The organism is Dongia deserti (assembly GCF_003574735.1).
GTDB classification, from domain to species: Bacteria; Pseudomonadota; Alphaproteobacteria; order Dongiales; family Dongiaceae; genus Dongia_A; species Dongia_A deserti.
This window is the reverse complement of record NZ_QORW01000028.1, coordinates 1-57382: the sequence shown is the minus strand read 5'-3', so window position 1 is coordinate 57382 and position 57382 is coordinate 1. Positions and strand designations below refer to the sequence as shown.

At 63.6% G+C, this 57382-nt stretch carries 54 protein-coding genes (1 of these 54 cut by a window edge); 32 read left to right on the top strand and 22 right to left on the bottom strand.

Features of this window, described 5'->3' with window-relative positions; all coding sequences use genetic code 11:
- Positions 1-242: the 3' portion of a CBS domain-containing protein gene (locus tag DTX69_RS27955; protein ID WP_119304881.1), read on the top strand. 199 nt of this gene lie to the left of the window's left edge; only the last 242 of its 441 coding nucleotides appear in the window; its start codon lies beyond the left edge, outside the window; it ends in the stop codon at positions 240-242.
- 6 nt (positions 243-248) lie between these two features.
- Here DTX69_RS27955 and DTX69_RS27950 read toward each other — a convergent pair whose 3' ends face one another.
- Positions 249-1136 (bottom strand): DUF72 domain-containing protein, encoded by an 888-nt coding sequence (locus DTX69_RS27950; RefSeq protein WP_119304880.1) that lies wholly within the window; start codon positions 1134-1136, stop codon positions 249-251.
- Between the two features lie 89 nt (positions 1137-1225).
- Positions 1226-2338 carry an ABC transporter substrate-binding protein gene (locus DTX69_RS27945; RefSeq protein ID WP_119304879.1) on the bottom strand — a complete coding sequence of 371 codons (1113 nt, stop codon included), beginning with the start codon at positions 2336-2338 and terminating at the stop codon, positions 1226-1228.
- Positions 2339-2633: 295 nt separating this feature from the next.
- Here DTX69_RS27945 and DTX69_RS27940 point away from each other — a divergent pair, with 295 nt between their 5' ends.
- The 5 genes from DTX69_RS27940 (at position 2634) to DTX69_RS27920 (ending at position 9810) form a co-directional block, all read left to right on the top strand.
- On the top strand, positions 2634-3407 hold the full coding sequence (locus tag DTX69_RS27940; protein ID WP_162917636.1) for a DeoR/GlpR family DNA-binding transcription regulator: 774 nt from the start codon (positions 2634-2636) through the stop codon (positions 3405-3407).
- Between the two features lie 126 nt (positions 3408-3533).
- Complete coding sequence (locus DTX69_RS27935; RefSeq protein WP_119304877.1) at positions 3534-3854, top strand: hypothetical protein; 321 nt, start codon at positions 3534-3536, stop codon at positions 3852-3854.
- A gap of 96 nt (positions 3855-3950) precedes the next feature.
- Positions 3951-5216 (top strand): TolC family protein, encoded by a 1266-nt coding sequence (locus DTX69_RS27930; protein ID WP_119304876.1) that lies wholly within the window; start codon positions 3951-3953, stop codon positions 5214-5216.
- Positions 5213-6673 (top strand): efflux RND transporter periplasmic adaptor subunit, encoded by a 1461-nt coding sequence (locus DTX69_RS27925; protein ID WP_119304875.1) that lies wholly within the window; start codon positions 5213-5215, stop codon positions 6671-6673. The genes DTX69_RS27930 and DTX69_RS27925 overlap by 4 nt, the downstream gene beginning before the upstream one ends.
- Positions 6670-9810: an efflux RND transporter permease subunit gene (locus DTX69_RS27920; protein ID WP_119304874.1), complete on the top strand. Its 3141-nt coding sequence runs from the start codon at positions 6670-6672 to the stop codon at positions 9808-9810. Before DTX69_RS27925 ends, DTX69_RS27920 begins: the two co-directional genes overlap by 4 nt.
- Here the strand turns inward: DTX69_RS27920 and DTX69_RS27915 are convergent.
- The gene (locus tag DTX69_RS27915) at positions 9807-11039 is read right to left on the bottom strand and encodes a glycosyltransferase (RefSeq protein ID WP_119304873.1); all 1233 of its coding nucleotides are present in this window, start codon (positions 11037-11039) and stop codon (positions 9807-9809) included. The genes DTX69_RS27920 and DTX69_RS27915 overlap by 4 nt on opposite strands.
- Before the next feature lie 191 nt (positions 11040-11230).
- Here DTX69_RS27915 and DTX69_RS27910 point away from each other — a divergent pair, with 191 nt between their 5' ends.
- From DTX69_RS27910 to DTX69_RS27850, 13 genes are all read left to right on the top strand, one after another.
- Positions 11231-12214, top strand: coding sequence for a sugar-binding transcriptional regulator (locus DTX69_RS27910; protein WP_119304872.1), 984 nt, complete (start codon positions 11231-11233; stop codon positions 12212-12214).
- A gap of 26 nt (positions 12215-12240) precedes the next feature.
- Entirely contained in the window at positions 12241-13683 is a 1443-nt protein-coding gene (locus DTX69_RS27905) for an extracellular solute-binding protein (protein ID WP_119304871.1), read from the top strand.
- A 115-nt stretch (positions 13684-13798) separates the two neighbouring features.
- The gene (locus tag DTX69_RS27900; protein ID WP_119304870.1) at positions 13799-14734 is read left to right on the top strand and encodes a carbohydrate ABC transporter permease; all 936 of its coding nucleotides are present in this window, start codon (positions 13799-13801) and stop codon (positions 14732-14734) included.
- Between the two features lie 10 nt (positions 14735-14744).
- Positions 14745-15602, top strand: a complete 858-nt coding sequence (locus DTX69_RS27895) for a carbohydrate ABC transporter permease (RefSeq protein WP_119304869.1) — start codon at positions 14745-14747, stop codon at positions 15600-15602.
- Positions 15603-15606: 4 nt separating this feature from the next.
- Entirely contained in the window at positions 15607-16707 is a 1101-nt protein-coding gene (locus DTX69_RS27890) for an ABC transporter ATP-binding protein (protein WP_119304868.1), read from the top strand.
- A 10-nt stretch (positions 16708-16717) separates the two neighbouring features.
- Positions 16718-17836, top strand: coding sequence for an ABC transporter ATP-binding protein (locus DTX69_RS27885; RefSeq protein ID WP_119304867.1), 1119 nt, complete (start codon positions 16718-16720; stop codon positions 17834-17836).
- A gap of 5 nt (positions 17837-17841) precedes the next feature.
- Positions 17842-19404: an FGGY-family carbohydrate kinase gene (locus DTX69_RS27880; protein ID WP_284736120.1), complete on the top strand. Its 1563-nt coding sequence runs from the start codon at positions 17842-17844 to the stop codon at positions 19402-19404.
- Complete coding sequence (locus DTX69_RS27875; protein ID WP_119304865.1) at positions 19404-20447, top strand: 2-hydroxyacid dehydrogenase; 1044 nt, start codon at positions 19404-19406, stop codon at positions 20445-20447. The genes DTX69_RS27880 and DTX69_RS27875 overlap by 1 nt, the downstream gene beginning before the upstream one ends.
- A gap of 8 nt (positions 20448-20455) precedes the next feature.
- Positions 20456-21169: a class II aldolase/adducin family protein gene (locus DTX69_RS27870; protein WP_119304864.1), complete on the top strand. Its 714-nt coding sequence runs from the start codon at positions 20456-20458 to the stop codon at positions 21167-21169.
- A 153-nt stretch (positions 21170-21322) separates the two neighbouring features.
- Complete coding sequence (locus DTX69_RS27865; RefSeq protein WP_119304863.1) at positions 21323-22864, top strand: glycerol-3-phosphate dehydrogenase; 1542 nt, start codon at positions 21323-21325, stop codon at positions 22862-22864.
- Positions 22861-24141, top strand: a complete 1281-nt coding sequence (locus DTX69_RS27860; protein ID WP_119304862.1) for an FGGY-family carbohydrate kinase — start codon at positions 22861-22863, stop codon at positions 24139-24141. Before DTX69_RS27865 ends, DTX69_RS27860 begins: the two co-directional genes overlap by 4 nt.
- Positions 24138-25010, top strand: coding sequence for a TIGR01459 family HAD-type hydrolase (locus DTX69_RS27855; protein ID WP_284736119.1), 873 nt, complete (start codon positions 24138-24140; stop codon positions 25008-25010). The genes DTX69_RS27860 and DTX69_RS27855 overlap by 4 nt, the downstream gene beginning before the upstream one ends.
- Positions 25011-25018: 8 nt before the next feature.
- Positions 25019-26044: a class II aldolase/adducin family protein gene (locus DTX69_RS27850; protein ID WP_119304861.1), complete on the top strand. Its 1026-nt coding sequence runs from the start codon at positions 25019-25021 to the stop codon at positions 26042-26044.
- Here DTX69_RS27850 and DTX69_RS27845 read toward each other — a convergent pair.
- Positions 26041-26718 carry an HAD family hydrolase gene (locus tag DTX69_RS27845; RefSeq protein ID WP_119304860.1) on the bottom strand — a complete coding sequence of 226 codons (678 nt, stop codon included), beginning with the start codon at positions 26716-26718 and terminating at the stop codon, positions 26041-26043. The two genes, DTX69_RS27850 and DTX69_RS27845, sit on opposite strands and share 4 nt — an antisense overlap.
- Before the next feature lie 219 nt (positions 26719-26937).
- Between DTX69_RS27845 and DTX69_RS27840 the strand changes: the two genes are divergently transcribed.
- Positions 26938-27501: a TetR/AcrR family transcriptional regulator gene (locus DTX69_RS27840; RefSeq protein ID WP_119304893.1), complete on the top strand. Its 564-nt coding sequence runs from the start codon at positions 26938-26940 to the stop codon at positions 27499-27501.
- 58 nt (positions 27502-27559) lie between these two features.
- On the opposite strand, the gene DTX69_RS27835 is transcribed toward DTX69_RS27840, so the two are convergent.
- Positions 27560-28609: a methyltransferase domain-containing protein gene (locus DTX69_RS27835; protein ID WP_119304859.1), complete on the bottom strand. Its 1050-nt coding sequence runs from the start codon at positions 28607-28609 to the stop codon at positions 27560-27562.
- 116 nt (positions 28610-28725) lie between these two features.
- On the opposite strand from DTX69_RS27835, the gene DTX69_RS27830 reads away from it, so the two are divergent.
- Positions 28726-29880, top strand: coding sequence for a GlxA family transcriptional regulator (locus DTX69_RS27830; protein ID WP_284736118.1), 1155 nt, complete (start codon positions 28726-28728; stop codon positions 29878-29880).
- Here DTX69_RS27830 and DTX69_RS27825 read toward each other — a convergent pair.
- Positions 29789-30817 (bottom strand): aldose epimerase family protein, encoded by a 1029-nt coding sequence (locus DTX69_RS27825; RefSeq protein ID WP_119304857.1) that lies wholly within the window; start codon positions 30815-30817, stop codon positions 29789-29791. The two genes, DTX69_RS27830 and DTX69_RS27825, sit on opposite strands and share 92 nt — an antisense overlap.
- Before the next feature lie 135 nt (positions 30818-30952).
- Between DTX69_RS27825 and DTX69_RS27815 the strand changes: the two genes are divergently transcribed.
- From DTX69_RS27815 to DTX69_RS27765, 11 genes are read left to right on the top strand one after another with little or no spacing between them, the layout of a single operon-like run.
- Positions 30953-31738: a FadR/GntR family transcriptional regulator gene (locus DTX69_RS27815; protein WP_162917635.1), complete on the top strand. Its 786-nt coding sequence runs from the start codon at positions 30953-30955 to the stop codon at positions 31736-31738.
- A gap of 10 nt (positions 31739-31748) precedes the next feature.
- Complete coding sequence (locus DTX69_RS27810) at positions 31749-33488, top strand: IlvD/Edd family dehydratase (RefSeq protein WP_119304856.1); 1740 nt, start codon at positions 31749-31751, stop codon at positions 33486-33488.
- A gap of 37 nt (positions 33489-33525) precedes the next feature.
- On the top strand, positions 33526-34566 hold the full coding sequence (locus tag DTX69_RS27805) for an ABC transporter substrate-binding protein (protein WP_119304855.1): 1041 nt from the start codon (positions 33526-33528) through the stop codon (positions 34564-34566).
- Between the two features lie 27 nt (positions 34567-34593).
- Positions 34594-36075 (top strand): sugar ABC transporter ATP-binding protein, encoded by a 1482-nt coding sequence (locus DTX69_RS27800; RefSeq protein WP_119304854.1) that lies wholly within the window; start codon positions 34594-34596, stop codon positions 36073-36075.
- On the top strand, positions 36072-37046 hold the full coding sequence (locus DTX69_RS27795; RefSeq protein ID WP_284736117.1) for an ABC transporter permease: 975 nt from the start codon (positions 36072-36074) through the stop codon (positions 37044-37046). Before DTX69_RS27800 ends, DTX69_RS27795 begins: the two co-directional genes overlap by 4 nt.
- Positions 37043-37993 carry an ABC transporter permease gene (locus DTX69_RS27790; RefSeq protein WP_119304852.1) on the top strand — a complete coding sequence of 317 codons (951 nt, stop codon included), beginning with the start codon at positions 37043-37045 and terminating at the stop codon, positions 37991-37993. The genes DTX69_RS27795 and DTX69_RS27790 overlap by 4 nt, the downstream gene beginning before the upstream one ends.
- Before the next feature lie 14 nt (positions 37994-38007).
- Entirely contained in the window at positions 38008-38925 is a 918-nt protein-coding gene (locus DTX69_RS27785) for an SMP-30/gluconolactonase/LRE family protein (protein ID WP_119304851.1), read from the top strand.
- A gap of 23 nt (positions 38926-38948) precedes the next feature.
- Positions 38949-40481, top strand: coding sequence for a UxaA family hydrolase (locus tag DTX69_RS27780; RefSeq protein WP_119304850.1), 1533 nt, complete (start codon positions 38949-38951; stop codon positions 40479-40481).
- Between the two features lie 2 nt (positions 40482-40483).
- The gene (locus DTX69_RS27775; RefSeq protein ID WP_119304849.1) at positions 40484-41680 is read left to right on the top strand and encodes a fumarylacetoacetate hydrolase family protein; all 1197 of its coding nucleotides are present in this window, start codon (positions 40484-40486) and stop codon (positions 41678-41680) included.
- A 13-nt stretch (positions 41681-41693) separates the two neighbouring features.
- Positions 41694-42434, top strand: coding sequence for an SDR family oxidoreductase (locus DTX69_RS27770; protein ID WP_119304848.1), 741 nt, complete (start codon positions 41694-41696; stop codon positions 42432-42434).
- A gap of 23 nt (positions 42435-42457) precedes the next feature.
- Positions 42458-43354: an NAD(P)-dependent oxidoreductase gene (locus tag DTX69_RS27765; RefSeq protein ID WP_119304847.1), complete on the top strand. Its 897-nt coding sequence runs from the start codon at positions 42458-42460 to the stop codon at positions 43352-43354.
- A 408-nt stretch (positions 43355-43762) separates the two neighbouring features.
- On the opposite strand, the gene DTX69_RS27760 is transcribed toward DTX69_RS27765, so the two are convergent.
- The 16 genes from DTX69_RS27760 to DTX69_RS27695 all read right to left on the bottom strand — a co-directional run.
- Positions 43763-44722, bottom strand: coding sequence for a sulfotransferase (locus DTX69_RS27760; protein ID WP_162917634.1), 960 nt, complete (start codon positions 44720-44722; stop codon positions 43763-43765).
- Between the two features lie 97 nt (positions 44723-44819).
- Positions 44820-45203: a hypothetical protein gene (locus DTX69_RS27755; RefSeq protein WP_119304845.1), complete on the bottom strand. Its 384-nt coding sequence runs from the start codon at positions 45201-45203 to the stop codon at positions 44820-44822.
- Positions 45200-45430 (bottom strand): hypothetical protein, encoded by a 231-nt coding sequence (locus tag DTX69_RS27750; RefSeq protein ID WP_119304844.1) that lies wholly within the window; start codon positions 45428-45430, stop codon positions 45200-45202. Before DTX69_RS27750 ends, DTX69_RS27755 begins: the two co-directional genes overlap by 4 nt.
- Positions 45409-46839 (bottom strand): arylsulfotransferase family protein, encoded by a 1431-nt coding sequence (locus tag DTX69_RS27745; RefSeq protein WP_119304843.1) that lies wholly within the window; start codon positions 46837-46839, stop codon positions 45409-45411. The genes DTX69_RS27750 and DTX69_RS27745 overlap by 22 nt, the downstream gene beginning before the upstream one ends.
- A gap of 187 nt (positions 46840-47026) precedes the next feature.
- Positions 47027-48463: an arylsulfotransferase family protein gene (locus DTX69_RS27740; RefSeq protein ID WP_119304842.1), complete on the bottom strand. Its 1437-nt coding sequence runs from the start codon at positions 48461-48463 to the stop codon at positions 47027-47029.
- A gap of 182 nt (positions 48464-48645) precedes the next feature.
- Positions 48646-50049, bottom strand: a complete 1404-nt coding sequence (locus tag DTX69_RS27735) for an arylsulfotransferase family protein (protein ID WP_162917632.1) — start codon at positions 50047-50049, stop codon at positions 48646-48648.
- Positions 50050-50336: 287 nt separating this feature from the next.
- Positions 50337-51152, bottom strand: coding sequence for a 5-deoxy-glucuronate isomerase (gene iolB, locus DTX69_RS27730; protein WP_119304840.1), 816 nt, complete (start codon positions 51150-51152; stop codon positions 50337-50339).
- 14 nt (positions 51153-51166) lie between these two features.
- Positions 51167-52051 carry a myo-inosose-2 dehydratase gene (gene iolE, locus DTX69_RS27725; protein WP_119304839.1) on the bottom strand — a complete coding sequence of 295 codons (885 nt, stop codon included), beginning with the start codon at positions 52049-52051 and terminating at the stop codon, positions 51167-51169.
- 7 nt (positions 52052-52058) lie between these two features.
- Entirely contained in the window at positions 52059-53906 is a 1848-nt protein-coding gene (gene iolD, locus DTX69_RS27720; RefSeq protein ID WP_119304838.1) for a 3D-(3,5/4)-trihydroxycyclohexane-1,2-dione acylhydrolase (decyclizing), read from the bottom strand.
- A 283-nt stretch (positions 53907-54189) separates the two neighbouring features.
- A complete protein-coding gene (locus tag DTX69_RS27715) occupies positions 54190-54600 on the bottom strand; it encodes a response regulator (protein WP_119304837.1) in 411 nt (136 codons plus the stop codon).
- A 32-nt stretch (positions 54601-54632) separates the two neighbouring features.
- Positions 54633-55433 (bottom strand): DNA adenine methylase, encoded by an 801-nt coding sequence (locus tag DTX69_RS27710; RefSeq protein WP_119304836.1) that lies wholly within the window; start codon positions 55431-55433, stop codon positions 54633-54635.
- A gap of 146 nt (positions 55434-55579) precedes the next feature.
- On the bottom strand, positions 55580-55702 hold the full coding sequence (locus tag DTX69_RS30865) for a hypothetical protein (RefSeq protein WP_284736116.1): 123 nt from the start codon (positions 55700-55702) through the stop codon (positions 55580-55582).
- Between the two features lie 2 nt (positions 55703-55704).
- Positions 55705-56220, bottom strand: coding sequence for a DUF1353 domain-containing protein (locus DTX69_RS27705; protein ID WP_162917630.1), 516 nt, complete (start codon positions 56218-56220; stop codon positions 55705-55707).
- Complete coding sequence (locus tag DTX69_RS30450) at positions 56217-56591, bottom strand: hypothetical protein (RefSeq protein ID WP_162917629.1); 375 nt, start codon at positions 56589-56591, stop codon at positions 56217-56219. The genes DTX69_RS27705 and DTX69_RS30450 overlap by 4 nt, the downstream gene beginning before the upstream one ends.
- Positions 56591-57151 carry a hypothetical protein gene (locus DTX69_RS27700; protein ID WP_119304834.1) on the bottom strand — a complete coding sequence of 187 codons (561 nt, stop codon included), beginning with the start codon at positions 57149-57151 and terminating at the stop codon, positions 56591-56593. Before DTX69_RS27700 ends, DTX69_RS30450 begins: the two co-directional genes overlap by 1 nt.
- Positions 57148-57382 (bottom strand): hypothetical protein (locus tag DTX69_RS27695; RefSeq protein ID WP_284736115.1); only part of this gene is annotated, 235 nt, incomplete at its 5' end. The genes DTX69_RS27695 and DTX69_RS27700, both read right to left, overlap by 4 nt.

Here is a 57382-nt window from a genome sequence, read left to right as displayed (position 1 = left end):
TCGGCGAGGTCATGACCGAGGACGTAAAATATTGCTTCGAGGACGAGGATGTCGACCATGTCGTCGAGAACATGGGCGACAACCAGGTCCGCCGCCTCCCGGTGATGGACCGCAGCAAGCGGCTGGTGGGAATTGTCACTCTGGCCGACGCCGCGCTGGAGCACGATCCGGTGGTAGTGGGAGAAGCATTCCTGCGCGTTGTCGAGCCGGGCGGCGAGCACTGCCAGTCGGCGGCGGCCTAAGGACCTTCATTTCCCCAAACGCCGATCGACCTTTTTGATCAGAGAGTGCGCGTCGAACGGGGCGCGCACTTTCTTGTCGTTGTCGAAGTAGACGTAGACGTCGCGCGTCACGCGCGCCGGCGCCGGCTTGTCGATCACGCGCGTTCCGTCTTTGTGCTCGCTTCCTTTTGCCCAAGCCGCCAGGCGATCGGCCCAGCGCTCCAGCGCCGCATCGTCATAGCCGCTGGCGTAGAGTTCCTCCGAGCCGTGCAGCCGGCAATAAACGAAGTCGCTGGTCAGGTCCATCAGCAGCGGCCATTCGACCGTGTCGGCGGCAACCAAGCCGATGCGATACTTACGCAGGAGCTTGATGAACTCCGGGGCGATGAAGCTGTCGTGCCGGATTTCCATCGCGTGGCGCAGCTTGCGTTTCGGCCCGGGTTTCAGAAAGGCCCGGCCCGTGACTCGCGCATCGTGCCGGCGGGCGAGACGCGCCGCCTGTTCGGTATCGCGCGGCAGCAGGTGGTAGAAGGCCTCCAGTTTCTCTGCATTAAAGCGGAAGTTGGGCGGAAACTGCCACAGGATCGGGCCGAGCTTCGGGCCGAGCGCCAGCACGCCGCTGGCAAAGAAATTGGCTAGTGGCTGCTCGAACTTCACCAAACGCAGCATATGCGTGATGTAGCGTGATCCTTTGACGGCAAAGACGAAGTCCGCTGGCGTCTCGCTGCTCCAGGCCTCAAAGGATTCCGGCCGCTGTAGCGAGTAGAATGTGCCGTTGATCTCGACCGTCGCAAACTGCCGTGCGAGATAGGAGAGTTCATCCTTCTGGCGCAGACCGTCGGGATAGAACACGCCCCGCCAGCCCTCGTACCGCCAGCCTGAAACGCCGATCCGTACCTGTCCTGCCTTTGCCATGCGGAAACAACACGAGAACACACGCTGTGATCCGCACAAAAAAAGGGCCGCGCCCGGTTGCCGGGGCGCGGCGCAGAAGGGAGGCGGCGTCACTGAATGTTGGCGCCGACCACCACGTCCCACTGTTTGGTGATGGTTTCCTTGGCCTTGGCCTGCTGCTCGATGGTGGGGAAGAGAGCCGCTTCGTAGTGTTCCGCTGGCGGCAGCTTGTCGAGTAGCTCCTGCGGGACCTTTCCTCTCTTCACCAGGTCGAGGAACCGGATCGGATGGCAATAGCCCCTCAGCCAGGCGATCTGGCTTTCGTCGGAATAGAGATGTTCCATCCACAGCTTCGCCGCGTTGGGATGCGGCGCATACGCGCTGATCGCCTGCACATAGACGCCCGCGATCACACCGGTCTTCGGCACGATGGTCTTGACCTCCGGATTGCCTTTCAGCGTGTCGTTGTCGGCGAGTGACAGATAGTCCCAGCGAATGATGATCGGCGTCGTACCTTGAGCGAGCGGCGCTGCCTGGCCGCCGATCGGCACGAAGTTGCCGGCCTTGCTGAGCTCGGCAAAGAACTTCAGCCCTTCGGCGGGCGCCTTGTCCGCATCTCCGCCTGCCATGGCCAGGCCGGCTGCGAATACGCTGAGGATGGACTCGTTGGAGACGCGCGGATCCCCGCTCAACGCCACCATGTTGGCGTATTCAGGCTTCTTCAGATCGGCCCAGTCGGCCGGCGGATTCGGCACCAGATCGGCGTTCACCTCAAAGGCCAGCACGCCGTAATAGTCGCCGTACCAATATCCATCGGGATCCTTCTGATGCTCCGGGATGCTGTCCCAGGTCGAGACCTTGTACGGCTGCAGCAGACCTTCCGCCTTCGAGGAGGGCCCGAAGGACAGGCCCACGTCGATCACATCCGGGGCCTGCGGTCCCTTGTTCCCCTTGTTGGCCTTGATCGCTTCGATCTCGTCGCCCGAGCCGGCATCAGGATCAAGCTCATTGAGCTTCAGGAACGGATACTTGCTCTTGAAGTTGGCGACGACCTCCGCGTAATTGCACCAATCATGCGGCACGGCGATGATGGTGAGCTCACCCTCTTTCTTTGCCGCCTCGACCAGCTCGCTCATCGCGTCCGCCACGGCCGGGTTGTTGGCGGTGAGAAGAGCCGCGACAGAAAGCGAACCGATCGCGGCCCGCAGCAAGCACGGTTTCATGCTGTCCCTCCTTCCGAAAGCCCGTTGGTGCCGTTGGCCCGGGTTGTGCAATGTTGTGAAAATGGTCCCGTCCGACCTGCTGAGGCAGCCATCGCAGCCGAACGCGTTGTGGTTACTTCGCTGGAAATCGCTGCCGGACCCCATCTGGACGCTAGCAGGCGGCCTGTTGACCTTCAAGAGCATAAATTGCGATGTTGCACATGTGATCCGTCATAAATGCGTAACTCACCACATGCCGACTCCGGTAATTTTCGGGTATAGAGGACGGCAGGTTCAGATCAGAGGCGGGGCCATCATGAGTGGAACGCAAAGGCTATCCAAACGGGACCGGCAGCAACGGATCCTGGCGGAGCTTCGGGTTTCGGCGACCTTGCGCATTTCAGAGCTGGCGAACGAGCTCGGCGTGTCGTACGAGACCATCCGCCGCGACCTGGAGGAGATGGGGGAAAGCGGCCTCATCAACCGCACTTACGGCGGCGCCGTCGCGCGGCCGTTCGGCTTCGAGCCGGCCTGGAGCGAGCGCGCCAACGCCATGATGGCTGAGCGCGAGCAGATTGCGTCGCTCGCCATCAAGTTCGTGCAGCCGGGCGAGGTGCTGATGATCGATGCCGGCTCCACCACGCTGCATTTCGCACGACGCTTGGCGGCGGAGCTCAAGGACCTCACTGTCATCACCAACAGCTTTGCGGTTGCTCAGGCGGTGGCCACCAATCCCTCGATGACCGTCATCGCTTGCCCTGGTCGCTACGAAGTGCAGGAGGGTGGTGTCGCCGGGCCGGATTGCATCGCGTTTCTCTCCCGCTTCAATGCCAATCGCGCCGTCATCGGCGCGAGCGGTCTCACCATGGAGGGACCGAACGAAGCGAATTCCAATGCCGCCGCGGTCAAGCGCGCCATGCTCGCGCGGGCCCAGGAGCGCATGCTGCTGATCGATCACGTCAAATTCGGGCAGCCGAATCTGGAGGTCGTCTGTCCGCTGGCGGACCTCAACCGCATCGTCACCGACAAGGCACCGGCGCGCGAAATGGCGGTCGCGCTGCGTAAGGCGGAGATCGAGCTCAACTTGTAGCTGGGTGGGATCGGCTGCCCTCAAGCAGTCGATAGTGCGGCGGCATCGAAACCATGCCGCTCAATTTGCCGTGACGCCGCTTTTGACGCAGCCAATTCCCGAGAACCTGTGCTATAGGCTTCGTCCATGCGCGCGGCCACGATTCATTTGCTGACTGCTCTCCTGATCGCGATCTTCGCGATCGGCGCGCCCTTGTCTGTCCGGGCGGATTGCCTCGCGTGCCAGGATTGCACCGTCACGGCGCCAGCCGCGGATCACGCTCCCTGTCCGGAAGCAACACTGGTTTGCCAGCTCAGCCAGACTTGTGCCAGCCAGGCTCAGACCATGCTGCCGCGATCGACAGCTGGCGCTATGTGGATGCTGGCTGGCACGACATATGATCAAGCCCCAGCGGCGGCTGTCGAGCTGACCTACATCCTGCCTGAGACCGCGCCTCCACGCATCTGACCCCACGTCGTAACGGCGCGACCGAAGTTGCGCTGCGGATTCACGTCGCCGGCTCCGATATCTGCCTCGGCCGCGACTGCGAATGGGATTGTCACGATGTTCGATGTTGTTCCAAGCCGCCAAGCATTCCTGCTTGGCGCGATCATCCTGGTCTTGTTGTGCAGGCCGGCCTTCTCCGAGCCGCTTGGCGCGGATCTCCAGAGGCTGGTGGAGGCCATGGAGCGGTTTCATCCAGCGTTGAACGCCGCATCCGCGTCGCGCGATGCCGCCGCAGCGGAAATCGAGATCGCTGGCGCGCTCGACGATCCGCAGTTCGGAGCGAGCTTTGAGGATATCGATCGCGAAGATGACGGGCCATTGCCGCAGCGCGTCGGCAGTATCTTCTATTCGATCGAGCAGACGTTTCCGCTCGGGGGAAAACGCGCGCTGCGGCGAAAGATCGCCCAAGCCGGCGTTGCCGAGGCGGCGACAGAGCGCGACCAGACGTTGCTCGACCTCACGGCACAGATGAAAACTGCGTTCGCGCAACATGCCCTTGCCATTCTCACGGCCAGGACAATCCAGCAGGAAGGGGACACGTTGCGCGACCTCGCGGAGATCGCCAGGGACCGCTATGCGCAGGGGTTGGGGCGGCAGCAGGATGCGTTTGAGGCAGAGGCCGAGCTTGCGGCGTTGGAAGGTGCGTTGGCCGATGCCGAGCGTGACAGAGCGATTGCCGTCGGACGCATCAACGCGCTGATCGGCCGATCTGTGGAGTCTCCCCTGGCGCAACCGGCGGCTTTACCGCCGATCCTCGATGCCGCGGCGCTTGATACGGCAGAGCTGATTGCCCTGGCGGAGAGACGGAGTCCGGCACTCGCCGCGCGCACTGCCGCGATCGACGGCGCGAATGCTTCTCGCGACCTGGCTGAGCGGAACTGGTATCCGGACCTGACCCTGGGCGTATCGGTGGTCGATGAAGACCGCGATATCACCGGGTACGAGGCCAAGGTCGGGTTCAACATTCCTCTGCAATGGGGCCTGCGGAGATCCCAACAGGCACAGGCAAAGGCGAGACTGGCGGAGGCGAAAGCGCGGGCATCTGCTGCGCGCGTGGAGCTTTCCGCTGCAATCGTCGAAGCGCTGGAGAATCTGCGCGCCGCGAATGCACGCGAAGCGGCGATGCGGACCAAGCAGCTGCCGCGGCTTGCGGAAGCGGTGCAGGCTGCGCAGCGCGCCTATGCTGCCGATCAGGCCGATCTGGCCGATGCGATTGGCGCGGCAAGGCGCTTCAAGCAGGCAGAGATCGAACATATCGGGATGCTGTTCGAGCAGCAGACCTTGCTGGCCGAATTGGAACGTCTGGTGGGAGGCTCGCTATGAGGCCGGCTCTGTGGATTGCAAGCGGGCTGCTGCTGGTCCCACTCGCCGCGATCGGCGGCGTCTATTTGATGGGCGGGCGCTCCGCCCTCGAGCAGCTCGTTGCAGGCCATCTGCCATCCATGGGACCGGCGCCAAAAGCGCAGGCGGCCCAGGTGCCACCGCCGCCTGCGTCCATGGCAGGTGAGGGCAAGATTCTGTTCTACCGCGACCCGATGGGGCTGCCGGAGATCTCGCCAGTACAGAAGAAAGACTCCATGGGGATGGACTACATCCCGGTCTATGACACGCCCACTGGCGCTGCACCGACTAATGAGGCGCCGGGAGGCAAGGGCAAGGTCCTCTACTACCGCAATCCCATGGGCCTACCGGACATCTCCTATGAGCCCAAGAAGGACTCGATGGGGATGGATTACATCCCCGTCTACGAAAACGAAGCACAGGAGGACGGCAACGTCGTCAGGATCAGCCTGGACAAGGTGCAGAAGCTTGGCGTCGCGACGGAGGCCGCCGCAGTCCGTCGTCTCACGCGCACCATCCGTGCGACCGGAACCCTCCAGCCCGATGAATCACGACAGACGATCGTGACGGCACGGTTCGACGGCTGGGTGCAACGGCTTCACGTCGACAAGACCGGCGATATGGTCAAGCCCGGGCAGGCGGTGCTCGAACTATTCAGTCCCTCTCTGCGCCTGGCGCAGCAGGAATACATCCTGGCGCGGCGCACCGATCCGGCATTGGCGGCAGCCGCAGCACAGCGGTTGAAGACGCTTGGTCTGACGACCGCTCAGATCTCCGCATTGGAAGATGCCAGAGAGGCACCCGGGACCATTGCCGTGATCGCACCAGAAGGCGGGCAGGTGGTGGAGAAGATGGCGGTCGAAGGCGCCCGTATCATGGCCGGTGAGCCGCTCTACCGTCTGGTCGACTTCAGCCATGTGTGGGTGATTGCGGAGATCTACGAGCAGGATCTGCCCTCGGTGCAGCCGGGGCTTCCAGTCGAGGTCGAGCTCGATGCCTTTCCGGGCGAGCGATTCCAAGGGGAGGTGAGCTTCATCTATCCCAACCTGACGCCAGAGACACGAACGGCCAAGATTCGCGTGGAGCTCGGCAATGCGGACGGGCGATTGAAGGCCGATATGTATGCCGCAGTCCTCGTCTCCACCGACATGGCGAGCGCGGACGTTCTCTCCGTTCCCGAGAGTGCCATTCTCGACACCGGCAGGCGGCGAGCCGTGCTGGTGGAGCGCGGCGAAGGTCGCTACGAACCGCGGGAGGTGAGGCTCGGTCGCCGGGCCGACGGCCATGTGGAGATTCTGGAAGGCTTGACCACCGGCGAAAAGGTGGTCGTGAGCGCCAATTTCCTGATCGACGCGGAGAGCAATCTGCAGGCAGCGCTGCGCGCCTTTACAGCCGGTGACCAGCCGGCCGGCGCGCCTCAGACGGAGAGCCAGCCATGATCGCCGGGCTCATCCGCTGGTCGGCGAACAATCGCATGCTGGTCCTGCTTGGCGCGGCTTTCCTGGTTGCGTGGGGCGTCTATGCGGTCCGCAACATTCCGCTTGATGCGATACCGGACCTCTCGGACACGCAGGTCATCGTCTACACCGAATATCCCGGCCAGGCGCCGCAGGTGGTGGAGGACCAGGTCACTTATCCCTTGACCACGGCAATGATCAGCGTGCCGCGATCCAAGGCTGTGCGAGGCTTCTCCTATTTCGGCGTCTCCTTCGTCTACATCATTTTCGAGGACGGCACGGATATCTATTGGGCGCGCAGCCGGGTCCTCGAGTATCTGAACTTCGCGCAACGCAACCTGCCGATAGGCGTGACGCCGTCGCTCGGTCCTGACGCGACGGGTGTCGGCTGGATCTACCAATATGTCGTGCAAGGCGCGCATCAATCACTGGCCCAACTGCGGTCCGTGCAGGATTGGTTCGCGCGATACCAAATCGCCAAAGCGCCCGGCGTCGCCGAGGTCGCGAGCGTCGGTGGATTCACCCAGCAATATCAGGTGGTCGTCGATCCACAACGCTTGCGCGCCTACGGCATCTCCTTGAAGCAGGTACGCGACGCAATCCGCGACAGCAACATGGATGTCGGTGGCCGCACGGTCGAGCTGACCGAAGCCGAGTATGTGGTGCGCGGCCGCGGCTATCTGCGCAGCATCGAGGATCTGAAACAGGTCGTGCTGAAGGTCGAGAACGGCACTCCCGTGCTGCTGCAGGACGTCGCGCGGGTCGAGCTTGGTCCCGATGAGCGCCGCGGCATCACTGAGCTGAACGGTGAAGGTGAAGCGGTCGGCGGCATCGCCTTGCAGCGCTTCGGCGAGAATGCGCTCGATGTGATCGGGAACGTCAAGGGCAAGATCGAGGAGATCGCGAAGGGGCTGCCAGAGGGCGTATCGATCCAGGCCGTCTACGACCGATCGGACCTTATCTTCCGGGCAATCGACAATCTCAAGCGCACGCTGATCGAGGAGAGCATCGTCGTTGCCCTGGTGTGCTTCGTGTTCCTGCTGCATGTGCGCAGCGCGCTCGTCGCCATCATAATGCTGCCGATCGGCGTGCTGATGGCGATGATCGTCATGCAACTGCTCGGCGTCAGCTCCAACATCATGAGCCTGGGTGGCATTGCGATCGCGATCGGCGCCATGATCGATGCCGCCATCGTCATGATCGAGAACGCGCACAAGCACCTGGAGCACGCGCCACCGGGCAAGTCGCGCGCTCAGGTCATCATCGATGCCGCCGTAGAAGTCGGACCGGCGCTGTTCTTCAGCCTCCTGATCATCACGGTATCGTTCCTGCCGGTGTTCGCGCTGGAGGCGCAGGAGGGCCGCCTGTTTCATCCCCTGGCTTTCACCAAGACCTTTGCGATGGCCGGCGCGGCGCTGTTGTCCGTCACCTTGGTGCCGGTGCTGATGCTGATCTTTGTGCGCGGCCGGATCGTGCCGGAAGCCAAGAACCCGCTGAACCGGCTGCTGATCTTGCTGTATCGACCAATCATCCGCCTGGTGCTGCGAGCGAAGACCGTGACCATCCTGTCGGCTCTGGTCGCGCTGGCGGCGACCTGGATTCCGATCAAGCATCTCGGCTCGGAGTTCATGCCGAACCTGAACGAAGGAACCTTGATGTTCATGCCGACGACCTTGCCGGGCTTGTCGGTCACCAAGGCGGCGGAACTGCTGCAGACCCAGAACAAGATCATTAAGTCGTTTCCGGAGGTGGAGTCGGTCTTCGGCAAGGCCGGCCGCGCGGCGACGGCGACGGACCCGGCACCGACGGAAATGGTCGAGACCATCATCAATCTGAAACCTGAATCGGAATGGCCGGCCGGCACGACCATCGACAGCCTGATCGCCAAGATGGACGACGCTTTGCAGCTGCCCGGCGTCAGCAATGCCTGGACTATGCCGATCAAGGCGCGCATCGATATGTTGTCGACCGGTATCCGGACGCCGGTCGGAATCAAGGTGATCGGCAATGACCTCGCCGAGATGGAACGGTTGGCGAAGCAGATCGAGGCGGTGGTGCGCACAGTGCCCGGCACCACCAGCGCGTTTGCGGAGCGCATCGGCGGCAGCTACTACCTCAACATCATCCCGGATCGTGCCGCGCTGGCGCGCAACGGTATCGCGGTTGCCGATTTCCAGGAAGCCATCGGCATGGCGCTGGGTGGAGAGGCGGTGACGACGACCGTCGAAGGCAGGCAGCGCTACAGCGTCAACCTGCGCTATCCACGCGGCCTGCGCAGCGATCCGGACGCGATCAATCGGGTGCTGATCGACAGCCCGACCGGTGCCGCCATCCCCCTCGGGCAGCTGGCGAAGGTCGAGCTCTCGCAGGGTCCTTCGACTATCCGCACCGAGAACGCGCTGCTGGCGCTCTACATCTTCATCGATATCCGCGGGCGCGACCTCGGCGGCTATGTAGCCGAAGCCAAGCGCGCTGTCGAACAGCAGGTACGCTTTCCGCCCGGCTATTTCATCACCTGGAGCGGCCAGTTCGAATATCTGGAGCGGGCAAAGGCGCGCCTGGCGGTGGTCGTGCCGGTCACGCTGCTGATCATCTTCCTGCTGCTCTATCTCAACTTCCGGCGACTGACAGAGACCATGATCGTCATGCTCTCGCTGCCGTTCGCGTTGGTCGGCGGCTTCTGGCTCATGTACTGGATGGGCTTCAACATGAGCGTCGCCGTCGCTGTCGGTTTCATCGCGCTCGCCGGAGTCGCGGCCGAGACCGGGGTCGTCATGCTGATCTATTTGGACAATGCGCTGAAGGAAATGACAGAATGGCGCACCACCGAGGGCCAGAATCTGACCCGGGCAGATCTCTATAGCGCCGTCATGGAGGGCGCGGTCGAGCGCGTGCGTCCAAAGATGATGACCGTCGTCGCCATCATGGCTGGCCTGTTGCCGATCCTGTGGAGCGATGGCACCGGCTCGGAAGTCATGCAGCGCATCGCCGTGCCGATGATCGGCGGCATGGTGTCATCGACCATCCTGACGCTGGTCGTCATCCCGGCGGTCTATGCGCTTGTCAAAGGCTTCAACCTCGAAAAGGTTCCGGCGTCGGAGATGGCGCCGGCGGCCTAGTAGCGGGCGGCAGGCAGCAGCTCGTCGATGACCTTGAGCCAGGCGGGCAGACAGATCCGCTTCTGGTCGTAGTGCTGGAGCACGGTCTGGCGCGCGGCCGTCCGCAATTCGGTGAAGCGCGCCGGATGCAGGCAGGCGTCGATCAAGGTCTTCGACAATGCGCCAACGTCGAAGAAGTCGACCAGCAGGCCGTTGACGCCGTGCTCGATGACGTCACGCACCGGCGGCGTGTCGGAACCGACGAAGACGCATTCGCAAGCCATGGCTTCCAGCGCGGACCAGGACAGCACGAACGGGTAGGTGTAGTAGACGTGCGCCCACGACAAGGAGAGCGCGGTGAGCATCGTCTCGTGCGGCACGGGACCGGTGAACAGAACGCGCTGGGGATCCAGCCGATCGCCCACCTCCTTCATCATGTGGCTGCGCCAAGTTCCGCCTTCCGGCGCGGCCGCGCCATAGCCTGCGGTCTTCTCGCTGCCGATCATGAGCACGGTCGCGTTCGGCACGGCCCGCAGTAACTCCGGCAGCGCTCGCATCATGATGTGGAAGCCGCGCATCGGCTCGAACACACGGTTGATGAAGGTGACGATCGGGGTCGAGCCGTCCAGCTCCCCTGTGTCGCCGAGCTTCAGCTTGGCACAGGCACGGCGGTAGATACGGTCAGTGTCGATGCCCTCGTGGATGATCAGCGCCCGGTCCCGCAGCGCCGGCGGGAATGCGCTCGCCTGGAACGGCGTCGGACAGATGATGTGATCCGCTTCTGCATAGGACATTGCCATCACGGCATTCTTGGCGTGGACCCTGAAGGCATCCACCGCCCCGCCGTCCTGGAACTCGGGGTCGAAGCCCACATCGCCGCCCTTGGCCTTGTAATAGAACTCGCCGACCAGGATCTGCCGGGCGTCCGGAAATATCTCCTTCATGAGGGTCACTTCGCCCCAGGCGGGATGGCCGATGATGAGGTCCGGCTCGAAGCCGCTCTCCTTCAACTGAATGGCGCAATCCGCGGCGGCTCGTCCGCGGATCAAGTCCGCCTCTGCGCGCACCGCCAGGTCCAGGATTCCTGGGGTGGAGGAGCGGTTGCTCTTCCAGAGCAGCAGCGGAATGCCCTCGACCTGACGCCCGCCTTGGGCAATGGCGACGCATTGATGGCTGGCGGCCTTCAACGATGGCAGGAGGAATTCGAAGCGACCGGGGAAGTTGTTATGGACGAATAGGATTTTTGCCATTCGTTGCGTAATCGTCCGCATGTCGGGATCAGCACTTTCTCCTCTTCCACGCACCGGGGTCAAGGCAGGCCATCGATCGCGGCTTGGTCATTCGCGGCTTGACAAGGGCGCTGGTTAGTCGTCTACTTGCACATATGTTCGATATGTGAACTAAAGTTCAAAACACAAAAAAGCGGCAGGAAGCGCTCCAGGTGCAGGGAAACGATCGCAGCCTCGCGGCGCGGGCCGCATGGCTGTCCTTCATCGGTGGCTATACGCAGGAAGAGATCGCGAAGAAGCTCGGTCTCTCGCGCGTGAAGATCAACCGCCTGATCGCGGAAGCGACCCAGGCCGGCCTAGTGCGCGTCTTTGTCGAAGGCACTGCCGCCGAGTGCGTGGCGCTCGAGGACCGCATCGTGGCGCACTGGAAATTGGATTTTTGCTCCGTGTCTCCCACGGTTGGCGAAGGCCCGCTGCCGCTGCGTACCCTGGCGGCAGCGGGCGCTCATTATCTGCACAACGTATTGGAGCGCGGCGAGAAGAAGCTGATCGGCATCGGCCACGGCCGAACGCTGGACGAAGTGGTCAAATATCTGCCCCGCGCCAGCCGGCCGAACGTGCGCTTCGTCTCGCTGCTGGGCAGCCTGACGCGCCACGCGGCCGCCAATCCGTTCGACGTGATCCATCGCCTGGCCGACGTGACGGGTGCCGAATGCCATTTCATGCCGGCGCCGTTCTTTGCGGATTCGATCGAGGACAAGAAGGTCCTGCTGGCGCAGAAGAGCCTCAAGGACGTTTTCAATCTCGCCCGTGCGGCCGAGCTCTACGTGGTCGGCATCGGCGAGATCGGCGCGCATGCCCATATGCTTGCGACTGGCATGATCACCGAGAAAGAGCTGCGCGAGGTAAAGCTGGCCGGCGCAGTCGGCGAAGTGCTCGGGCGCTTCCTCGACAAGAACGGCCGCGCCGTGCACGCCGGGCTGAACGATCGCGCCGTCGCCGTCAATCTGGAGGAGATCGAGGGGAAGCCGGTCGTCGCGATCGCCGGCGGCGAGGACAAGCCGCAGGCGATCATGGCGGTTCTGGAAAGTCACGTGATTAAAGGCCTGATCACGGACGAAGCCACTGCAAAGACCATCGTCGAGATGATCGACGCCGGTGCCAAAGCAGGCGGCCTGCAAAGGGCCAAACGATAAATGCGATACGGAGAGGAGACAGCATCATGTACGAGAAAGGGCGTGATCTAGCGGCCGCCTTCGTCAGGAAACAGGTGAGCCGTCGCGAACTGATCCAGCGCGCCAGCCAGCTCGGCCTCAGCGTTGCCGCAACCAGCTTCTTCGTCAATCAGGCGATGAGCCAGGCCATGGCGGCCGACTTCGATTGGCAGAAGCACAAGGGCACGAATCTGAAGCTGCTGTTGAACAAGCACCCCTATGCGGATGCGATGATCGCAAATCTCGACACGTTCAAGTCGATGACCGGCATGAACGTGAGCTACGACATCTTCCCCGAAGACGTCTATTTCGACAAGGTGACGGCAGCCTTGTCCTCCGGCTCCAGCGAATATGACGCCTTCATGACCGGCGCCTACATGACCTGGACCTATGGCCCCGCAGGCTGGATCGAAGACCTCAACGAATACATCCAGGATTCAGACCTGACCAATCCCAACTACAATTGGGACGACGTGCTGCCGGGCCTGCGCGCTTCGACGGCGTGGAATGGCGTGCCGGGCGGCGAGCTCGGCTCGGCCGATGCCAAGCAATGGTGCATCCCCTGGGGCTATGAGCTGAACAACGTCTCCTATAACAAGCCGATGTTCGACAAGGTCGGCGTGAAGCCGCCCAAGAACCTGCCGGAGATGGTGGAGACCGCCGCGAAGCTCACCAAGGATCTCGGCGGCCCATATGGCGTCGGCGTGCGTGGCTCGCGTTCCTGGGCCACCATCCACCCGGGCTTCCTGTCCGGCTATTCGAACTACGGCCAGCGCGACTTCAGCGTCAGCGACGGCAAGCTGAAGGCCGCGATGAATACCAAGGAATCGAAGGCCTATCACGAACTCTGGGTGAAGATGATCCAGGAGTCCGGCCCGAAAAACTGGTCGACCTATACGTGGTATCAGGTCGGCACCGATCTCGGCGCGGGCGCGTCAGCCATGATCTTCGATGCCGACATCCTCGGCTACTTCATGAATGGCGGCGACAACAAGGAGAAGGGCAACATCCATTACGCGCCCTTTGCCGCCAATCCGGCCGCCTCGGCCCCGACGCCGAACGTCTGGATCTGGTCGCTGGCGCTGTCCAGCTTCTCGGGCCAGAAGGAAGCCGCTTGGTACTTCATGCAGTGGGCCTCATCGGTCGAACATGACCTGTTCGGCGCGCGCAAAATGGACTTCGTCAATCCGGTCCGTGCGTCGGTCTGGAAGGACGAGGAGTTCCGCAACCGCATCGACAAGTCCTATCCGGGGTATCTCGAGCAGCATGATGTCTCAGCGCCTGGAGCCAAGATCTACTTCACGGCCCAGCCGCTGTTCTTCGACCTCACGACTCAGTGGGCGGAGACGCTGCAGAAGATGGTCGCCAAGGAAGTGCCGGTGGACGAGGGGCTGGACCAGCTCGCCGCCAGTGTTGATAAGCAATTGAAGGACGCCGGGTTGGGCGGTTGAACCTCCCTGAGCAACGGCAGCCCGGCTGTTCGTCCGGGCTGCCGCCCTTTTTCTCAAGGTTGCGTAAGCCCTGGAAATTTGAGCCATGGCCCTTACGGATTCGGTAAGATCAAGCATGACGACCGCGACTCAGCATTCGCAGACCGCGACCCGAGCGCCTGCCCGGCGCCGCGCCTTGCGGCAGGCCTTGCCCTATCTGCTGAGCCTGCCGGCACTCCTGGTCTGCATTGGAATCCTGATTCCGTTCTTCACAGCGGTCTATTACTCGATGATGCGCTTCCGGTTGAATCTGCCGATGCTGAAGGGCTTCATCTGGTTCGACAATTACATTTCGTTTTTGAGCGACGGTGCGTTCTGGAACACGCTTTCGATCTCGCTCATCTACGCCTTCGTGACCGTGACGGGCGAGCTGATCCTCGGTCTCGGAATCGCTTTACTGCTGGTGCGCCCCACGCGCCTCAACAACGCCGTCTCGATCATGCTGCTGCTGCCACTGATGACGGCGCCGGCGCTGGCGGCGCTGATGTGGAAGCTGATGACCAACCCGAACTTCGGCATCCTCAGCTATCTGGTCAGCCTGCTCGGGTTCGAGAACTTCAAGTGGGCGTCCGATCCATCGACCGCTCTGCTGACGGTGGTGCTGGTCGATATCTGGGTCTACACGCCCTTCATCATGATTCTGCTGCTGGCGGGCCTGCGCTCGCTCCCCAAGCAGCCGTTCGAGGCGGCAGCGCTCGACGGCGTGCCGCGCTCCTTCGTGTTCTTTCGGATTACGCTGCCGATGCTGATGCCCTACATCATCACGGCGACTCTGTTCCGGCTGCTCGATTCCATCCAGCAGTTCGACATCATCTATTCCATGACCCAGGGCGGGCCGGGCGACCGGCTGATGGTATTCCAGGTCCAGTCGTACCTGGAGTTCTTCCAGTACACCAATGTCGGCAGGTCCGCGGCGCTGCTGATCGTGCTGTGGGCGATCACCTATGCGCTGTCCAACCTCTTCATCAAGCATTGGCTGAAGCTGCGCGAACGCGCGCACGGGCCGGCCTAGGGATGCCGCGATGAACCAGATCTCAACCTTTGAGCGAATCGTCCGCGGCCTGCTGATCGCGCTGGTGCTATTGTTCTTCCTGTTCCCGATCTTTTGGATCCTGCTGATGTCGTTCCAGACCAACGAGCAGATCCTCAGGATCCCGCCCAGCCTGTTCTTCGAACCGACGCTGCAGAACTACGTCGCATTGCTGACCGGTCGGCTGCAGACCGCGGCGGGCAATCTCGACATCGCCTTCATGCGAAACCTCGGCAATTCGCTGCTGCTGTCGACCAGCTCGGTGCTGCTGGCGCTTGCCCTCGGCGTGCCCGCCGCCTATGCCTTTGCGCGCTATAAGTTCCGGCTGGGGGAGAGCATCGCCTTCACGCTGCTCTCGTTCCGTTTTGCACCGCCGCTCCTGGTGCTGCTGCCGCTCAGCTTGTTCTTTCGGCAGCTGCACCTGACCGACACCTATATCGGCCTGATCTGGGTCTATCAGCTGATCTGCCTGCCGCTCATCCTGTGGATCGTGCGCGGCTATTTCGAGGACATCAGCCCCGATATCGAGCATGCCTATCGCATCTCCGGCCACGGCTGGTGGAAGACGTTCCGCAAGATCGCGATACCCTTGGCGCGGCCCGGCATCGCGGCCGCCGGTCTGCTGGCCTTCATCTTCGCCTGGAACAACTTCATCTTCGCCCTGATCCTCGCCTCCGCGAGCAAGCAGCCCGTGACGGTCGGCGCGCTCGCCTTCGTCACGGCGTCGGGCATCCAGTATGGCCAGATCGCTGCCGCGATCGTGCTGTCTGTCACGCCGACCCTGCTGCTGGCGCTCTATGCCCAGCGCTATCTGGTCGAAGGCCTGTCTCTCGGCGCGGTGAAAGGGTGACGCCATGACCAGCCTTGAACTGCGCAATGTCTCGAAGGGCTTCAAGTCCGGCAAAGTGCTGGACGATGTCTCACTGTCGGTGACTGCGGGCGAGATTGTGGTCGTGTTCGGTCCCTCGGGCACGGGCAAGACTGTGCTGCTGCGCATGATTGCGGGCGTGCACTATCCCGATACCGGCACGATCGCTATTGATGGCGAGGATGTCACGGAAGCCTCGCCCGAGGCGCGCGGCGTCGGCATGGCGTTCCAGAATTTCGCTCTGTTCCCCCACTTCAGCACCTTCGAGAACATCGCGAGCCCGCTGGAAGCGCGTGAGACGCCGGCGTCCAAGGTCAAGGAACAGGTCGGCGCCATAGCGCGCATGCTGAAGATCGACCATGTGCTGGGCCATGCGCCGCGCGAGCTCTCCAACGGGCAGAAGCAGCGCACCGCCTTGGCGCGGGCATTGGTGGCGCAGCCGAAGGTGCTGCTGTTGGACGATCCGCTGCGCAATGTCGATGCCAAGCTGCGCTATGAAATGCGGATGGAGCTGCCGCGCCTCCTGCGCACCTTCAACGCCGCCGTCATCTATGTGACCCAGGACTATAAGGAGGCGATGGCGCTCGGCGACCGCATCGCCGTGCTGCGCAACGGCCGCATCGAGCAATGGGCGATGCCGACAACCGTTTACCGGGAGCCGGTCTCCATCGAGGTGGCGCGGCTGTTCGGCGATCCCACCATCAACCTGCTGCCCTGCAAGCTGGAGATGAATGGGGCCGGCGGCCAAGTCACTGTGTTCGGGCGACGCGTGCCAATCTCGGGCGCCTATGCCCATGCCGTTGGACGTGACCTGGTAGCCGGATTGCGGCCTGAGCACGTGGTCGTCACCGAGACCGAAGCACCGGATGCGATGCAATTCGATCTCGACGCCGTCATGCCGGTCAATGTGCGCAGCGTGCTCTATCTGCGCGGGGCCGCGGGCGAGGAATTGCTGGCGACCGTCAGCGAGAGCGAATCCGCTAGGTTCGGTCGCGGCCAGCGCAAGGTGTGGGTGCGGTTCGCGCCCGGCGATCTGCTGCTGTTTGACGCGGCGAGCGGCCAGCGCATCGCGCCGCAGGTTCATTGAGGGAAGGGCCATGGCACAGCTAGCTCTCGGCAATGTCTCCAAGACCTACCGCCCACGCGGCAAGGAGCAGGTGCAGGCCGTCAAGCGCGTCAGCCTCGATGTAAAGGACGGTGAGATCGTCGCTTTGCTCGGCTCCTCCGGTTGCGGCAAGACCAGCATGCTGCGCATGATCGCCGGCTTCGAAGAAGTGACCGAAGGCACGATCAGGATCGGCGGCAAGGAGATCCATAACCTCCCGCCGGCGCAGCGCGACGTGGCGATGGCGTTCGAGGGCTATTCGCTGTATCCGCCCCTGAAGGTGCGGGAGAATATCGGCTTCGCCCTGCTGCGCGAACGTGGGGCCAGTGCCGATATCGAAAAGCGCGTCAGCCACATCGCCGAGCTGCTGGAGATCACCGACATTCTCGACCGCTACCCGACCGTGATCTCGGCCGGGCAGCAGCAGCGCACCTCGCTCGCCCGCGCGCTGATCCGCCGCGCGCCGGTCTCATTGCTCGACGAGCCGATGTCGCAGCTCGAGCCGCAATTACGCGCCATCCTGCGCGCGCGGCTGAAGGACTACCTGATCGAGCACAAGATGACGACGGTCTTCGTCACGCACGACCAGACCGAGGCGATCGCGCTGGCCGACCGGATCGCGGTGATGGAGAAGGGCGAGTTGCAGCAGTTCGGCACCCCCGCCGAAATCAAGCAGAGCCCCAGCAATCTGTTCGTCGCCAGCTTCATCGGCGAACCGCCGATGAACATCTTCGATGCCGCCATCGCCTCGGAGGGGAACGCCGTCGCCATCAGCGGCCTTGGTCCCAATGGCGAGCCGGCGTTCCGCCTGAATGCTCCCATGGAAGCCGCGAACGGCAAACGCGTGTGCCTTGGCATCCGCCCGCATCTGATCGAGATCGGTGCGAATGGTTCTGCCGACGCGACCGGCCGGGTCATCACCAATCACTGGCTGGGGGACCAGAGCCATATCTGCTTCGAGATCGGTGGTTGTTCCGTCGTGGGCGTGACGGACAAGCCGATCGATGCCCGCGCCGGCGATGCACTGCCGGTGCGCTTCCCGCTCGGCGCGGTCCATCTGTTCGACGCCGAATCCGGCCGCGCCTTGGCGCATGGCCTGGGTCAGCGGTGAGCCAAGTGGCGCGCGACCTCATTCTGGCGATCGATGCAGGCACCTCGGTGATCAAGGTGCTGGCCTTTGATCTCGACGGCAAGGAGGTGGCGTCCGCCGCGCGTCCCAACACCTATCGCACTGGCCCCGGCGGCGCGGTTGATCAGGACATGGCGCGCACCTGGCGCGATACTGTTGCGGTGTTGCGGGAACTGACCGAAAGCAATGAGGGCGTGGCTAGCCGCGCGGCGGCGCTGGCCGTCACGGGGCAGGGAGACGGCACCTGGCTGGTCGACAGAGACGGCGTGCCGGTGGCGCCGGCTTGGCTGTGGTTGGACTCCCGTGCGGCCGGAATCGTCGAGGAGAAGGATACCAGCGGCATTCGCCACCGCATGTATCAGCATACCGGCTGCGGTCTCAATGCCTGCAACCAGACCTCCCAGCTCGCCTGGATGGAGCGCCACACACCGGAGGTGCTGGATCGCGCCGCCACGGCGCAGCATTGCAAGGACTGGCTCTATCTCAATCTGACCGGCCGGCGCGCGACCGACGTGACGGAAGGCGTCTTCACCTTCGGCGATTTCCGCACGCGACGTTACGTGCCGGAGATCCTGGACTGGATGGAGATCGCAAAGCGCCGCCACCTGTTGCCGGAGCTGGTGGACGGCACGCGCGTGACGCACGGCCTGACCGAGACGGCTGCCAAGGAGACCGGCCTGCCGTCCGGACTGCCGGTCTCGCTGGGCAGTGTCGACGTGGCCTGCTCGGCGCTCGGCGGCGGGCTCTATGACCCGGGACGGAATGTCGGCTGCTCCATCGTCGGCTCGACCGGCATGAACATGCGGTTCGTGCCGAACGCCAGTGACGTAACGCTGGCGCCGGAGCCGGGCGGCTACACCATGGCTTTCCCGGTAGATGGAGCCATCGCGCAGATGCAATCCACCATGGCCGCGACGATCAATATCGACTGGATCGTCGAGGTTGGCCGTGACGCTGCCCGGGCGCTTGGGCACGAGGTGGATCGCAAGGACGCGCTCAAGGCCTTCGATGCGCGCGTGCTTCATGCGGACCCGCAGCTCGAGCTCTATCACCCGTATATCCTCGAAGCGGGCGAGCGCGGGCCGTTCACCAACGCCAACGCGCGGGCGCAATTCATCGGCCTGACGCACCACACGACATTCGTCGATCTGGTCCGCGCCGTGTACGACGGTTTGGTGCTGGCGGCGCGCGACTGCTATGCGGCGATGGGCTCGCAGCCGGAAGAGATCCGGATCGCGGGGGGCGCTGCGCGATCCAAGGCGCTGAAGCTGCTGCTGGCGAGCGCCATGGGCGTTCCGGTGCGCGAGAGCGCGCGGGAGGAATCGGGAGCGGCCGGTGCTGCCATGATGGCGGCGGTGGCGATCGGCGCCGTTCCCGACATGGCGGTAGCTGTCGAGAAGTGGGTAAAGCCGTGCTTGCGCGGCACGGTGCAACCCGACGCGCAGCTTAAGGCCCGCTATGACCAATTGTTCCCGATCTATGTGAAAGCGCGCCAGGCGATGCCGCCGGTCTGGGCGGATCTCGCCGCGGCGCGCAACAGGACTCATTGATGAACAAGTTCAAGATTGCCGTCATCGGCGACCAGTTCATGAAGGCCTCCGCCTTCACCGATGCGCTCGCCAAGGTGCCGGGCCTCGACGCCGACATCCGCACCATGGAGCTGCCTTGGCCGGATCAGCCGATGCGCCACGGCTATGTCGATGGCGGGATTCCGGGTCTCAAGGAATATCTCGGCGAACCAGACGACATCGTGCGCTTCGTCGACGGCGCCGATATCCTCATCACGCATCTGGCACCGATCAATGGTGACGTGCTGGACCGGCTGCCGGCACTGAAGCTGATCGCGGTGTCGCGCGGCGGCCCGGTCAATATCGATGTTGCCGCCTGCAAGGCGCGCAATGTGAAGCTGGTCAACACGCCCGGCCGCAATTCCTCTGCGGTGGCGGAGTTCACCATCGCCGCGATCCTGGCCGAAACGCGCCTGATCCGCGCCGGCCACGAAGCATTGCGGCAGGGCACTTGGCGCGGCGACCTCTACCGCTTCGACAAGATCGATGCCGAGCTGTCGGAGATGACCGTCGGCATTATCGGCTACGGGCATATCGGCACCAAGGTCGTGCGCCTGCTGAAGCCGTTCGGGTGTCGCATCCTGGTCTGCGACCCCTATGTGCCGGTCTCGGCGGAGGACCGCGCCGACGGCATCGAGCAGGTCGAGCTGGATACGTTGCTTCAGCACAGCGACGTGGTCAGCCTGCACGCCCGCGTGACGGATGAGACCAAGGGCTTCCTGGCGGCACCGCAATTCGCGCGCATGAAGCAGGGATCGTACTTCATCAACACAGCGCGCGGGCCGATGGTGAATTATGACGATCTCTACCAGGCGCTGAAATCGCGGCACATTCGCGGTGCGATGCTCGAGACCTTCTGGCTCGAGCCGCCGCCGCCCGATTCACCGCTGCTCAAGCTTGACAATGTCACGCTGACCCCGCACATCGCTGGCGCGTCCACCACCACCGTGCGCATCGCTGCCCGCATGATCGCCGAGGAGATCCGGCGTCACGGGGCGGGCGAGCCGCCGCTCAATCCTTGCTAGAGGACTCGATGAACAAAGACGAGTTGGAACTGCGTAAAGGGATCATCGCCGCGTGCCGCGCCATGAACTCGCTCGGCGTCAACCAGGGCACGTCGGGCAATATCAGCGCGCGCTACCACGACGTGATGCTGATCACGCCGTCGGGCGTGCCGTACGAGGATCTAAAGCCCACCGATATCGCAACCATGCCGATCAAGGGCGAATACGGCTCCTGGAAAGGACCGCTCAATCCGTCCTCCGAGTGGCGATTCCATCTGGACATCATGCGCTCCCGTCCGGAGGTTGGCTCGGTGGTGCATACCCACAGCACCTACGCGACGACGCTCGCGATCTGCGGCAAGGAGATTCCCGCCATCCACTACATGGTGGCGGCGGCCGGCGGGCCCAACATCCGTGTGGCACCCTACGCGACCTACGGCACGCCGGAACTCTCCGAACTCGCGCTGAAGGCGCTGGAGGGGCGCACCTGCTGCCTGCTGCGCAATCACGGCGTGATCGCGACCGGTGCCACCATCAAGCGCGCGCTCTGGCTGGCGGTGGAGATCGAGACGCTGGCGCGACAATACTACCTGTCGCTCACGATCGGCGGCGCGCAGATCCTGCCGGACGACGAAATCTCGCGTGTCGTCGAGAAGTTCAAGAACTACGGCCCAAAGGCGAAGCCGACCGCGCTCAAGGAGGCGGCGGCAAAGTCCAAGCCGGCAGCCAAGCGCAGGAAATAGGCAGTGTCGTCAGATCGAACCGCACCTGCCCCCTGTCGTCATGGTCGGACTTGGTCCGACCATCCACGAGTTTCGTTGGGCTGGAGTCTGCTGTTGCCGGTAGACTCCTGGATGGTCGTGCCAAGCACGACCATGACGTAGTGGGGGGCCAGCGTGTCCGCTGTGACTCCCTACGACCTCCTCGTCATCGGCGGCGGCATCAATGGCGCCGGCATTGCGCGGGATGCGGCGGGGCGGGGGCTCAGCGTCCTGCTGTGCGAGAAGGATGATCTGGCGCAGGGCACGTCCTCGCGCAGCGGCAAGCTGGTGCATGGCGGCCTGCGCTATCTGGAATATTACGAATTCCGCCTGGTGCGCGAGGCCTTGATCGAACGCGAGGTGCTGCTCGACGCCGCGCCGCACATCATCTGGCCCATGCGTTTCGTGCTGCCGCACTCGCCGGAGCAGCGGCCGGCTTGGCTGGTGCGCCTTGGCCTTTTTCTCTACGACCATCTCGGCGGCCGCAAGAAGCTGCCGCCGACCCGCGCCGTCGACCTCACGGGGGACCCTGTCGGCAAGCCGATCAAAGGCAGTTTCACGAACGCGTTCGAGTATTCCGACTGCTGGGTCGATGATTCGCGCCTGGTGGTGCTGAACGCCCTCGATGCTCAGGCCCGCGGCGCGGGAATTCTGACCCGCACTGCAGTCCTGTCGGCGCGGCGCGACGGCGGGTTCTGGAGCGTCGATCTTGGCGATGCCAGCGGCGCGCGGCGCCAAGTCTGCGCGCGTTGCCTCGTGAATGCTGCCGGGCCGTGGGTGGAGGACGTGCTTGAGGGTGTCGAAGGCTCGTCGAGCCAGCGCCGCGTTCGCCTGGTCAAAGGCAGCCATATTGTCACGCGCAAGTTCTGGGCCGGCGACCAAGCCTATCTGCTGCAGAATCACGACAGGCGCGTGATCTTCGTCAATCCGTACGAGGACGATCTGGCGCTCATCGGCACCACCGACATCGCGGTGGAGGGCAAGCCGGAGGACGCTCACATCGAGGATGCGGAGATCGACTATCTCCTCGCCGTGGTCGCGCGCTACTTCGATCGCCCACCGACACGCGCCGACATCGTGCACAGCTTTTCCGGCGTGCGCCCGCTCTATGACGACAAGGCGGCGAACCCGTCGGCGGTGACACGCGACTACATCTTCGACATCAATCCGAAACAGCCGGCCAACGCGAGGCCCCCCATCCTCTCGATCTTTGGCGGCAAGATCACGACCTATCGCAAGCTGGCGGAGCACGCGCTCGACCGGCTCTCGCCGTTCTTTCCGGCCATGGGCAAGGCGTGGACAGCGAGCACGCCACTGCCCGGCGGCGACATGCCGGATGCGGATTTCGATGGCTGGCTCGCGGCCTTTCGCCGGCAGTTCCCCTGGCTGCCGGACGGCCTCGCTCTGCACTACGGCCGGCTCTACGGCACGCGCACGACGCAGCTGCTGGAAGGCGCGAAGAGTCTGTCCGATCTTGGCCGGCACTTCGGCGCGTTGTTGCACGAGCGCGAGGCGCGTTTTCTCATCCGCACCGAATGGGCGGGCAGCGCGGAAGACATCCTCGACCGGCGCACCAAGCATGGCCTGCATCTGAGTGCCGCCGAACGTCAGGCCTTCACACACTGGCTGCAAGGCCTGAACGATGCCGCGCCCGAACCCATGCGCGCCGCAACATGACACCACTGTTTCTCGGCATCGATATCGGCACCAGCGGCGTGCGCGCCTGTGCCATCGACGGCGAGGAGCGCATTGTCGGCGCGGCCTCGGTCGCCTTGCCGCCGCCGCGCCGGGATGGCGCCGCCATCGACCAGGAACCGGAATTCTGGTGGCAAGCCACCTGTGACGCGATCCGCGCCCTTGGCCGCTCCGTCGATCTCTCGGCCATCTGGCGCATTGCAGTGGACGGCACCTCCGGCACGCTGCTGCTGACGGATGCCGCCGGCCGGCCGGTCTCGCCAGGCTTGATGTACAACGACGCCCGTTCGACCCACGAGGCGGCGCGCATCAAGGGCATTGCTCCCGCCGAGAGCGGCGCCCATGGCCCAAGCGCCGCGCTGGCCAAGCTGCTCTACCTGCTCGGCACCAGTATCCGCACGCAAGCGCGCCATGCGCTGCACCAGGCCGATTGGGTCGCTGGCCGCTTGGCGAACCGTTTCGGTGTGAGTGACGAGAACAACGCGCTGAAGCTGGGCTACGACCCGGTCACGCGCTCCTGGCCGGCCTGGCTGGATGCGCTGCAAGTGCCGTGTAGTCTGCTGCCGGAAGTCCTGGTGCCGGGCAGTTCTATCGGCACGGTCGATCCCAAGGCCGCGGCGATGCTCGGTCTGCCCGAAACCACCATCATCTGTGTCGGCACCACGGACGGCGTGGCCTCTTTCATCGCGACCCGCGCATCGGCGCCGGGCGATGCGGTCACGTCCCTCGGCACCACCCTGGTGCTGAAGCTGCTGTCGGACAGGCCGATCTTCGCGCCGGCGCAGGGTGTCTATTCGCATCGGCTGGGCGAACGCTGGCTGGCTGGCGGCGCTTCCAACAGTGGTGGTGCGGCCCTGCTGGCGCATTTCAGCGCGGAGCGCATGGCAGAGCTGATGCCGTTGCTGAGTCCTGAAAAGCCGACGGGCCTCGACTACTATCCGCTGCCGAAACCGGGCGAGCGTTTCCCGATCTCCGATCCCGTGCTGCCGCCGCGCCTTTCGCCGAGGCCCGCCGACGACGTGCAGTTCTTCCAGGGGCTTCTGGAGGGCATTGCAGCGGTCGAGGCGCTGGCCTATCAAGCGCTCAAGGACCTCGGAGCACCATCCTTGCAGCGAGTTATCAGCATCGGCGGCGGCGCACGCAACACGGCCTGGACGGCCATGCGTCACCGCATCCTGGGCGTGCCGGTGAGCGTGGCGGAGGAGACGGAGGCCAGCTTCGGGGTCGCCTTATTGGCTCTACATGGTGGCCCGCCGTGAGTCCACTGACCACCACATCCATCGCCGGCATTCGCGAGATCGCCGACCAATTCGACCACGTGCTGCTGGATCAGTGGGGTGTCCTGCACAAGGGTGATGCGGTATTTCCGGAGGCGCGCGATTGTGTGCGCGCCTTGCGCAAGGCGGGCAAACGCGTGCTCATCCTGTCGAACTCCGGGCGCCGCTCCGAGGACAATGTGGAGCGGCTCGCTCTCCTCGGCCTTCCGCCGGAGGAGCATGACGGCGTTCTCACTTCCGGTGAGGTCGTCTGGCATGGTTTGCACGAGCGCGCCGCGCCACCCTTCAACGCGTTCGGCCGGCACGCCCTGCTGGTCGGGCGAGGCAATGTCCTGTCGCTGGTGGAGGGGCTCGATTTCGTCGCGGTCACTAGCCCGTCGCGCGCGGATTTCATCTGGCTCGCTGGGCTCGACGAGCACAATGCCGATCTGGACGCCTGGCGCGAGGATCTGCAATTGTTTGCCGCGCGCGGCCTGCCGATGCTGTGCGCGAATCCGGATCTGACGATGTTCACGTCACGTGGATTGATGCCGGCGCCCGGCGCGCTGGCAAGGATCTATCAGGAGCTCGGCGGGATTGTGCACTATGTCGGCAAGCCCCATCCGGCGATCTTCGCCGCGGCGCTGCGACACCTCGGCGATCCAAAGCCCGAGCGGGTGCTGGTGATCGGAGACTCTCTCGATCATGACGTCGAAGGCGGGCGGCGCGCCGGCATGTTGACGGCGCTGATCACCTCCGGCGTGCATGCCGAAGCGCTGGCGAACGGCGGCGATACGAGTGGGGCAATCCGCGATCTGGCGGGAGATCCGATCCGCGTGCCCCATTGGGCAATCCCGCAGTTGACCTGGTAAGGACGGGCATGATCAAACCGGCGGAACTCCAAAACTTGCGAGAAGTCTCGGCCCGCGTCGGCAGCGACATCAACCTGGTGCAGGGGGCCGGCGGCAACACGTCGATCAAGCGCGATGGCGTCCTCTGGGTCAAAGCATCCGGTGCCTGGCTGGCCGAGGCCGAGACGCGCGACATCTTCGTTCCGGTGGATCTTTCCGGCGCCCTGCGCGCGCTGGAGCAAGGGATCGAGAAGATGCCGGTGGCTGATCCGGCCGGGACGCTGCGCCCGTCGATCGAAACCTCGCTGCACGCACTGTTGCCGCATCGCGTCGTGCTGCATGTCCATGCCGTGAACACCATCGCCTGGGCATCCTGCGTTGGCATGGAGGACGAGATGGCGGAACGCTTACAGGGGCTTGCCTGGGCGCGCGTGCCCTATCGCCGTCCAGGGCTGCCGCTGAGCCAAGTGGTGGCGGAGGTCGCGGCGCAACAAAGGCCCGATGTGCTGATCCTCGGCAATCACGGCCTGCTGGTCGGTGCGGACGACTGCGCGGGTGCCGAGGCGTTGGTGCACGAGGTCGAACGCCGGCTGCATCTGCCAGCGCGGCCGGCGCCGGTCGGCGATCGCGCCGCCCTCGATGCGGTGTGCCGCGGCACCGACTATCGCCCCGCAGAGGATGTGTGCCACCGCTTAGCGACTGGCCCGCAGAACCTGGCTTTTGTGACCGCCGGCTCACTTTACCCCGATCATGTCGTGTTCCTCGGGCCCGCCATGCGCGCGCTGGCGCAAGGCGAAAGCGTGACCGATGTCATCGCGGTCAGCGAAGCGGCGAACTTGCCGCCACCGGTCGCACTGCTGGTGCCCGGCGCCGGCGCGATTGTGCGCGCCGACATCCAGCCCGGGGCCGAAGCGATGCTGATCTGCCTCGCGCTGGTGGCGGAGCGTTTGCCGGCCGATGCCGTGATCAGCTATCTGCCGGCGGAAGAGGAGCAGGCGCTGCTCAACTGGGATGCGGAGAAGTACCGGAAGGCGCTCAGTGTCGCGCGCGCCTAGCGCCGCCCGCCGACCTCGTCGATGTGATGCAGCAGGTCGGCTGGATCTTCAAAGACCCGATAGGCGCTACTGCGCTCCAGCTCCTCGCGGCCATAGCCGCCGCTGAGCAGCCCGATGCCGAGCGCGTGGGCGCGCCGCGCCGCCAGCATGTCCCAGATGCTGTCCCCCACCACGCAGGCCGTGGTGATGTCGATGCCCAGCCGCTGTGCCGCTTCCAGGAACAGGTCCGGATCGGGCTTGGCGTACTTCACCTGGTCGCGCGTGACGACCGGGATGCTGTCGACATCGACGCCGAGATTCTCGATCACCGGCCGCGCCGTTTCCATTCTTCCGCTGGTCGCGATCGCCCAGGGAATTTTCGCATCGGTCAGATAGGCCAGCAGCTCGCGTGCGCCGGGGAGTGGCGGAATTTTCCGCGCGCGCGTCAAATATGCCTCGGCGTGCAGCCTGCGGAGACGGTCGATCCGATCCTCCGTGATGTTCAGGCCGGTCTCGCGCAGCAAGATGTTCGTGAAGAGACCTCCGCTCATGCCGATCTTGCGGTGTATGCGCCAGACGGAGAGCTCGATGCCTTCCTCATCCAGTGCGTCGCGCCAGGCCAGGACATGCTCATACACGCTATCGACGAGCGTGCCGTCGAGGTCAAAGAGAAAGGATGTTTGCAGGCGCGGCATTGGGCAGCACTCCTTCATTAGGTGATTTTTGAGCCGATTTTGTGGTGTCGTCTCGATACAAACCAGTCTGTCTAAAACGGATTCCTATACATCCTCACACCACAGTAAACTCACAAACAGCATAGCCAAAACCATACGCGTTGGGATATGCACGGTCTGCTGCGCGACCGCCAGCAGTGGAGTATCCCTTTGCACGGCAATTCGGAAACCATCAGGACGATGGCGCGACAGGACGCACGCGAACGGATTCTGGAAGCGGCCTACGATCTGTTCGCCCATCAAGGCACGCGCTCGGTGGGCGTGGATGCCATTATTGAGAAGTCCGGCGTCGCGAAAATGACGCTCTACCGTCATTTCAAGTCCAAGCAGGACCTCGTGCTTGCGTTCCTGGAGCGGCGCGAGGCTCTATGGACGGAAGACTGGCTGATTCGCGAAGTCAGCACCCGCACCAGCGATCCGAAAGAGCGGCTGCTGGCGATCTTCGATGCGTATCACGATTGGTTTCAGATCGACGATTTCGAAGGCTGCGCCTTCATCAACGTTCTTCTGGAATACCCTGCCCACAATCCACTGCATGGCGCCGCCGCCGGCCACTTGGCGAAGGTGCGCGCCTACATCGGGGATCTGGCTGTCCGGGCGGGCATCGGAAACGTGCCCGAATTCTGCGACGTCTGGCACATGCTCATGACAGGCTGCACCATTGCAGCCGCCGAAGGCAACCGCGCCGCGGCCCTTGAAGCCAAGCGCGCCGCCCAGCGCATCCTCGACCATTGGAGCGAGTAATAGTCGCCGCCGTCGACGTGGCAAGGCGCATCCTTGCCACGTCGCGTAGGCAGGCGCGCTATGGTCTGGCTTCGAGCACCATGTTGAATGGCGTTTCCGCCGCGCGGCGGAAACGCGAGAAGCCACCCTGTCGCACGACCTCCGACAGCCGCTTCTCGCCGGCTTGCGCGCCTAGGGCCGCGGCCACCTCTTGATTGAGGGACGCTGGCACACATACGGCCGTCGAGAAGGCGTAAAAGACGCGCCCCACGGGATTGAGGTTTTCTCCGAGGCTGTCGCCGGCCATCGGCTCCACCAGCATCAGGGTCCCATCGGGTTTTAGCGTCTTGCGGGCATGAGCTGTTGCGCCAGCTGGATCGCCCATGTCGTGCAGCGCGTCGAACATCGTGATGAGGTCGAAGTCCTTGCCTGCAAAGTCCTGGGCGCGCGCGGTCTCGAAGCGTACGTTGGTCAAGTGCTTCGCATGCTCCTTGGCATGCGCAATCGACGGTCCGTGGAAATCGATACCCACGAACTGCGATTTGGGGAATGCCTCGGCCATGATGATGGTCGATGCGCCGTGCCCGCATCCGACATCCGCGACCCTCGCGCCGCGCTCGAGCTTCTGCGCCACGCCATCCAGGGCGGGCAGCCAACTGGAGATGAGGTTCGCACGATAGCCGGGCCGGAAGAACCGCTCGACGCCGCAGAACAGGCAATTGCAGCGATCGCTCCAGCCGACGCCTTTGCCGGTGCGGAAGGCTTGCTCGAGACTCTGTTGATCCGCGAACACGGCAGCGAGCGAATGGAACCCGCCAGTCATATTGACCACGCTGTTCTCATCCGCGAAGACTGCCGCCTGTTCGGGCGACAGAGCGAATGTCCCCTCGCGCGTGTCGTATGTCACGAAACCCGAAGCGGCTTGCGACGACAGCCATTCCCGGACCAGGCGCTCATGCGTCCCGGTCTTTCCCGCAAGCTGCTGTGACGTCACTGGCTTCCCATCGGCCATCGCGCGGTAGAGCCCCAGCCGGTCACCGGTGAAGACAAGCGCCGCGTTCGCCGCAGCGCCCAATTCGTTGACCATCGTCCCCAGCAGGGATTCCAGCTTTTCCGTGTCCAGATTCATAATCCTTACTCCAATGTTTTGTGCGCTGAGGGCGGCGAACATAGGGATGGCGTTGGGGAGGAGTGAGAGGCAGAATGGCCGCGACAGAGCCACTTGAGCCAACCGAGGGGGCGTCGATGGGCGAGAAACGCATCCACGTCAGCTTGGTCGTGTTCCCGGAATGCGACCCGTCGATCATCTACGGCGTGTTCGACACCTTGTGGTTTGCCGGCGCCAAATGGGAAAGCGGGAAGGGCCTCAACCGCGAGGAAGCGCTGTTCGAACTGCAGCTGGTGACGGCCGAGCCAGGTCTCCTACAGCTTTGCACCGGCGTCAGCATTCTCTCGCAAGCCACGATCGCCGAGGTCACCCGCACCGACGTTGTGTTCGTCCCGAACGTGATGATCTATTCCGGCGAGGACCTGCGTGCGCTGGACCGGCGGCTGCTGGAATGGATCACGCGCATGCACGCACAGGGATCCCACCTCTACGCGGCCTGCGGCGGCTCATTCGTACTTGCAGAGGCGGGCCTGCTGAACGGCCAGCAGGCAACGACTCATTTGGGCTACGCCCCCCTGTTCCGGCAGCAATATCCGAACATCGAGCTGCACGAAGATCGCGTCCTTGTGCAAGCGGGACACGGCCATAGCATCGCCTGCTGCGGTGGCGCGTCATCCTGGCAGGATTTGGCCCTTCTGCTGGTCGCCAAATATGGCGGGACGGAGGAGGCGATCCGCATGTCCAAATTCTTCCTTTATCAATGGCACCGCGATGGCCAGCTGCCCTACGCATCGATGACCGCCAATGTCCAGCACGGCGACGCGGTCATCCTCCGTTGTCAGACTTGGCTGGCCGAGAACTACGAGCGCCCGGACATCGTCACCGAACTGGTGCGCCGCTCAGGCTTGCCCAAGCGGACCTTCGACCGGCGGTTCAGGGCCGCGACGGGCTATTCGCCGCTCGCTTATGTGCAGACCCTGCGCATCGAGGAAGCCAAGCACCTGCTGGAAACCGGCACCCGCCCGATTGAAGAGATTGCCCGCGAGGTCGGCTACGAGGATCTCGCATCCTTCCGGCGACTGTTCCGACGGCTGGCCGGCATGTCACCAGGCGACTACCGCCGGAAGCTCCAGCTGCCCGCGCTCATCGGGCAGCTCGCGGCACGGCAGTCTTCGCAGCTTGCCCCGCAGCGGCCTGCGATCAAGCCGAGGTCTGCGAGAAGCGGAACCGCGTCACCTGCCGGTAGGTCTCGGCCGGCCGCAGCACGATCGGCGAAAAGTGCGCGCGGTTGATCGAGTCGGGGAAACGCTGTGGTTCCAGGCAAAGCCCTCGATAAGGCAGATGCGGTTCGCCTTCATAGGCGTCGCTGGACGGCGAGAGGCGGATGCCCTCATAGAACTGCAGCCCCGGTTCGGTGGTCGATAGATCCATCGCCAAGTCACCGTTTGGCGAGACGAGGCGCGCCGCCACCGGCAGCTCCGTTGCTGCGGCGTGCGGCAACCATCCCTGGTCCAGGACGAAATTGATGTCGTAGCCCGGACCGTGATCTGCCCGTATCGTCCGCATCGTGCGGAAATCGTAGATGGTGTCGGCGACCTTGCGGATCTCGCCGGTCGGGATCAGAGCTTGGTCGAGCGGCGTGTAGAAACCTGCCGCGACCATCATCTTGTGGTCGCGCACGTCGCTGCCCGGCTGCAGCGTGAAATATGAATGGTGGCCGAGATTGCAGACGGTCGGCGCGTCGCAGGTGGCGGTGAGTTCGACGCTCAGCGTGCCGGGGCTATCGATCGCGTAGGTGCAGCGCGCGGTCAGGGCGCCGGGGTAGCCCTCATCGCCATCGGGTGAAGTGATCTCAATCGTAACGGCTTTGTCGGTGCAGCCGACGAGGCGCCAGACACGCTTGGAAAAGCCGTTCGGTCCGCCATGCAGGTGAACATGATCGCCTTCATTGACCGGCAGCGTGTAGTGCTTGCCGTCGAGCGTGAAGCCACGATTGATTCGGTTGATACAGCGGCCGACCGTGGCACCGATGTAAGCGCGGCCGTCCAGATAGCCGTGCAGCGAACGGTAGCCGAGCACCACGCGCCGCTTTCCGCCGCCCACCGGTACGATCAAATCACGCAGAATGGCGCCGTAGGTGATGACGGAGGCTTCCGTCCCGCAGGCCCCGCGCAGCTTGATTTCCTGAACGCTTTGGTCCCCGACATGGCCGAAATCCGTGATCGACATAGGACTGATCCCTCGTTTTTCGCTGTTTTATCCGATGTCGGGGACTTGACTCCCGACCTGTCCCCCGCCACTGATAAAACATATAATACTACAAATAACGACCCCGCTGTCGGGACTTTGGGAGGGTCCGCCCGAGTGCAGGTCAAAGGCAAGCCGTCGCGCATGCTTTCGCAGCGCAGCATCCATGGCCGGATCACACACGAGATCGGCCAGCAGATCCTGCGCGGCGACCTGGCGCCCGGCGAGGTTCTTCCCAGCGAGACCGATCTGGGCGCCGAATTTGGCGTCAGCCGGACGGTTCTGCGCGAGGCGATCAAGGTCCTGGCAGCCAAGGGCCTGGTGGAATCCCGTACTAAGATCGGCACGCGCGTCAAGGCGCGCGACCAGTGGAACATGCTCGACCCCGACGTCCTGAGCTGGAGCCTTGCCTCGCATGAGGCCGAGGACTATGCCCTCGCGGTGTCGGAGATGCGACGCGTGCTGGAGCCCGCCGGCGCGGCATTCGCCGCGCAACGGGCATCCCTCGAGCAGATCGCCCGCATCCGCTCGACCTATGAGGCGATGGAGGCAGCCGGGCAGAACGCTGAGGACAGCGCCGATCATGATCTGCGGTTCCATCTGGCGATCCTGGAGGCAACCAACAATCCCTTTCTGGTGTCCATGGGGCACGTGATCGAATCGGCGATCGCCTTCAACATCAGATTGTCGGTGAAGTTTCCGAACCTGCGCGTTCAGTCGGTGCCGCTGCACCGTGTCGTGCTGGAACGGATCGAGAAGGGCGACCCACGCGGCGCCCAGGCGGCGATGGTGAAGCTGCTGCAGGAAGCGCAAATCGATATCGAACGAATTCTGGCCAAGCCTCGCGGTGGCCGTGCAGCGCGTGCTGCCTCCGCCCGACGGTTGCGCCAGGCTTACAGATAGGAGTGCAACGATGGCCGATGGAACGGACCCCAAGAGACAGCTGAGATCCCGCCACTGGTATGGCGGCGCCAACAAGGACGCCTTCATGCACCGGAGCTGGATCAAGAACCAGGGTCATCCGGACCATATGTTCGACGGCCGGCCGGTGATCGGCATCTGCAATACCTGGTCCGACCTCAATCCCTGCAACGCGCACTTCAAGGACCTGGCGGAGGTGGTGAAGCGCGGCGTCTACGAGGCCGGCGGCTTCCCGGTGGAGTTCCCGGCCATGTCGCTGGGCGAGACGACTCTGCGCCCGACCGCCATGCTGTTCCGAAACCTCGCGAGCATGGAGGTCGAGGAATCGATCCGCGCCAATCCGATCGACGGCGTCGTGCTGCTGGTCGGCTGCGACAAGACCACGCCCGCGTTGCTGATGGGCGCCGCCAGCTGCGACCTGCCGACCATCTGTCTTTCCGGCGGACCGATGCTGAATGGCAAGTTCCGCGGCTGTGACGTCGGCTCGGGCACGTCTGTCTGGCAATTCAGCGAGGCGGTGAAGGCGGGCGAGATGACGCTCGCCGATTTCATGAGCGCCGAATCCGGCATGTCGCGTTCGCCCGGCCACTGCATGACCATGGGAACGGCTTCCACGATGGCCAGTATGGTGGAGTCTCTCGGTATCGGCCTGCCGGAGAACGCGGCCTATCCCGCGGTCGACTCGCGCCGCAAGCGCCTCGCGCACCTGGTCGGTATGCGCGCGGTTCAGGTCGTGAAAGACGATCTGCGCATCTCCAAGGTGCTGACGCGCGAAGCCTTCCAGAACGCCATCCGCGCCAACGGCGCGATCGGCGGGTCTACCAACGCGGTCGTGCATCTGCTCGCCATTGCCGGCCGCCTCGGCATCAATCTGACCCTCGACGATTGGGACAAGTGGGGCAGGGATGTCCCGACCATCGTCGACCTCATGCCTTCGGGCCGTTTCCTGATGGAGGATTTCTGCTATGCCGGCGGCCTCCCCGTCGTGCTGAGGGCACTGGGCGAGCATGGGCTCCTCAACAAGGACCTCGTCACCGTCAACGGCAAGACCATATGGGAGAACGTCAAGGACGCACAGAACCACAATCAGGAGGTCATCCGCCCCTGGAACAATCCGCTGACGGCGCAAGGCGGCATCGCGGTACTGCGCGGCAACCTGGCGCCCAATGGCGCGATCCTGAAACCGTCTGCGGCCACACCGGCCTTGATGCAGCATCGCGGCCGCGCTGTCGTGTTCGAGAACATCGACGACTACAAGAAGAAGATCGCCGATCCCGATCTCGATATCGACGAGACCTGCGTCATGGTACTGAAGAATTGCGGGCCGAAGGGCTACCCCGGCATGGCGGAGGTCGGGAACATGGGTTTGCCGCCCAAAGTGCTGAAGAAGGGCATCACCGACATGGTGCGCATTTCCGACGCGCGCATGAGCGGCACGGCCTACGGCACCGTCGTCCTCCACACTTCGCCGGAAGCGGCGGCGGGCGGGCCGCTCGCGCTGGTGAAGGACGGAGACATGATCCAGCTGGACGTCGCCGGCCGCAGACTGCACCTCGAAGTCAGCGACGAGGAGCTGGCCAAGCGCCGCGCGCAATGGAAAGCGCCGCCGCCGCCGATGGAGAGCGGCTACCAGAAGCTCTACGTCGACCACGTCCTGCAGGCCGACAAGGGCGCTGACCTCGACTTCCTGGTCGGCAGCCGTGGCGCCGGCATTCCGCGGGAATCACACTGAGAACCAAGAAACTGAAACCAGATCTGAGGAGGGAAGTATGCAAGGCAGAGGAAAGCTGATCGGCATTATTGCCGTCATCGTTATCGCGGTCGCTGCAGTATTCGGTTACCTGCAGTTCCAGAAGTCGCAAGAAGGTGCTGCAGGCAAGAAGATCGCGCTCAGCAACAACTACGCCGGAAATTCCTGGCGTCAGTCGATGCTGAAAAGCTGGGACAAGGTCACGAAGAAGGCGGTCGCCGATGGCGTCGTCGCGGAGGCGACGGCGTTCACCACGTCCGAAAACCAAGTCACGGAGCAGGCGGCGCAGATCCAAAACCTGATCCTGCAAGGTTATGACGCTATCGTGCTCAATGCCGCGTCGCCCGATGCCCTCAACGGCGCGGTGAAGGAGGCATGCGACGCAGGTATCGTCGTTGTCTCCTTCGATGGTATCGTGACCGAGCCCTGCGCTTGGCGGATTGCCGTCGACTTCGCGAAAATGGGCGAAGTGCAGCTCGACTACCTGAACGAGAAGATGCCGAACGGCGGCAATCTTCTGGAGATCCGCGGCCTGGCCGGTGTGTTCGTCGACGACGAGATTCACAAGGGCATCGAAGCCGGCGTGAAGAAATATTCGCAGTTCAAGGTCGTCGGGTCGGTCCATGGCGACTGGACGCAAACGGTGGCGCAGAAGGCCGTCGCGGGCGTGCTGCCCTCGCTGCCGGAAGTGGCTGCCGTCGTGACCCAGGGCGGCGACGGATATGGCGCGGCCCAGGCCTTCAAGGCGGCAAGTCGCCCGACACCGCTGATCATCATGGGCAACCGTCAGGACGAACTCGCCTGGTGGAAGGAGCAGAAGGACGCGAGCGGCTACGAGACCATGTCGGTGTCGATCGCGCCGGGCGTCTCCACGCTCGCCTTCTGGGTGGCGCAGCAGATCCTCGATGGCAAGGAAGTGCCGAAGGACATGATCGTGCCGTTCCTGCGAATCGACCAGGCTAACCTGGAGTCCAGCCTTGCCAATACCGAGCAAGGCGGCGTTGCCAACGTCGAATATACGCTGGAAGACGCGCAGAAGGTCATCGCGGCTGCGAAGTAAGGCTGCCCTCGATTGGCATTTGGGACCATGCTCCAGGCAACTGAGAAGATCGTCAGCCTCTCCGGCATGACGAAGAGCTTCGGCGCAGTTCGCGCGCTCGCCAATGTCGACCTCGCGGTCGGCGTCGGCGAGTGCCTGGGGCTGGTCGGCCACAATGGCGCCGGCAAGTCGACATTGATCAATCTGCTGGCCGGGACGCTGGCGCCGGATGGCGGGGAGATTCGAGTGAGCGGGGTGGCTCAGGCTGCCGATTACGGCGTACGGCGCGCCGGCGCGCTTGGCATACGCTGTGTGTTCCAGGAGCTGTCGCTGTGCCCCAATCTCAGCGTCGCCGAAAACACCCGTATCTATCACAAGAGTCTGCGCGGTTGGGGCTGGCGCCGCAACGCGGCTGAGCTGGTGCGCCGGAAGCTGGATGAGGTCTTTCCTGGCCATGGCATTCCGCCGCACGCAACGGTCGGCGACTTGCTGATCGGTCAGCGCCAGATGGTGGAAGTCGCGCGCGCCTTCACTGTGACTGACAGTCCCACGCGGTTGGTCATTCTGGACGAGCCGACTTCATCGCTGGACGCGGTGGCGGGCAAGCAGCTGCTGACCTATGTCCGTCGCTTCGTGAAGGAAGGCGGGTCATGTCTGCTGACCTCCCACCTGTTGGGCGACATCCTCGATTACTGCGACCGCATCGTGGTCATGAAGGATGGCGGCGTGGTCGCCGATCGGTCTGCCGTCGAGTTCGACCGGGAGAGCCTAGTCGCCGCCATGGGCAATGTGATCAGCGAGGCGCGCATCAAGGCACATGAGCACGTGACCGCGCAGCGCGGCGAGACCCCGGTCGTCGTACGTGCCGTTCCGAAACAGCAGAGCGATCAGACGGCACTGGTCGCGCACAAAGGCGAGATCATCGGCCTCGCCGGTCTGGCTGGGCACGGCCAGACCCGGCTGCTGCTGCAGATCTATGAGGCCGCCGGGAAGACGCGCGCGGATACAAGCGTATCGGGGCCGGTGGCCCTTGTCGCGGGCGACCGGCAGACTGATGGCGTGCTGCATCTCTGGTCGATCGCGCGCAACATTTCGGTGCGCTCCATGCGGGCGCTGGTGAAGGGCGGCTTGATCGACCGCGACGCCGAATCCGCCTTGGCCAAGAAGTGGCGCGAGCGCATCCGCATCAAGACTCCCGACGTGGAGAACAACATCCTGTCGCTCTCCGGCGGCAACCAGCAGAAGGTCCTGTTCGCTCGCGCCCTCGGCTCCGACGCCGGCATCATCCTCATGGACGACCCGATGCGCGGCGTGGACGTCGGCACCAAGCTGGAAGTCTATGAGCTGATCCGTGCCGAAGCGGAGGCGGGCCGCACTTTCATCTGGTACACGACGGAGATCGAAGAACTCAACAACTGTGACCACGTCTATGTCATGCGCGACGGCCAGATCGTCGCCGATGTCGCGCGCGCCGACCTGACCGAGGAGAAGGTGCTGCAGGCCTCGTTCCGCGAAGGAGGCCGGGCGTGACCGACACCACCCTCGCCACACCCGCCCGCGACCGTATGGCGTTCCTCGGCGACCCGCGGCTGCTGCGCAAGGCTCTGCCGGCGGTGTCATTGGTTGCGATCCTGATCGCGATCTTCGTCCTCAATGAACGCGCGATGAGCTATCGCGGGCTCGACCTCATGCTGAAATACGCAGTGCCGATCGCTTTCGCGACCATCGCGCAGATGTTCATTCTCACGGTGAACGATCTCGACCTCTCGATCGGCGCCTTCGTCGGGCTGGTGGCCTGCATTGCCGGCACTTGGCTGGTGGACCAGCCCGTACTTTGCATCCTGATCCTGGCGGGCTGTATCGCCTCCTATGCGGCCATCGGCGCGCTGATCCATATGCGCCGCCTGCCCAGCATCGTGGTGACACTTGGCATGTCTTTCGTGTGGCTCGGCATCGCCGTCATCCTGATGCCGACGCCGGGCGGCATGGTGCCGGACTGGCTGAAGGCCCTTATGAGCTGGAAGCCGCCGCTCGTTCCGTTCCCCATTATCGCGTGCTTGGTGATCGCCCTGGTGGCACACGTTCTTCTAATGGAATCTTCCTATGGCGCCGTGCTGCGCGGGGCGGGCGGCAACGCGACCGCCATCGACCGTGCCGGCTGGTCGCTGCTCCGGATCCGCATGTCGATGTATGCGCTGGCCGGCTTCTTCGGTGTCTTGTCCGGCCTCAGCCTTATCGGTCTCACCACCTCGCCCGATGCGCATATCGCCGACCGCTACACGCTGCTCTCCATCGCCGGCGTGATCCTCGGCGGCGGCGAGTTCGTCGGCGGGCGCGTCTCACCCATCGGCGCGGTGATCGGAGCCGTCACTCTGGTGCTGACCGGCTCGTTCTTGATCTTCATGCGCATCTCGCCGGACTGGCAGATCGGGGCGCAGGGCGCCGTCCTGATCGTCGTGCTGGCCCTGCGCGCCCTTATCAAGCTGCGGGAGGCGAAATGAACGCGCTCGCTGCCCGTCTCGGCAACAAGCCCTGGCTGCTCTCCTTCGCAGGCGCCTTCGCGGTCTGGCTCGCCACCATCCTGTTCACGGAAGGAAAGGGGGGTGGCGAGATGATCACGGCGGCGCTGTCCTTTGCCACCTTCACCGTCATCGTCGGCATCGGCCAGATGTTCGTCATCACGACCGGTCCGGGCAATGTCGATCTCTCGATCCCATCGACCATCGCCCTCGCTGGAGGGGTCGCCATGAAGATCATGGGTGGGCAGGACAGCCTGATCTGGTTCGGCCTGCTGGCGTGCATCGGGGCGGGACTGGCGGTCGGCGCCTTCAACTATGCACTCATCCGCCTGCTCAAGATCCCGCCCATTATCGCGACTTTGTCGTCGAGCCTGATCGTGATGTCGGTCGCGATCTCCTATGGCCGGGGCTTGCAGATCAAGCCGCCACCCAGCTTCGCCGACTTCACGACGGCACAGATCTCTGGCGTCCCGGTCCTCTCGATCTGCGCAATCCTGTTCGCTATCGCGATGGCAATCATCCTGGAGCGGACAATCTATGGCCGCGCCACGCTCGCCATCGGGCAGAATGTGCGCGTCGCGCACCTGGCCGGCGTTAAGGTGGAGCGCGCGCGCTGCATCACGTACCTGATGAGCGCCGCCTTCGCCGGCCTCTGCGGCGCGTTGCTGGCGGGCTTCTCCGGCGGCAACGCGCTGAATATGGGCGAAGAGTATCTGTTGGCGACCATCGCCGTGGTGGTGATTGGCGGCACCTCGGTCGCCGGCGGCCGCGCCAATGTGCCCGGCATCTGGGGCGCGGCCCTGTTCCTGTATCTGCTGGTCACCATGCTCAACACCTACGGCGCCAGCGCCGGAATACGCCTGGTCCTGACCGGGCTCATCATCATTGCCATGATCACGCTGGCCGGCGGCGATAAGCCGAGCCGCTGACAGGGAGGACCGACATGCCTGCAAACGACGGCCTCTACGAGATTTTTGACAAGCGCTTCCGCCCACTCATGATCGGGATCGCGCATCTGGAGAAACTGGCGGATGGCTGCATCTGGGCCGAAGGACCGGTCTGGTTCGCCGATGGCGGCTACCTCATCTGGAGCGACATTCCGAACAACCGCATGCTGCGCTGGATGCCGGAGACGGGCGCTAGCGTCTATCGTGCGGACTCCAACAACAGCAACGGCAACACCCGCGACCGGCAGGGTCGGCTGGTGACGTGCGAGCACCTGACGCGCCGCGTGACGCGCACCGAGCCCGACGGATCGATCACCGTCATCGCCGACAAATACCAGGGCAAGCGCCTCAATTCGCCGAACGACGTGGTGGTCAAGTCCGATGGCAGCATCTGGTTCACCGATCCCAGCTATGGGATCATGACCGAGTTCGAGGGCAGCCGGTCGGAGCAAGAGCAGGGTGGCTGCTACGTCTATCGCGTCGATCCCGCCAATGGCGAGGTCAACGTGGTGGTGGATGATTTCATGAAGCCCAACGGCCTTGCCTTTTCGCCTGATGAAAAGATCCTCTATATCGCCGATTCCGCCGGCTCCCATGATCCAAGCGCGCCGCACCACATCCGCGCCTTCGATGTGCTCGATGGAAAGCGCCTCGCCAACAGCCGCGTGTTCTGCGACATCAAGACTGGCATCCCGGATGGGTTCCGCATCGATGTGAACGGGAATCTGTGGACCAGCACTCATGCCGGCGTCGAATGCTATGCGCCCGATGGCACGCTGCTGGGCCGCATCAACGTTCCGGAGATCGTCGCCAACGTGTGCTTCGGCGGGAAGCGGCGAAATCGCCTCTTTATCACAGCGACCACGTCGCTTTATGCCGTATATGTCAACACCACCGGCTGCCAACGACCTTAGCGACCGGGCCGTGAGGAGATGAGATGAACCAGATCATTGGCGGTACGACCATCCGCCTGCATCAGGACGACAATGTAGTAGTGGCCGCGCAAGCCATTCCGGCGGGCGCGAGCCTTCCCGGCGAAGGCGTGGTGACGGCGAGCGCGGTACCGTCCGGCCACAAGATCGCCACCCGTGCGATTCCGGCCGGCGCGCTCGTGCGCAAATATAACCAGATCATCGGCGTCGCCACGGCGGACATTACGCCTGGGCAGCATGTGCACGTTCAGAACTGCGCCATGAGCGCATTCGAGCGCGACTATGCCTTCTGCGCCGACATGCGGCCGACGCAATATTTCACCGGGAAGGACCGCGCGACCTTCCAGGGCATCGTGCGCGCGGATGGTCGTGTCGCCACCCGCAACTACATCGGCGTGCTCACCACGGTGAACTGCTCCGCGACCGTGGCGAAGCGCGTCGCCGCCGCATTCGAGCATGGCGGTCTTGAAGACTATCCCAATGTCGATGGCGTGGTCGCACTGGTGCATGGCACAGGGTGCGGCATGGCGACCAAGGGCGAGGGCTTCGAGACCCTACAGCGTGTGCTGTGGGGCTATCTGCGCCATCCGAATTTCGCGGGTGTTCTGCTGATCGGTCTGGGCTGCGAGGCGGCGCAGATCCGCTTCCTCCTCGACACCTACGGCGTCAAGGCGACCGACGCATTCCAGTACATGACGATCCAGAACACGGGCGGCACCCGCGCCACAATCGAGGAAGGCTTGAAGCGCGTGAAGGCGATGCTTCCCAAGGCAAACCAGGTGGCGCGCGAGCCAGTCTCCGCCGAGCATCTGACGCTCGCTTTGCAATGCGGCGGCTCCGATGGCTATTCCGGCATCACGGCCAATCCGGCGCTCGGCGCAACCGCGGACCTGCTGGTGCGACATGGCGGCACCGCGATCCTCTCCGAAACGCCGGAAGTCTATGGCGCGGAGCATCTGCTGACGCGGCGCGCGGTAAGCCAGCAGGTCGGCGAGAAACTGCTGGCTCGCATCCGCTGGTGGGAGGACTACACCAGCCGCAATGGCGGCGAGATGAACAACAACCCGTCGCCAGGCAACAAGGAAGGCGGCCTTACCACCATTCTCGAGAAGTCGCTCGGCGCCGCGGCAAAGGGCGGCACGACCAACCTGGTGGACGTTTACAAGTACGGCGAGCGGGTAACGGCCAAGGGCTTCGTGTTCATGGATTCGCCGGGTTACGATCCGGCCTCCGTGACGGGGCAGGTGGCGAGCGGGGCCAATGTGGTCTGCTTCACGACGGGCCGCGGATCGGTCTTCGGCTTCAAGCCGGTGCCGAGTATCAAGCTTGCCACCAATACGCCGATGTATCAGCGCCTGTCGGAAGACATGGATGTCGATTGCGGCGAGATCCTGAGCAAGGGTGTGACTGTGCCGGACATGGGCCAGCGGATTTTCGATCTCATCCTACGCGTGGCGTCGGGCGACAAGTCTAAGAGCGAAGAGCTCGGCTTTGGCGATAACGAGTTCACGCCCTGGCAGATCGGCGCGGTGATGTAGCCATGGAACTGACACTTTCGTCGCGCAGTACGCTTCCCGTCGACGGTACGGCTGGAACCCTGGTGGGCCGCGCCTGGGTGGCTGGCAATCCCGCCGGGCCCAGTGTCGTGCTGGTCAAAGAGGATGGTCTGTACGACCTCACGCCGCGCTTTCCGACCATGTCGGCGCTGCTCAACAGCGGCAGTCCGACCGAAGCGGCGCAGCGTGCCGGCCGGGACGCCCAGCGCGTCTGCGGCCTCGAAGCCTGCATCGCGAACTCGCCATCCGACCGGCGCGCCGCCGACAAGCCTTATCTGCTCGCGCCGGCCGACCTGCAGGCGCTGAAGGCCTGTGGCGTCACCTTCGTCCTCTCGATGCTGGAGCGCGTGATCGAGGAGCGCGCCAAGGGCGACCCGACGGCAGCGGATGATATCCGTGTCGCCATCAATGCAGAGATCGGCGGTGACCTGGCGCGCGTGAGGCCGGGATCGGCCGAAGCCGAGCGCCTCAAGCAGGCGCTGATCCAGCGCGGTCTGTGGTCGCAGTATCTCGAGGTCGGCATCGGCCCCTATGCCGAGGTCTTCACCAAGTCGCAGCCGATGTCCGGCGTCGGAACGGGGGCGGACATCGGCATCCATCCGGACTCCGTCTGGAACAATCCCGAGCCGGAGGTCGTGCTGGCGGTCAATGCATCCGGAACCATTGTCGGAGCGACGCTCGGTAACGATGTGAATTTGCGGGATTTTGAGGGGCGTAGCGCCCTGCTGCTTGGCCGCGCCAAGGACAACAACGCGTCTTGCGCGCTTGGTCCCTTCATCCGCCTTTTCGATGACACGTTCACGCTGGCGGATCTGCGCAGCCTCGTCATCACGGTGCGCGTCGATGGGCCGGACCAGTTCGTGCTCGAGGATTCCTCCTCGATGGCCATGATCAGCCGCGACGTGACCGACCTCGCCTCTCAGACCTTGAGCAAGAACCATCAATATCCGGACGGCTTCATGCTGTTCTGCGGCACGATGTTCGCGCCGATCAAGGACCGCGATGCGCCCGGCCAGGGCTTCACGCACAAGGTCGGCGATGTCGTGACCATCGCGAACCCCAAGCTGGGGGCGCTGATCAATCGGGTGAGATTTTCGAGCGATATCGCGCCGTGGAGCTTTGGAGCCGGAGCTTTGATGACGAACCTCGCCAAGCGGGGCCTATGGGGTGAGCAAGCATAGAGTTGAGGGCAATATGAGTGGGCGTTTGAAGGGCAAGAAGGCATTGATCACGGCGGCGGCGCAGGGCATCGGCCGCGCTACGGCGGAGAAGTTCGCCGCCGAGGGCGCAAGCGTCATCGCGACCGATATCAATATGGAGGTTTTGAACACGCTCAAGGCGCCGCAGCTGACCACGCGTCGTCTGGATGTTCTGGACGCCGGCGCCATCGAATTGGCGGAGAAGGAGATCGGTGCGATCGATGTGCTGGTGAATTGCGCCGGCTTCGTCCATCACGGCACGATCCTGGATTGCGCGGAGAAGGATTTCGACTTCTCCACCAACCTCAACGTACGCGCCGCCTATCGGATGATCCGCGCATTCTTGCCGGGCATGCTGGCGCGGCAGAAGGGCGCGATCGTCAACGTCGCGTCGATCGCCGGCTCGATCATCGGCGTGCCCAACCGTTTCGTCTATGGCGTGACCAAGGCGGGGCTGATCGGGCTCACCAAGTCGATCGCGGTGGATTTCGTGAAACAGGGGATCCGCTGCAACGCCATCTGCCCCGGCACGGTGGAGACGCCGTCGCTCGGCGAGCGCATCCGCGCGCTGGGCAACGAGGAGGAGGCGCGCAAGGCCTTCATCGCGCGCCAGCCGATGGGCCGCCTCGGCGCCCCGGACGAAATCGCGGCGCTGGCCTTGTATCTCGCGTCCGACGAATCCGCGTTCGTGACGGGCCAGGAATTCATCATCGATGGCGGCTGGACCGCCGCCTGATTTCAAGCTCGAGAGGTAGCGACATGGCGAAACCGGAGCGCATTGGTTTGATCGGCGTCGGCCTGATGGGCCACGGCATCGGCAAGAACATCCTCAGCAAAGGCTATGCGCTCAATGTGTTTGCGCATCGCAACCGCGGGCCGGTCGAGGACCTGGTCGCCAAGGGCGCCAAGGAGCTGAAAAGCCCCAAGGAGATCACGGCCGCCAGCGACCTCGTCATCACCGTCGTGGGTAACTCGACCCAGCTCGAGGACATCGTCTTCCGAGAGGACGGCATTCTGGCGGGCGTGCACAAGGGCACGATCATGGCCGATTGCACGACCGCGATGCCGGACTCCACGTTGAAGATCGCCAAGGCTATCCGGGCCAAGGGTGGCCGCTTCGTCGACACACCGATGACCCGCACGCCGAAGGAGGCGGAGGCGGGCAAGCTCGGCCTGATGACCGGCGGTGACCCGGCGACCCTCGCGGAGATCGGCCCGGTACTGGAGTGCTTCTCCGACCTCATCGTCCATTGCGGCGATGTCGGCGCCGGCCACAAGGTGAAGCTGGTCAACAATATGCTGAGCCTTGGCTATGGCATGGTGACCGCGGAGGCGCTGCTCGCGGCCAAGAAGGGCGGCATCGACCTCAAGGCGCTCCGCGAGGTCGTGAGCGGCGGCGGCGCCAATTCGGTGATGTTCCAGCGCCTCGCGGCCTATGCGATCGAGAGCGACAACACGCAGCTGCGCTTCGCCATCGCTAACGCCAGCAAGGACGTGCGCTATTTCGTCCACATGTGCGAGAGCCTGGCCGTCGCCACGCCGGTCGCGCAGGCGATCCACCAAGCCTATGCGATGGCGGACAATGCGGGGCACGGCGAGGATTACGTGCCGACTATGGTCGACATCCTCGGAAAGTGGAACGAGAAGAAGGGATAGAACTCACCTGATCGCGAGCCATCAGGGTTCGCCACATTGGAAAGCGTCCAGCGTGAGCGACTCCTCCGGGAGGAAGTTGGCCGAGGAAAGTATCGTGTAGAACGGCACGTCGCCCGTTGTCCGATTGTAGAACTCCAGCGCAGATCGCGCACATCGTGCGGCCGCACTTGTCTTTCCTGTGCAGAGAAGAGCCGTTATCGAACGTGTCGATGACGGATCCATCCGCCAACAGGCTGAGGCCATGCGGGATCCTCCGCGGGGGCGCGTCGAACTCGGCGTCGATCTTGCCGTCCCCGAACAGGGGCCAATGATGGACGATCTTGAGGTCCGGCGACAGCAGGACGGCGCCAGTCTGGAGCGACCCGCTTATCCCGAGCACGCCGGCAAGGATGCGCCAGCATGTGGCGGCTACTGGCGTGCTCGCGATCGACCGAGAGCGTGTGCGGAATCTTGACGCAGCGCGCCGTACAGGCCACGGGCACGTTCCAAGAGCGGCATGTCTATGTCCGGCGCTGTCCTGTTTTCGGCGCGGGAGAATGGTTGGCCTGGATCGGTCACTCGATTCTCGATACCGAGGCGCTCAAGAATCGCGCTCCAGACGGCGGGATCGGAACACAGATCCTCATAGCAGACCAGCAGGCTGTTTGCGGGCCTGCTTTCGTGGATCCGGCGATAGGTTCTGAGCCAGGTCTCGAGCCAGTAGTTGATGCTGCTCTCGGGATGGGTGGGCTTTTCGAATGGCTTCTTCGTGTCGAACCAGAACGGTTTGTGTTCAAGGCCGAACTCGTGATGGGCAAGCCACGTCATGTACGACCGCACAAACCGACTCTCTTTCTGCATCGTGCAGAATTTGGCGTGCTGATTGAGCAGGGAGATGGCGTGCTGGAGCGGATCGCGAAAGGGAATCAAGATGACCGCCTCGGGAAACGCCGCCTGTAGGGTGTTCAGGCGCAGGATGTTGTTGTTGTTCTTGGACAGGTATCGCTTCTGCGGGCTGCGACCGTCGTGCGGACGAAGGATGCACGAAATGTAAAGCCGGAACTTCTCGATGAGTTCGGCATCCGCGGCATGGGCACAGAGATGATCTGGCTTGATGTAGTCGACGCCCGCGAACACGCGCCAGAAGACTTCGTCGAGTGCTTCGGGACTGTCTGCGTCCACCTGCAGCCGGTCTCCATGCGCGCGCTCGACGGCGTCGATGTTCCGCCGGGAGTGCGCCGAGAGTCGTGCCCAAAGATCGGGGCAGAGCACGAACGGCATGTCCCGATAGGTCAGCGATCGGAACATGCCCGTTTCGTGCAGCCGACGCATGATGATGGTCGTCCCCGCGCGCGCCAAGCCGGACACGAAGACGTGCCGATCATCCACCTTGACCTGCTTCCCGCGGGAAGACAGGACAGCGTTCAGATCGAAGGTGAGCTCCGCAACCGGCTTCGATCCGAGCGCGAGATAGTGCAGGGCGCGTTCAACGGCGTTGTAGGAGTGACCTTGCATGGGACCTCGCCGCAAGATACAGGATAGCGGCAGCAGATGCGATGCTGATACCCTCGATGCTCATGGCAAGCTCCCAGAGGCGAGGCGAGACCAGATCCAAGACGTAGATGCCGCCGACGAACAAGGCGACGATGCCGAGAATCGCGCCGGCGGCGCACCCTGAAGAGATCAGCGACAATCTCGCGAGCTTCAGCAGCGCCATCTCTTTCCAGTGATCGGACGCCTTGGCGTTGCGAACCGTCCGAAGCGCGCGCGGGAATATGCCGGCGAAGCGCCTTGAGATCGCCAGCAGCGGAAGGTGCGACGCGCACTCGGCCACCGCAATCGTGACGACAAGAAGGAGCGCGAGGGTCATGTTTCTCGGCTATCGTCGATCACCTTCGTTGCCGTCGAAGAATGCGCGTTCCTCTTGAGCAGCCGCTTGAGCGGGTACCACACGATGGCAACCACGGCCAATGCGATTGCGGTCAGGATGCCGAGCACCGTCGCGATCATCCCGGCGCCGACACCAGGCCCGATATAGGCCGCGGCTGGACCGGCCGTGAGAACGAGACACGTAGCTACTGTGAGTTTACGCCACATTTCAGAGCTCCCGGATCAACGGCGTCTTCAGGTAGGAAGACTGAGGTGGAAAGCATGCTGTAGAGAGGGGTGTCGCCGGTCAGTCGACTGTAGAAATCCAGTGCGACTTTGCCGTCAGGCGAAACCTCGAGTATTCGGCCTTGCTGGGTGCTTGAGATCAACCAGCCGCCGTTGGGAAGGGGCTGATGGCTGCCCCGGTGCCGCGAATACAAGTCCATGCCGCGGCCGTCCACTGCGACGCTCCTGGCGAGCGTAGCTGGATCGATCTTCGTGATCGTACTGTATCCGCGCGACATCCGATTGTTGAATGCCGAGAGGCGACCGTCCGTATTCCAGTCGCTGTCGTGCTGCCGAATGGTCGCTCCTACTTTCCACCATTTGATCGCGAGGCTCTCAGGATCCATGACGAAGAGAAGATTGAGCTCGCGTGCGCTTATGAGGAGGTCGCCGGGCGAGAACATGGGATACCGATCCGCGAGGCTGCGCGGCAGTGGGTCGATGTCGTTCAGATGAATGGGGTCACTCATCCATCGGCCGGGCCTCTCCCTGGTGTTTCCTGTCTTGTCGGGTGTATGCAGCCGCCTCAGCTCCAGAATGTCGATGTCCGGATTGGCCGCTATGATGTCGGGAACGGAGATATCCTTCACGATCCTGCCGTCAGCCGTCGCGACCTGCATGAGATGCATCTTTTGGGCGCGGTCTCCGGTCTCGTCGTCCCGGTGCGTCCACACCGTCGTTTCCGTGTCGTCCGACGTTATGCTGTGATGGTAGTCGCCTGGAACGGCCCAAAGCGTACGGCCGCAGATGTCCTTCCTGTGCAGCGAGGCACCGCCGTCGAAATTGTAGATCACGGAGCCGTCACTCAGCACGGCCAACCCGTGCGGCATCTTCCGTAACGGACGCGAGTAGTGCGCTCCGATCTCGGCGTCCTCGATCAAGGGCCAGTAGTGGACGATCTCCAGCTCCGGAGACAACAGCACGGCCGCGGTCTGGAGGGATCCATGGATCTGCATCGCGCCCGCGATGACCCGCCAGCCGCGCGCCGGCGTGGCTGGCCCTCGGCGCATGAGCAGGCCCTCACCGACACCCTCGAGCCTGGACTTGACGGGCTGGAACTCGGACCACGATTGCTCGGGCGGATATGCCATGACAGGCCCGTGATCCGGTTTTCCCGACAGGATCCGGGCAATCTCCTTGAACACGGCCTTTGTTTCGGTCGGAAAGGAGGCGACCGCCAATGCCGCTTTGGCAAGCGGGCGCTCGTCGTTCGCGGACCGCATCACGAGCCATCCGAACGAGACAGTCGCCAGCGCGAAGAAGATGACTATGGCCGCAACCAGCCACAGCGGCACTCGCACGGCGAGAATCCGCTCGAGAACGGAGGGCGAAGAATCTGAGTGCAGCGCCATCCAGCGCACGCGAGCACTCCTCTTGAGACTTCGTGTCCGCCCCTCTTCGGACGACGATACCCGGTTACAAAGGACTCCCTGAGTGCCCCCTCACGATGCGGCGATAGTATCGCAAGCCGGTTGCAGCGGTCAGCAGAAAACTCTGTACCAGAAATGTCATAGATCCGCAGTTAGCCGGTGCTTAGCGCTATCTTCCATCGCATTGGAACGCATCTGAATTGAAGGTTCCGTCGGGGAAGAAGGCGGAAGCCGAGAGCATGGTGAACGCCAGGCCTTCTTCCTTTGTGCGGTTATAGAAATCCAGCACAACATCTCCGCGCGGTGACACTTCGATGATACGGCCCTGCTGCGTGCTGGTGATCAACCAATTGCCGTTGGGAAGGGCCTGGTGCTGGCCCCTGCGGCGCGTATAGAAATCGATGCCCCGGCCGTCGATAGCCGCCGAGCTGGCGAATGTCTCCGGATCGATCTTCGCGATCTCGCTGTAACCGCGCGCGGTCCGGTTGTTGAATACGGAGATCTGGCCATCTCTACCCCAGTCGCCGTCGTGCTGCCGGATCGTAGCACCCACCCGCCACCACTTGATCGCAAGCGTGACGGGATCGAGCACGAAAAGAAGGTTGATCTCGCGCGCGCTGATGAGCAGATCGCCGGGTGCGAACATCGGGAACTTGTCCGCCAAATTCCGGGGCAGCGGGTCGGTATCGTTCAGGTGAACCGGATCAGCATGCCAGTGACCGGCTTTTCCTTCGGAATTGCCGCCGATGTCGTCCGGATGAAAGCGGCGCAGCTCGAGAATGTCGATTTTCGGATTTGCGGATATGACGTCGGCTATCGAGAACTCCTTCATGATCGCGCCGTCCGCTGTCGCGATCTGGACGACTTTCGAGATTTCGGAAGGATCGCCATCGGCGTTGTAGCGGAACGCCCACACCGTCTCCTGCGTGTCATCCAGTGTCACGGTGTGATGGAACTCTCCCGGTATCGCCCACATCGTGCGGCCGCATCCATCCTTTCGGTGAAGCGAGGCGCCGCCATCGAAGCTGTAGATCACGGAACCATCGCGGAGCACGGCGACCCCGTGCGGCAGCTTGCGCAGCGGCGGTCCGATCTCAGCATCGATAGGCCCGTCTTCGATCAAAGGCCAGTAGTGGACGATCTTCAGGTCAGGGGACAAGAGAACGGCGGCAGTCTGCAGTGACCCATCGATCTGGAGGACACCTGCGATCATGCGCCAGCCATATGCCGGCGTTCCGGGTCCGCGGTGCATGATCAGCCCTTCGCCAACACCCTCGAGCATGGATGGGACGGGAACCAAGTCGTTGGGCAGGCGGTCGGGAGGAACGGCGCGGATGGCGCTGTAATCCGTTTTACCGGACAGGATCCGGCCAATCTCTTTGAACACTGTCTTCGTCTCATCTGGAAAGGATGCAATCGCCAGTACGGGCGTCGCAAGCGGACGTTGATCGTCCTCGGAATACCGTTTCACGAGCCAGCCGAACAGGACGGTCGTCAGAGCAAAAACGATGACCATGGCCGCAACCAGCCACAGCGGCAGTCTCTTGGCGAGAATCCGCTCAAGAACCGAGGGCGAAGCACCCGAGTGCAGCGCCATCCAGCGCATGCACGCACTCCTTTGAGAATATGTGCCAGACCCTCTTTACGACAGTCGGTTGCAAAAACGATCGAGCACCGAAAAACAATATCGCATACCGGTTGCGGCGGTAAGCGGAAACTCTGTACCAGAAATGTCATGAAGAGCCGTTGGATGCGCTTACGATGTGGCAGGCGCTCTGCAGCCGTCACTCAAGGATTGCCGCACTGAAGTGTTGCGAGATCAAACGACTCTTCAGGCAGAAAGAGCGCTTCGGAGAGCTTGCCGAGGATTGGGCCGTTGTCGTCCAGTACGCTGTAGAACTCCAGCGCAATGCTTCCATCATCGGATATCTCGGTAACAGTGCCTTGCCAGCCGCGTGCGATGATCCAGCCGCCTCCCGGAATGACCGAATGATTCCCCCCGCCGCGCGCGTAGAAGTCGATAGCTCTGCCGTCCACGGTCACCGTCTTGGCTTTCGTGGCGGGATCAATCTCAATGATTTCGCTGTAGCCCCGCGTCATACGATTATTGAATACCGATACCCGGCCGCTCGGCAGCCAGTCGGGATCGTGCTGGCGAATAGAGGCTCCAATGCTCCACCATTTTATCGCAAGAGTGTTCGGGTTGACGACAAAGATCAGATTGGTCTCTCGCGCGCTGACGAGTAGGTCATCAGCCGAAAACATCGGGAATTTGTCGGCGATGCTCCGGGGCAGCGGATTGATATCGTTGAGGTGGAACGGATCCTTCAACCACTCACCAGGGCGACCGGAATCGTTTGTCGTTGGCGCCTCCTCGTGGACCCGCCTCAGTTCGAGGATGTCTATGCTCGGATTTGCAGCCACGATTTCTTTAATGGAGATCTCCCGTTCGATCCTTCCGTCAGCGATGGAGACCTGAACGAGCTTGCTCGATTCCGCCGGGTCGCCTGTCCGGTCTTCGCGGAGTGTCCATACTGTCGTTTCCGCCTCGTCGGCGGCCACGCTGTGATGATAGTTGCCTGCAGTGTTCGTCCACATCGTCCGGCCGCAACTGTCCTTCCTGCGCAACGCCTTCTCGCCGTAAAGGTTGAAGACCACCGATCCATCGCGCAACATGGTGAAACCGTGCGTGAGGTTCGCGGTCGGCGGGCCAGGTTCGGCATTCGTCGGTCCTTCCTCGGCCAGAAGCCAGTGATGGACGATCTCCAGGTCAGGAGAGAGCAGCACCGCGGCATCTTCGATCGAGCCATCGATTTTGAGCCCGCCGACGAGGACGCGCCAGCCGCGTGCAGGCAAGCCTGAGCCACGGCGGACCATCAGACCTTCGACCGCGACGTCGAGTTGGGACGGTAAAGGCGAGAGGCCAGACAGTTCTCGTTTCGGCGCGGCCGCGCGTACGTAGTGGAATGGCTTTTCGCCACGGAATGTTTCTCTGATGTCTAAGAAGACTTCCTTGGCCATGGTCGGAAACGATGCCACGGCCAGCGCGGCTCGCGCGGGTGCACTACTGTCGGAGAGATAGAGTGACCTCTTCACATACCAGCCGAACGCCACGGTGCCCAGGGCGAACAGGAGAGCAAGCGCGACCACGACCCAAGCAGGGAACGACCTGCCGAGAATGCGGTCGAACATCGACAGAGGACTGGGCCGCTCCGATGAAGATGCTGATTCGATCCCCATGTCTGACCAGCGCATAGTGGTAGTCACGTAAAGCGGATCGCGTCTGCTTACTAACGGTCTGCCTTGCAGATCACCGACCGATAGCTTCAGCCGCCACTCCGGAAGCGATCGTGCGCGCGCTACTGATGTGAACTCACCTGGCGTGCGGGTGCCTTAGTACGTCCAGTGCAGGAGAGCATATCGCAAACACTTTGCCGGAGTAAGCAGAATCCCTGTACCAGAAACGTCACAGCCTATAGTCAGGCTGATTGCTTGTTCGGCTTCACGATCCACTCATGCGCGGGATCATTCTTGAACACCCACTTGCGGTTCGGGCCGGCCATCACGTTCAGGTAGTACAGATCATAGCCATGCGGCGCACCGACCGGGTGATATCCGCGCGGGACCATCACGCAATCGCCGTCTTCCACCGCCATCGTCTCGTCGATCGAGCGGTCGTCGGTATAGACGCGCTGGAACGCAAAGCCCTGGGGCGGATTGAGGCGGTGGTAGTAGGTCTCCTCTAGGAAGCTCTCTTCCGGCAGCGCGTCGCGATCGTGCTTGTGCGGCGGATAGGAGGACCAGTTGCCGCCTGGGGTCACCACTTCCACAACGAGCAGGCTTTCGGCGGCTGCGGTGTCCGGCAGGATATTGTAAACGAGGCGGCGATTGGTGCCCTTGCCGCGCTCCTCGAATCCCACTTCCTCGGGCGGGATGATGCGCGCGGGAAACTTCCTGCCGCCGGGCGCGGTGCAAATGCCGACCTCGATATCCGTGGTCGTCCGCAAGATGCAGCCGGCATCGGATGGCAGATAGACCGACCAGCCCGGGCCCTCGAACACGCTCTTGCGCCCGCCGATCTCGACCGGCGCCTTGCCGTCGATGCTCGCAGTCGCCTTGCCGGAGAGCAGCACCAGGCAACTTTCCTTTCCGCTGATCCTCCAGTCGAGCTCCTGGCCTGCGGTGCGGCGATAGACCTGAAAGCCGACGTACTTCCAGCCCGCGCTCTCCGGCGTCACGGACAGGGCCAAGCCGTCGGGGCCAGGGTTCTTCGCTTTGACCAGCAGGTTCGGCATCTCTCGCGTTCTCCTCAGAGCAACTTGGCGTCCTTGGCGTAGCGCTTCAAGTTCTCGCAGCCCATCTTGGCGTATTTCAGCGGGTTCGCCTTCTCGGGATCCTGCTCGGCCTCGACGACCAGCCAGCCGGAATAACCGGGCAGCTCGTTGAAAACAGCCGGGAAGTTCACCATACCGTCACCAGGTACCGTGAAGCAGCCTTCCACGACCGCATCGAGGAAGCTCCAATCCCTGGCACGCGCCTCGGCGAGCACATCGTTCCGCACGTCTTTGCAATGCACGTGGGCGATGCGGGCGCGGTATCGCTTGGCCAGCGCAACCGGATCGGCGCCGCCAAATGTGGCGTGGCCGGTATCCAGCAGCAGCTTCACCGCGCTGCCAGCCGATTCCATGAAGGCGTCGATGTCCTCGCCGCTTTGCACCACCGTCCCCATGTGATGATGATAGGCGAGGGCGACGCCTTCCTTTGCGACCGCTTCGGCCACTTCCGTCACGCGCTGGCCGAACTCGCGCCAGTCGGCCGGTTTCAGCTTCGGCCGCTGGCTCAGTGGCTTGCTGCGGTCGCCATGGGTCGCGTTCGATGTCTCGGCGAAAATGAGGATGTTGGAGCCAAGCGCCTTCAAGAGACCAAGATGCCCGCGCAGGTGCTTCATTTCTTCCTTGGGATCGCGCACCAGCAATTCGGAGGAATACCAGCCGGAAACCAGATCGAGGCCCGCCGTGCTCAGCACAGCCCTCAGCGCATTGGCTTCGCGCGGGAACTTGTGGCCGAGCTCGATGCCTTCATACCCAGCCTCCTTGGCCTCCTTGAGGCAGGTCTCGAGGGGAGTCCTGCCGCCCAGCTCGCGCAGGTCGTCATTCGACCAGGCGATGGGGTTGGTGCCGAAACGAACAGCCATGACTTTGCTACTCTCCAACGCGCTGCAATGTGGTTGACTTCTCGTACGCCTTGCGGGCCGCACGCACCTTCGGTCTCTCCGACACTTCCGGCACGGCCACGTCCCACCAGAATCCGCCGGCCTCGGTGGTCTTGTAGGGATCGGTCTCGATCACGATAATGCTGGTGCGGCCGGCCTTGCGTGCGCGGTTCATCGCCGCTTCCAGCTCGGACGTATTCACAACCTTCTCCGCGACCGCGCCCATGCTGCGCGCATGCATGGCGAAGTCGATGTCGGGCAACGTCTCATGCTTGGCATGCTGCAGCAGGTTGTTGAAGCTCTCGCCGCCGGTAGCGCGCTGCAGCCGGTTGATGCAGCCAAAGCCGCGATTGTCGAGGAGCACGATGATCAGCTTCTGCCCCATCATGACCGAGGTCGCGATCTCCGAATTCATCATAAGATAGGAGCCGTCGCCCACCATCACCACGACATCGCGCTCGGGCAGAGCCATCTTCACGCCCAGCCCGCCGGCGATCTCGTAACCCATGCAGGAATAGCCGTATTCCAAGTGATAGCCGCCCGGCGCACCCGATTGCCACAGCTTGTGCAGTTCGCCCGGCAAGCCGCCCGAGGCGCAGACCACGATGTCGCTCGGCTTGCCCGCGCGCTGCACCGCGCCGATCACCTGGCCATCGGACGGCAGGCCGCGGTTAGGCGCTGCCGTCGCGGCCGCATGTTCGGCAGCCCAGGTCTTGCGCACCAATGCCGCCTGTTTCTGCCAGGCACCCGGTGCGGCCCAATCGCCCAATCCCTTGTCGATCGCGGCGATGCCGGCACGCGCATCGCACACCAGCGGAATGCCGCCATGCTTGGCGGCGTCGAAGACCTGGGTGTTGAGATTGATGATCTTGCGCTCCGGATTGCGGAACAGGGCGCGCGAGCCCGTGGTGAAGTCCTGCAGGCGCGTGCCGATGGCAAGCACCAGATCCGCTTCCTGCGCGAGCGCGTTGGCGGCGCTGCTGCCGGTCACGCCGATCGACCCCATGTTCTGTTTGTGCTGGATGGAGAGCGCGGACTTGCCGGCTTGCGTCTCGCTCACCGGAATGCCGTGCTTGTCAGCAAAGTCCGCCAGTGCCTTCTCCGCCTCTGAGTAGAGCACGCCGCCACCGGAAATGATGATCGGCTTCTTGGCGCGCTTGATGTGCGAAACCGCGTGCGCCAACTCGTCACGATCCGGCTCGACGCGGCGATAGGTCCACAGCCGCTCTTCGAAGAACGCCTCGGGATAGTCGTAGGCTTCCGTCTGCACGTCCTGGCACAGGCAGAGCGTCACCGGTCCGCATTCCGCCGGATCGGTCAGTACGCTCATGGCGCGGGGCAGGGCGGTCAGGACCTGCTCCGGCCGCAGGATACGATCGAAATAGCGCGACACCGGCCGGAAGCAGTCGTTGGCGGAGACAGTTCCGTCGCCGAAATCCTCTACCTGCTGCAGCACCGGATCGGGCCGCCGGTTGGCGAAGATGTCGCCCGGCAGCAGCAGGACGGGCAAGCGGTCGACATGCGCCAGCGCCGCCGCCGTCACCATGTTGGTCGCACCCGGGCCGATCGAAGTGGTGCAGGCCATCATCTGCTTGCGCCGCGCGGCCTTGGCGAAGGCGATCGCGCTGTGGGCCATCGCTTGCTCGTTGTGCGCGCGGAAGGTCGGCAGCACATCTTGCGTGTGATACAGCGCCTCGCCGAGCCCCGCGACATTGCCGTGCCCGAAGATCGCCCATACGCCGGCGAACAACGGCACTTCCTTTCCGTCTCGCACGCCGCGCTGCGCCGCAAGATACCGCACCACAGCCTGCGCCATGGTCAGGCGGATGGTTTTCATTGAATGGCTCCCAGTCTGTATGGATTCTTATTAGTCCCCTTCCACCCAAAGCAAAATCCCCCTCCCCCGAATTGGGGGAGGGCCGGGGTGGGGGAAACAAGCGAAGACCGTCTCACATCGGAGCGCGACTTCCCCCTCCCTAACCCTCCCCCATGTTGGGGGAGGGGACCAGTGCATGTGCTTAATGAAGCGCGCCACATGAATTGCGCAGTTCGGACACTTGATTTGCGCACCTCCAAAAAGCGGGCTTCCACGGCCGTTTGAACCCCCGAAAAGCGGCATTTTAACCCTCGGAGCTGCCCCGTCCAGCGGCATGCCCGAGCGCAGCCTTCAGCTCCGCCAAGCGAAAGGGCTTGTGAAGCGCGGCCACCGTCATCCGGCCCTTGGCCTTGGCGATGGAAGCGACCATCGCCGGATAGTTCTCCGCCCCCGACATGACCACCACGTGGCCAGTGTAATCGAGGTCGATCAAGCACTGCATCAACTCGAAGCCGTCTACCTCCGGCATCAGGACGTCGATGATAATGACATCGGGTTTGAATCGGACGACGGCCGTGACGAAGAGACGGCTGTCTCCGATCGACTCGACCACGTGGCCTAGTTGCTCAGCCATTTGCCGCGTGATCGCGGCGACTCCCGGATCATCATCCACTACCAAGACGCGAATGCGCCGGCCATGTTCAGCTAGGACCATAAACCGAGTATAGGCAGCCTCTGAGGTGCTTGTCACGGCCCCTCGACGATCAGCTCGCCGGCGCGCTTGGACTTGTGGCCGCCGGCGATGCTGTAGCTGGTCTGCACGGCTTCGATCTTGAAGCGGCCGAACAGCTTGCGGGTCTCCGGCCGGTCGTTGATGGTCAGCAGGAATCTGCCCTTGATGCCGGCGAGCTGCGCCGCGAGCGCAGCGAAGCAACCCCGGTCGAACAGCTCCGCGCCATAGTCCTTCTCGCTGCCCCAATAGGGCGGGTCGAGGAGGAACAGCGTGCCCTGACGGTCGTAGCGGGCGATGAAGGCGTCGAACGGCAGGCACTCGATGGTCACGCCGTTGAGCCGCTCGTGCAGCGCCTCCAGCATGGGCAGCACGCGCGCCAGGTCGAAGCGCGCCGCATGCTGGAACGAGACGCCGAAGTTGCGCCCGCTGACCTTCCCGCCGAAGGCCGTGCGCTGCAGGTAGAGGAAGCGCGCCGACCGCTCCAGGTCCGTCAGCGTCTCCGGATCTGTCTTCGACAGCCGCTCGAAATCGGCGCGCGTGGTGAGCTGCCAACGGATCATCTCGGTGAAGGGCACATAGTGCCGCTGCACCACGCGGAAGAGCGTCGCCACGTCCTTGCTGCGGTCGTTGATGATCTCCACCGAGGGCGCGCTGCGGCGGCGCAGGAACACGCCGCCCATTCCCACGAAGGGCTCGGCATAGACGCTGTGCGGGATGCGCTCGATGCGCTTGATCAGGCGATCGGCGAGGTTGCGCTTGCCGCCGACGTAGGGTGCCACGGGCAGCGCCGGCTCCACTTCTCGAAAGGATTTCATAAGGGATTCTCACGATCATTCTCCCGCCCCTGCAGGGGTGGCGGGACGGCCATTGTTCGGCCGGTGATGGTCGTGCGAGGTCACGCTCGCGGTTCGCGCTGCGCCAACAGCGCGGCCCCCGCCGGCCGGTTCCGGCCGCGAGGAAGTCACTCAACACCCGGCCCATTCGGATTGTGGGTGAGCCATTCCCAGACTCCGATGAGGACCAAGACGGCCAGCACAACCAGGCCCGCCACTGCGAGGTCACCCCACGTCACCGCCGTATCCATCCTCAACCCACTCCTTGAAGGGCCGGCATCGGTGCATATCGTGCCGGGTTGCGGTCGCGGTAGACGCGGCCGCCGAACAGGCGCACCGCGCCGTAGATCGTCCAGCGCTTCCAGCGCGGCACCCGCGCGGCCGCCATGCCGGCGAGGAACAGCGCGTCGGCGAAGGCGCGGTCGCGCTCCCACGGCTCGTATCGCTCGATGTCCTGCCAGGCGACATAGAGGTAATCGTGGACGATCGACGCTTCGAGGTGCGGCCCGACGCGATCGATCAGAGGCCGGATGAAGCGCGGCACCGACGCAAGGTCCGTCGTCAGTCCTTCCGGCACGGTGATGCGACGCCAGCCTTCGCCCTTGCGGCGATAGCGGATCGTGTAGGGTTGCCCGACAACATAGTCCGCATCCTCGCCGCTGCGGGCCTTCACCGCCGCGATGCCACGGGTGAGCCACAAGGGGGTCTCGTAGACGAAGTCCACGATCGGCACGACGGCGAAGGGCGGATATGGGCTCGCCGGCGTCACGGCTGCGCGACCTCTTCCCGCGCATCTAGCGCGTCCGCCCGGCCGGCGATCTCCACCAAGAGCGCGATCGACCGGTGCGGGTCGAACACACGTGCACCCCTGTAGGTGAAGTGCTCGCGCAGCTCGTGATCGAGTGCCGCCTGCAGCGCCTTGAAGGCGGTGCAGACGATCTCCGTCTCCGTCATGTGATAGGAGAGCCGCCACTTGCGGCCGCGCCAGGCGGTCGGCTCGCCGGTGACGGCGCAGCGCGCGTCCGTGTCTTCAACCTGAAGATAAATGGTCCCGTCATCCAGCACGATCAGGTGCCAGCTTGGCATCAGCGCGCAGCGCACCTGGTCCACGATGGCCTGGATGTCGTCGATCGTGCGCATCACTTCGGCTCCGCGGGCTTCGGCACTTCGCTCTTGATCTGCTGGATGCGCTGGATCAGCGCGGCGAACTCCGGCGTCGGCGGCGCGCCGGCGACTTGGCGCATCGCCTCGACCTGCGTCAGGAGGATGTCGAGCACGTCGCCGACGGTGTTCTCGAAGCTGGGCTCTTCCGACGCCTCGGGCTTGCGCAGCTCCTCGATGTAGCGCTGCTTGCGGGCCATGCGGTATTGCGCCGCGGGATCCTGGATCATGCCGTGCTGCGCCCACACATCGCGCATCTCCTCGATCGAGGCGATGTAGGTGAGGCTGCCGCCCTCGCCGAGCCAGGCCTGAAAAGCAAGATCCGCGATCGGCACCCGCGCGTTGCGCCCGCTCGACCACACGAAGCCGACATCGCCCTTGATCTGCCAGTACCAGTCCGTCGGATTGAAGCTCTTGCGGTCCAGCTCGGCGGCAATGCCGGCGAGCGAGCTGGGTTGGCGGGCGGCAGCGAGCGAGCCGGCCACTTCGAATCTGTCGATGAACACGCCCTTTTCGATCTCGATGCGCTGCGACTTCATAGATATTGCGCTCCTGTCGAGGTGGTGCCCGCCGCGTTGCCCGGAAGATAGGTGGCGCCGCCGCCGGCGGTCTGGATTATGGAATTGCCGGAGCCGTTGTAACGCGTGCCGGTCGCCGAGCCGCTCCAGGTGATGCTTGTGAAGGCGACATAGGCGAGGTCTTGGGCTTGGACGAAGGCACCGGAGAAGTTCGGCGTGCCAACCAGTGTGATCGTCTGTCCACTGCCGCTC

What these genes read in the sequence shown, in the direction of transcription:
- DTX69_RS27950 (WP_119304880.1), bottom strand. Translation starts at nt 1,136, where the DNA reads ATGGCAAAGGCAGGACAGGTACGGATCGGCGTTTCAGGCTGGCGGTAC.
- DTX69_RS27945 (WP_119304879.1), bottom strand. Translation starts at nt 2,338, where the DNA reads ATGAAACCGTGCTTGCTGCGGGCCGCGATCGGTTCGCTTTCTGTCGCG.
- DTX69_RS27940 (WP_162917636.1), top strand. Translation starts at nt 2,634, where the DNA reads ATGAGTGGAACGCAAAGGCTATCCAAACGGGACCGGCAGCAACGGATC.
- DTX69_RS27935 (WP_119304877.1), top strand. Translation starts at nt 3,534, where the DNA reads ATGCGCGCGGCCACGATTCATTTGCTGACTGCTCTCCTGATCGCGATC.
- DTX69_RS27930 (WP_119304876.1), top strand. Translation starts at nt 3,951, where the DNA reads ATGTTCGATGTTGTTCCAAGCCGCCAAGCATTCCTGCTTGGCGCGATC.
- DTX69_RS27925 (WP_119304875.1), top strand. Translation starts at nt 5,213, where the DNA reads ATGAGGCCGGCTCTGTGGATTGCAAGCGGGCTGCTGCTGGTCCCACTC.
- DTX69_RS27920 (WP_119304874.1), top strand. Translation starts at nt 6,670, where the DNA reads ATGATCGCCGGGCTCATCCGCTGGTCGGCGAACAATCGCATGCTGGTC.
- DTX69_RS27915 (WP_119304873.1), bottom strand. Translation starts at nt 11,039, where the DNA reads ATGGCAAAAATCCTATTCGTCCATAACAACTTCCCCGGTCGCTTCGAA.
- DTX69_RS27905 (WP_119304871.1), top strand. Translation starts at nt 12,241, where the DNA reads ATGTACGAGAAAGGGCGTGATCTAGCGGCCGCCTTCGTCAGGAAACAG.
- DTX69_RS27900 (WP_119304870.1), top strand. Translation starts at nt 13,799, where the DNA reads ATGACGACCGCGACTCAGCATTCGCAGACCGCGACCCGAGCGCCTGCC.
- DTX69_RS27895 (WP_119304869.1), top strand. Translation starts at nt 14,745, where the DNA reads ATGAACCAGATCTCAACCTTTGAGCGAATCGTCCGCGGCCTGCTGATC.
- DTX69_RS27890 (WP_119304868.1), top strand. Translation starts at nt 15,607, where the DNA reads ATGACCAGCCTTGAACTGCGCAATGTCTCGAAGGGCTTCAAGTCCGGC.
- DTX69_RS27885 (WP_119304867.1), top strand. Translation starts at nt 16,718, where the DNA reads ATGGCACAGCTAGCTCTCGGCAATGTCTCCAAGACCTACCGCCCACGC.
- DTX69_RS27875 (WP_119304865.1), top strand. Translation starts at nt 19,404, where the DNA reads ATGAACAAGTTCAAGATTGCCGTCATCGGCGACCAGTTCATGAAGGCC.
- DTX69_RS27870 (WP_119304864.1), top strand. Translation starts at nt 20,456, where the DNA reads ATGAACAAAGACGAGTTGGAACTGCGTAAAGGGATCATCGCCGCGTGC.
- DTX69_RS27860 (WP_119304862.1), top strand. Translation starts at nt 22,861, where the DNA reads ATGACACCACTGTTTCTCGGCATCGATATCGGCACCAGCGGCGTGCGC.
- DTX69_RS27850 (WP_119304861.1), top strand. Translation starts at nt 25,019, where the DNA reads ATGATCAAACCGGCGGAACTCCAAAACTTGCGAGAAGTCTCGGCCCGC.
- DTX69_RS27845 (WP_119304860.1), bottom strand. Translation starts at nt 26,718, where the DNA reads ATGCCGCGCCTGCAAACATCCTTTCTCTTTGACCTCGACGGCACGCTC.
- DTX69_RS27840 (WP_119304893.1), top strand. Translation starts at nt 26,938, where the DNA reads ATGGCGCGACAGGACGCACGCGAACGGATTCTGGAAGCGGCCTACGAT.
- DTX69_RS27835 (WP_119304859.1), bottom strand. Translation starts at nt 28,609, where the DNA reads ATGAATCTGGACACGGAAAAGCTGGAATCCCTGCTGGGGACGATGGTC.
- DTX69_RS27830 (WP_284736118.1), top strand. Translation starts at nt 28,726, where the DNA reads ATGGGCGAGAAACGCATCCACGTCAGCTTGGTCGTGTTCCCGGAATGC.
- DTX69_RS27825 (WP_119304857.1), bottom strand. Translation starts at nt 30,817, where the DNA reads ATGTCGATCACGGATTTCGGCCATGTCGGGGACCAAAGCGTTCAGGAA.
- DTX69_RS27810 (WP_119304856.1), top strand. Translation starts at nt 31,749, where the DNA reads ATGGCCGATGGAACGGACCCCAAGAGACAGCTGAGATCCCGCCACTGG.
- DTX69_RS27805 (WP_119304855.1), top strand. Translation starts at nt 33,526, where the DNA reads ATGCAAGGCAGAGGAAAGCTGATCGGCATTATTGCCGTCATCGTTATC.
- DTX69_RS27800 (WP_119304854.1), top strand. Translation starts at nt 34,594, where the DNA reads ATGCTCCAGGCAACTGAGAAGATCGTCAGCCTCTCCGGCATGACGAAG.
- DTX69_RS27790 (WP_119304852.1), top strand. Translation starts at nt 37,043, where the DNA reads ATGAACGCGCTCGCTGCCCGTCTCGGCAACAAGCCCTGGCTGCTCTCC.
- DTX69_RS27785 (WP_119304851.1), top strand. Translation starts at nt 38,008, where the DNA reads ATGCCTGCAAACGACGGCCTCTACGAGATTTTTGACAAGCGCTTCCGC.
- DTX69_RS27780 (WP_119304850.1), top strand. Translation starts at nt 38,949, where the DNA reads ATGAACCAGATCATTGGCGGTACGACCATCCGCCTGCATCAGGACGAC.
- DTX69_RS27775 (WP_119304849.1), top strand. Translation starts at nt 40,484, where the DNA reads ATGGAACTGACACTTTCGTCGCGCAGTACGCTTCCCGTCGACGGTACG.
- DTX69_RS27770 (WP_119304848.1), top strand. Translation starts at nt 41,694, where the DNA reads ATGAGTGGGCGTTTGAAGGGCAAGAAGGCATTGATCACGGCGGCGGCG.
- DTX69_RS27765 (WP_119304847.1), top strand. Translation starts at nt 42,458, where the DNA reads ATGGCGAAACCGGAGCGCATTGGTTTGATCGGCGTCGGCCTGATGGGC.
- DTX69_RS27755 (WP_119304845.1), bottom strand. Translation starts at nt 45,203, where the DNA reads ATGACCCTCGCGCTCCTTCTTGTCGTCACGATTGCGGTGGCCGAGTGC.
- DTX69_RS27750 (WP_119304844.1), bottom strand. Translation starts at nt 45,430, where the DNA reads ATGTGGCGTAAACTCACAGTAGCTACGTGTCTCGTTCTCACGGCCGGT.
- DTX69_RS27745 (WP_119304843.1), bottom strand. Translation starts at nt 46,839, where the DNA reads ATGGCGCTGCACTCAGATTCTTCGCCCTCCGTTCTCGAGCGGATTCTC.
- DTX69_RS27740 (WP_119304842.1), bottom strand. Translation starts at nt 48,463, where the DNA reads ATGCGCTGGATGGCGCTGCACTCGGGTGCTTCGCCCTCGGTTCTTGAG.
- DTX69_RS27735 (WP_162917632.1), bottom strand. Translation starts at nt 50,049, where the DNA reads ATGTTCGACCGCATTCTCGGCAGGTCGTTCCCTGCTTGGGTCGTGGTC.
- iolB (WP_119304840.1), bottom strand. Translation starts at nt 51,152, where the DNA reads ATGCCGAACCTGCTGGTCAAAGCGAAGAACCCTGGCCCCGACGGCTTG.
- iolE (WP_119304839.1), bottom strand. Translation starts at nt 52,051, where the DNA reads ATGGCTGTTCGTTTCGGCACCAACCCCATCGCCTGGTCGAATGACGAC.
- iolD (WP_119304838.1), bottom strand. Translation starts at nt 53,906, where the DNA reads ATGAAAACCATCCGCCTGACCATGGCGCAGGCTGTGGTGCGGTATCTT.
- DTX69_RS27715 (WP_119304837.1), bottom strand. Translation starts at nt 54,600, where the DNA reads ATGGTCCTAGCTGAACATGGCCGGCGCATTCGCGTCTTGGTAGTGGAT.
- DTX69_RS27710 (WP_119304836.1), bottom strand. Translation starts at nt 55,433, where the DNA reads ATGAAATCCTTTCGAGAAGTGGAGCCGGCGCTGCCCGTGGCACCCTAC.
- DTX69_RS30865 (WP_284736116.1), bottom strand. Translation starts at nt 55,702, where the DNA reads ATGGATACGGCGGTGACGTGGGGTGACCTCGCAGTGGCGGGCCTGGTT.
- DTX69_RS30450 (WP_162917629.1), bottom strand. Translation starts at nt 56,591, where the DNA reads ATGCGCACGATCGACGACATCCAGGCCATCGTGGACCAGGTGCGCTGC.
- DTX69_RS27700 (WP_119304834.1), bottom strand. Translation starts at nt 57,151, where the DNA reads ATGAAGTCGCAGCGCATCGAGATCGAAAAGGGCGTGTTCATCGACAGA.